The 57,671-nt window shown below is 28.2% G+C and carries 62 protein-coding genes, 1 pseudogene and 1 riboswitch (1 of these 64 running past the window's edge); of the genes and pseudogenes, 55 read left to right on the top strand and 8 right to left on the bottom strand.

Features of this window, described 5'->3' with window-relative positions; genetic code table 11:
* Positions 1-359 precede the first annotated feature (359 nt).
* On the bottom strand, positions 360-1,481 hold the full coding sequence (locus tag B3603_RS10695) for an IS4 family transposase (protein WP_291564443.1): 1,122 nt from the start codon (positions 1,479-1,481) through the stop codon (positions 360-362).
* A 356-nt stretch (positions 1,482-1,837) separates the two neighbouring features.
* Between B3603_RS10695 and B3603_RS10700 the strand changes: the two genes are divergently transcribed.
* The 26 genes from B3603_RS10700 (at position 1,838) to B3603_RS10830 (ending at position 24,282) form a co-directional block, all read left to right on the top strand.
* Positions 1,838-2,812, top strand: a complete 975-nt coding sequence (locus tag B3603_RS10700; protein WP_291564446.1) for an ABC transporter ATP-binding protein — start codon at positions 1,838-1,840, stop codon at positions 2,810-2,812.
* On the top strand, positions 2,809-3,612 hold the full coding sequence (locus tag B3603_RS10705) for an ABC transporter permease (RefSeq protein ID WP_291564449.1): 804 nt from the start codon (positions 2,809-2,811) through the stop codon (positions 3,610-3,612). The genes B3603_RS10700 and B3603_RS10705 overlap by 4 nt, the downstream gene beginning before the upstream one ends.
* Before the next feature lie 3 nt (positions 3,613-3,615).
* Complete coding sequence (locus B3603_RS10710; protein ID WP_291564452.1) at positions 3,616-4,398, top strand: ABC transporter permease; 783 nt, start codon at positions 3,616-3,618, stop codon at positions 4,396-4,398.
* 311 nt (positions 4,399-4,709) lie between these two features.
* Positions 4,710-5,207 carry a DUF3888 domain-containing protein gene (locus tag B3603_RS10715; protein ID WP_291564455.1) on the top strand — a complete coding sequence of 166 codons (498 nt, stop codon included), beginning with the start codon at positions 4,710-4,712 and terminating at the stop codon, positions 5,205-5,207.
* Positions 5,208-5,447: 240 nt separating this feature from the next.
* A complete protein-coding gene (locus tag B3603_RS10720) occupies positions 5,448-6,071 on the top strand; it encodes an HD domain-containing protein (RefSeq protein WP_291564458.1) in 624 nt (207 codons plus the stop codon).
* A 385-nt stretch (positions 6,072-6,456) separates the two neighbouring features.
* Positions 6,457-6,951: a Csac_0668 family 2Fe-2S cluster-binding (seleno)protein gene (locus tag B3603_RS23115; RefSeq protein ID WP_349676808.1), complete on the top strand. Its 495-nt coding sequence runs from the start codon at positions 6,457-6,459 to the stop codon at positions 6,949-6,951.
* Between the two features lie 608 nt (positions 6,952-7,559).
* Positions 7,560-8,177 carry an NUDIX hydrolase N-terminal domain-containing protein gene (locus tag B3603_RS10735; protein WP_291564461.1) on the top strand — a complete coding sequence of 206 codons (618 nt, stop codon included), beginning with the start codon at positions 7,560-7,562 and terminating at the stop codon, positions 8,175-8,177.
* A 138-nt stretch (positions 8,178-8,315) separates the two neighbouring features.
* Complete coding sequence (locus B3603_RS10740; RefSeq protein WP_291564465.1) at positions 8,316-9,032, top strand: class I SAM-dependent methyltransferase; 717 nt, start codon at positions 8,316-8,318, stop codon at positions 9,030-9,032.
* A 63-nt stretch (positions 9,033-9,095) separates the two neighbouring features.
* Positions 9,096-9,461, top strand: coding sequence for a hypothetical protein (locus B3603_RS10745; RefSeq protein WP_291564468.1), 366 nt, complete (start codon positions 9,096-9,098; stop codon positions 9,459-9,461).
* 126 nt (positions 9,462-9,587) lie between these two features.
* Positions 9,588-9,905 carry a hypothetical protein gene (locus B3603_RS10750; protein WP_291564471.1) on the top strand — a complete coding sequence of 106 codons (318 nt, stop codon included), beginning with the start codon at positions 9,588-9,590 and terminating at the stop codon, positions 9,903-9,905.
* 170 nt (positions 9,906-10,075) lie between these two features.
* On the top strand, positions 10,076-10,843 hold the full coding sequence (locus B3603_RS10755; RefSeq protein ID WP_291564474.1) for a DUF5694 domain-containing protein: 768 nt from the start codon (positions 10,076-10,078) through the stop codon (positions 10,841-10,843).
* Between the two features lie 178 nt (positions 10,844-11,021).
* Positions 11,022-11,603: a GNAT family N-acetyltransferase gene (locus B3603_RS10760; RefSeq protein WP_291564478.1), complete on the top strand. Its 582-nt coding sequence runs from the start codon at positions 11,022-11,024 to the stop codon at positions 11,601-11,603.
* Positions 11,604-11,749: 146 nt separating this feature from the next.
* The gene (locus B3603_RS10765; RefSeq protein WP_291564481.1) at positions 11,750-12,295 is read left to right on the top strand and encodes a GNAT family N-acetyltransferase; all 546 of its coding nucleotides are present in this window, start codon (positions 11,750-11,752) and stop codon (positions 12,293-12,295) included.
* 57 nt (positions 12,296-12,352) lie between these two features.
* Entirely contained in the window at positions 12,353-13,051 is a 699-nt protein-coding gene (locus B3603_RS10770) for a radical SAM protein (protein ID WP_291564484.1), read from the top strand.
* A 119-nt stretch (positions 13,052-13,170) separates the two neighbouring features.
* The gene (locus B3603_RS10775; protein WP_291564486.1) at positions 13,171-13,689 is read left to right on the top strand and encodes a GrpB family protein; all 519 of its coding nucleotides are present in this window, start codon (positions 13,171-13,173) and stop codon (positions 13,687-13,689) included.
* 82 nt (positions 13,690-13,771) lie between these two features.
* Complete coding sequence (locus B3603_RS10780; RefSeq protein WP_291564489.1) at positions 13,772-14,245, top strand: GNAT family N-acetyltransferase; 474 nt, start codon at positions 13,772-13,774, stop codon at positions 14,243-14,245.
* Between the two features lie 171 nt (positions 14,246-14,416).
* Complete coding sequence (locus B3603_RS10785; RefSeq protein ID WP_291564493.1) at positions 14,417-15,376, top strand: phosphotransferase family protein; 960 nt, start codon at positions 14,417-14,419, stop codon at positions 15,374-15,376.
* Between the two features lie 43 nt (positions 15,377-15,419).
* On the top strand, positions 15,420-16,250 hold the full coding sequence (locus B3603_RS10790) for a class I SAM-dependent methyltransferase (protein ID WP_291564495.1): 831 nt from the start codon (positions 15,420-15,422) through the stop codon (positions 16,248-16,250).
* A gap of 311 nt (positions 16,251-16,561) precedes the next feature.
* Complete coding sequence (locus B3603_RS10795) at positions 16,562-16,975, top strand: hypothetical protein (protein WP_291564500.1); 414 nt, start codon at positions 16,562-16,564, stop codon at positions 16,973-16,975.
* 457 nt (positions 16,976-17,432) lie between these two features.
* On the top strand, positions 17,433-19,415 hold the full coding sequence (locus tag B3603_RS10800) for a YgiQ family radical SAM protein (RefSeq protein WP_291564503.1): 1,983 nt from the start codon (positions 17,433-17,435) through the stop codon (positions 19,413-19,415).
* A gap of 169 nt (positions 19,416-19,584) precedes the next feature.
* Positions 19,585-20,343, top strand: a complete 759-nt coding sequence (locus B3603_RS10805) for an alpha/beta hydrolase (RefSeq protein WP_291564506.1) — start codon at positions 19,585-19,587, stop codon at positions 20,341-20,343.
* 13 nt (positions 20,344-20,356) lie between these two features.
* Positions 20,357-20,833 (top strand): hypothetical protein, encoded by a 477-nt coding sequence (locus B3603_RS10810; protein WP_291564509.1) that lies wholly within the window; start codon positions 20,357-20,359, stop codon positions 20,831-20,833.
* A 95-nt stretch (positions 20,834-20,928) separates the two neighbouring features.
* Positions 20,929-22,089 carry a MerR family transcriptional regulator gene (locus tag B3603_RS10815; protein ID WP_291564512.1) on the top strand — a complete coding sequence of 387 codons (1,161 nt, stop codon included), beginning with the start codon at positions 20,929-20,931 and terminating at the stop codon, positions 22,087-22,089.
* An 84-nt stretch (positions 22,090-22,173) separates the two neighbouring features.
* On the top strand, positions 22,174-22,905 hold the full coding sequence (locus tag B3603_RS10820) for a sugar phosphate isomerase/epimerase family protein (RefSeq protein ID WP_291564515.1): 732 nt from the start codon (positions 22,174-22,176) through the stop codon (positions 22,903-22,905).
* A gap of 92 nt (positions 22,906-22,997) precedes the next feature.
* Positions 22,998-23,531, top strand: a complete 534-nt coding sequence (locus B3603_RS10825; RefSeq protein WP_291564518.1) for a GNAT family N-acetyltransferase — start codon at positions 22,998-23,000, stop codon at positions 23,529-23,531.
* A 109-nt stretch (positions 23,532-23,640) separates the two neighbouring features.
* Positions 23,641-24,282 carry a hypothetical protein gene (locus tag B3603_RS10830; RefSeq protein ID WP_291564521.1) on the top strand — a complete coding sequence of 214 codons (642 nt, stop codon included), beginning with the start codon at positions 23,641-23,643 and terminating at the stop codon, positions 24,280-24,282.
* A 214-nt stretch (positions 24,283-24,496) separates the two neighbouring features.
* Here the strand turns inward: B3603_RS10830 and B3603_RS10835 are convergent, their stop codons facing one another.
* Positions 24,497-24,931 carry a carbohydrate-binding protein gene (locus B3603_RS10835; protein WP_291564524.1) on the bottom strand — a complete coding sequence of 145 codons (435 nt, stop codon included), beginning with the start codon at positions 24,929-24,931 and terminating at the stop codon, positions 24,497-24,499.
* Positions 24,932-24,956: 25 nt separating this feature from the next.
* A riboswitch (cyclic di-GMP riboswitch) is annotated at positions 24,957-25,039 on the bottom strand.
* Between the two features lie 350 nt (positions 25,040-25,389).
* Here B3603_RS10835 and B3603_RS10840 point away from each other — a divergent pair.
* The 4 genes from B3603_RS10840 to B3603_RS10855 all read left to right on the top strand — a co-directional run bounded on the left by B3603_RS10840 (position 25,390) and on the right by B3603_RS10855 (position 28,701).
* Positions 25,390-25,620, top strand: a complete 231-nt coding sequence (locus B3603_RS10840; RefSeq protein ID WP_039635442.1) for a DUF2164 domain-containing protein — start codon at positions 25,390-25,392, stop codon at positions 25,618-25,620.
* A 380-nt stretch (positions 25,621-26,000) separates the two neighbouring features.
* Complete coding sequence (locus B3603_RS10845) at positions 26,001-27,257, top strand: hypothetical protein (RefSeq protein ID WP_291564526.1); 1,257 nt, start codon at positions 26,001-26,003, stop codon at positions 27,255-27,257.
* 140 nt (positions 27,258-27,397) lie between these two features.
* The gene (locus B3603_RS10850; RefSeq protein ID WP_291564529.1) at positions 27,398-27,859 is read left to right on the top strand and encodes a cupin domain-containing protein; all 462 of its coding nucleotides are present in this window, start codon (positions 27,398-27,400) and stop codon (positions 27,857-27,859) included.
* Positions 27,860-27,900: 41 nt separating this feature from the next.
* Positions 27,901-28,701 carry a DUF692 family multinuclear iron-containing protein gene (locus B3603_RS10855; RefSeq protein WP_291564532.1) on the top strand — a complete coding sequence of 267 codons (801 nt, stop codon included), beginning with the start codon at positions 27,901-27,903 and terminating at the stop codon, positions 28,699-28,701.
* Between the two features lie 107 nt (positions 28,702-28,808).
* Here B3603_RS10855 and B3603_RS10860 read toward each other — a convergent pair whose 3' ends face one another.
* The 3 genes from B3603_RS10860 to B3603_RS10870 all read right to left on the bottom strand — a co-directional run bounded on the left by B3603_RS10860 (position 28,809) and on the right by B3603_RS10870 (position 30,611).
* The gene (locus B3603_RS10860; RefSeq protein WP_291564534.1) at positions 28,809-29,057 is read right to left on the bottom strand and encodes a spore coat protein; all 249 of its coding nucleotides are present in this window, start codon (positions 29,055-29,057) and stop codon (positions 28,809-28,811) included.
* Between the two features lie 12 nt (positions 29,058-29,069).
* On the bottom strand, positions 29,070-29,255 hold the full coding sequence (locus B3603_RS10865) for a hypothetical protein (protein ID WP_291564537.1): 186 nt from the start codon (positions 29,253-29,255) through the stop codon (positions 29,070-29,072).
* Between the two features lie 279 nt (positions 29,256-29,534).
* Complete coding sequence (locus B3603_RS10870) at positions 29,535-30,611, bottom strand: NAD(P)H-dependent flavin oxidoreductase (protein WP_291564540.1); 1,077 nt, start codon at positions 30,609-30,611, stop codon at positions 29,535-29,537.
* A 282-nt stretch (positions 30,612-30,893) separates the two neighbouring features.
* Here B3603_RS10870 and B3603_RS10875 point away from each other — a divergent pair, with 282 nt between their 5' ends.
* From B3603_RS10875 to B3603_RS10950, 16 genes are all read left to right on the top strand, one after another.
* Positions 30,894-31,454, top strand: coding sequence for a hypothetical protein (locus B3603_RS10875; RefSeq protein WP_291564543.1), 561 nt, complete (start codon positions 30,894-30,896; stop codon positions 31,452-31,454).
* Positions 31,455-31,776: 322 nt separating this feature from the next.
* Positions 31,777-32,331, top strand: a complete 555-nt coding sequence (locus B3603_RS10880) for a hypothetical protein (protein WP_291564545.1) — start codon at positions 31,777-31,779, stop codon at positions 32,329-32,331.
* Between the two features lie 43 nt (positions 32,332-32,374).
* Complete coding sequence (locus B3603_RS10885; protein ID WP_291564548.1) at positions 32,375-32,509, top strand: hypothetical protein; 135 nt, start codon at positions 32,375-32,377, stop codon at positions 32,507-32,509.
* 302 nt (positions 32,510-32,811) lie between these two features.
* Positions 32,812-33,381 (top strand): GNAT family N-acetyltransferase, encoded by a 570-nt coding sequence (locus tag B3603_RS10890; protein ID WP_291564551.1) that lies wholly within the window; start codon positions 32,812-32,814, stop codon positions 33,379-33,381.
* Between the two features lie 443 nt (positions 33,382-33,824).
* Positions 33,825-34,793, top strand: a complete 969-nt coding sequence (locus tag B3603_RS10895; protein WP_291564553.1) for an NAD(P)/FAD-dependent oxidoreductase — start codon at positions 33,825-33,827, stop codon at positions 34,791-34,793.
* A gap of 252 nt (positions 34,794-35,045) precedes the next feature.
* Positions 35,046-36,029, top strand: coding sequence for a tRNA epoxyqueuosine(34) reductase QueG (gene queG / locus B3603_RS10900; protein ID WP_291564556.1), 984 nt, complete (start codon positions 35,046-35,048; stop codon positions 36,027-36,029).
* Between the two features lie 74 nt (positions 36,030-36,103).
* On the top strand, positions 36,104-36,847 hold the full coding sequence (locus B3603_RS10905) for a lysophospholipid acyltransferase family protein (RefSeq protein ID WP_291564559.1): 744 nt from the start codon (positions 36,104-36,106) through the stop codon (positions 36,845-36,847).
* 599 nt (positions 36,848-37,446) lie between these two features.
* Positions 37,447-38,889: an aminoacyl-histidine dipeptidase gene (locus B3603_RS10910; RefSeq protein WP_291564562.1), complete on the top strand. Its 1,443-nt coding sequence runs from the start codon at positions 37,447-37,449 to the stop codon at positions 38,887-38,889.
* Positions 38,890-39,047: 158 nt separating this feature from the next.
* Positions 39,048-40,979, top strand: a complete 1,932-nt coding sequence (locus B3603_RS10915; protein ID WP_291564564.1) for an OPT family oligopeptide transporter — start codon at positions 39,048-39,050, stop codon at positions 40,977-40,979.
* Between the two features lie 189 nt (positions 40,980-41,168).
* Positions 41,169-41,555: a PqqD family protein gene (locus B3603_RS10920; RefSeq protein WP_291564567.1), complete on the top strand. Its 387-nt coding sequence runs from the start codon at positions 41,169-41,171 to the stop codon at positions 41,553-41,555.
* A 167-nt stretch (positions 41,556-41,722) separates the two neighbouring features.
* Entirely contained in the window at positions 41,723-42,913 is a 1,191-nt protein-coding gene (locus B3603_RS10925) for a glycine C-acetyltransferase (protein ID WP_291564569.1), read from the top strand.
* Positions 42,914-42,940: 27 nt separating this feature from the next.
* A complete protein-coding gene (locus B3603_RS10930; RefSeq protein ID WP_291564572.1) occupies positions 42,941-43,900 on the top strand; it encodes an L-threonine 3-dehydrogenase in 960 nt (319 codons plus the stop codon).
* A 532-nt stretch (positions 43,901-44,432) separates the two neighbouring features.
* Positions 44,433-44,600, top strand: coding sequence for a hypothetical protein (locus tag B3603_RS10935; RefSeq protein ID WP_291564575.1), 168 nt, complete (start codon positions 44,433-44,435; stop codon positions 44,598-44,600).
* Positions 44,593-45,051 carry a GNAT family N-acetyltransferase gene (locus B3603_RS10940; RefSeq protein WP_291564577.1) on the top strand — a complete coding sequence of 153 codons (459 nt, stop codon included), beginning with the start codon at positions 44,593-44,595 and terminating at the stop codon, positions 45,049-45,051. Before B3603_RS10935 ends, B3603_RS10940 begins: the two co-directional genes overlap by 8 nt.
* Before the next feature lie 519 nt (positions 45,052-45,570).
* A complete protein-coding gene (gene nth / locus B3603_RS10945; RefSeq protein ID WP_291564579.1) occupies positions 45,571-46,203 on the top strand; it encodes an endonuclease III in 633 nt (210 codons plus the stop codon).
* Between the two features lie 423 nt (positions 46,204-46,626).
* Positions 46,627-47,304: a hypothetical protein gene (locus tag B3603_RS10950; RefSeq protein ID WP_291564580.1), complete on the top strand. Its 678-nt coding sequence runs from the start codon at positions 46,627-46,629 to the stop codon at positions 47,302-47,304.
* 50 nt (positions 47,305-47,354) lie between these two features.
* Here B3603_RS10950 and B3603_RS10955 read toward each other — a convergent pair whose 3' ends face one another.
* Positions 47,355-47,843: a thioredoxin family protein gene (locus B3603_RS10955; protein ID WP_291564581.1), complete on the bottom strand. Its 489-nt coding sequence runs from the start codon at positions 47,841-47,843 to the stop codon at positions 47,355-47,357.
* Positions 47,844-48,462: 619 nt separating this feature from the next.
* Between B3603_RS10955 and pepT the strand changes: the two genes are divergently transcribed.
* The 6 genes and pseudogenes from pepT (at position 48,463) to B3603_RS10985 (ending at position 51,399) form a co-directional block, all read left to right on the top strand.
* Positions 48,463-49,683: a peptidase T gene (pepT, locus tag B3603_RS10960; RefSeq protein ID WP_291564582.1), complete on the top strand. Its 1,221-nt coding sequence runs from the start codon at positions 48,463-48,465 to the stop codon at positions 49,681-49,683.
* Between the two features lie 536 nt (positions 49,684-50,219).
* On the top strand, positions 50,220-50,648 hold the full coding sequence (locus B3603_RS10965; RefSeq protein ID WP_291564584.1) for a hypothetical protein: 429 nt from the start codon (positions 50,220-50,222) through the stop codon (positions 50,646-50,648).
* Positions 50,633-50,761 (top strand): annotated as a pseudogene (locus B3603_RS10970) (trypsin-like peptidase domain-containing protein); the annotation flags it as partial. The gene B3603_RS10965 and the pseudogene B3603_RS10970, both read left to right, overlap by 16 nt.
* A 40-nt stretch (positions 50,762-50,801) precedes the next feature.
* Positions 50,802-50,930 (top strand): hypothetical protein, encoded by a 129-nt coding sequence (locus B3603_RS10975; RefSeq protein WP_291564617.1) that lies wholly within the window; start codon positions 50,802-50,804, stop codon positions 50,928-50,930.
* Positions 50,931-50,970: 40 nt separating this feature from the next.
* The gene (locus B3603_RS10980) at positions 50,971-51,063 is read left to right on the top strand and encodes a trypsin-like serine protease (RefSeq protein WP_291564614.1); all 93 of its coding nucleotides are present in this window, start codon (positions 50,971-50,973) and stop codon (positions 51,061-51,063) included.
* Between the two features lie 162 nt (positions 51,064-51,225).
* Complete coding sequence (locus B3603_RS10985) at positions 51,226-51,399, top strand: PDZ domain-containing protein (protein WP_291564588.1); 174 nt, start codon at positions 51,226-51,228, stop codon at positions 51,397-51,399.
* A 1,205-nt stretch (positions 51,400-52,604) separates the two neighbouring features.
* On the opposite strand, the gene B3603_RS10990 is transcribed toward B3603_RS10985, so the two are convergent.
* Positions 52,605-54,593 (bottom strand): fructose-1,6-bisphosphatase, encoded by a 1,989-nt coding sequence (locus tag B3603_RS10990; RefSeq protein ID WP_291564591.1) that lies wholly within the window; start codon positions 54,591-54,593, stop codon positions 52,605-52,607.
* Positions 54,594-55,367: 774 nt separating this feature from the next.
* On the opposite strand from B3603_RS10990, the gene B3603_RS10995 reads away from it, so the two are divergent.
* The 3 genes from B3603_RS10995 to B3603_RS11005 all read left to right on the top strand — a co-directional run bounded on the left by B3603_RS10995 (position 55,368) and on the right by B3603_RS11005 (position 57,489).
* Positions 55,368-55,745, top strand: a complete 378-nt coding sequence (locus B3603_RS10995) for a CoA-binding protein (RefSeq protein WP_039635475.1) — start codon at positions 55,368-55,370, stop codon at positions 55,743-55,745.
* Between the two features lie 375 nt (positions 55,746-56,120).
* Positions 56,121-56,687 carry a LemA family protein gene (locus B3603_RS11000; RefSeq protein WP_039635477.1) on the top strand — a complete coding sequence of 189 codons (567 nt, stop codon included), beginning with the start codon at positions 56,121-56,123 and terminating at the stop codon, positions 56,685-56,687.
* 10 nt (positions 56,688-56,697) lie between these two features.
* Positions 56,698-57,489 (top strand): TPM domain-containing protein, encoded by a 792-nt coding sequence (locus B3603_RS11005; RefSeq protein ID WP_291564596.1) that lies wholly within the window; start codon positions 56,698-56,700, stop codon positions 57,487-57,489.
* Positions 57,490-57,574: 85 nt separating this feature from the next.
* On the opposite strand, the gene B3603_RS11010 is transcribed toward B3603_RS11005, so the two are convergent.
* Positions 57,575-57,671, bottom strand: partial view of a DUF4230 domain-containing protein gene (locus tag B3603_RS11010; RefSeq protein WP_291564599.1) — the end only. It continues 368 nt past the right edge of the window; the window shows 97 of its 465 coding nt (coding positions 369-465); its start codon lies off the right edge, out of view; the stop codon is at positions 57,575-57,577.

Consider the following 57,671-nt stretch of genomic DNA (forward strand, 5'->3'; position numbering starts at 1 on the left):
GTCAGTCTCACCACCTCTGGGGAACAGTAGTGAAGCCCTTCAGGAGCTCCCCTGAGGTGCAGTATAGGGCGGAACAAGATCAGTGAGCTTATACTACTATTATGGAGATAAGCAATATAATTTAAATATTGTTTAATGCCGCAGATATAGTTCCTTAGCATACTACACCCCAGGGGTTTTAGTGTTGCATCGTTCCAAGAAAAATAAAATATAGAAACACATGTTAATATTTATTTGATAAATTTATAGGTAATTATTGTATTTAATAGCAATTTACATATTTTTATCAATATATTTACAGTAATAATGCAAATATTATTGCGAGTATTTTTTAAAAAAATTTTAAATTTTTGCTAAAATCATGTTCCAAATAGTGGAACATCTTGAACGTTCATTAATAAGTTAGTTCGTATTATTCGTATTACTTTTAACATGGTCATGTTCTTTTTAGATTCTATATTTAAAATTTGCAATAATATATAAGATATTAATGCAGAGTAAATCTGTATTTTGAGTGCATTTTCATTGTGACCTATCCAATGTTTAATTGTTAGGTGTTGCTTAATCCACTTGAAAAAGCACTCAATTTTCCATCTTATTTTATAAAGATAAATTACCTTTCTTGCACATATATTACGCATATTTGTTAATAATCTTATTTCTACCTCTTCATTTTTACTGTTAATATCAGTATAAGTAATTTCCCTATATACTCTTTTATTTTCATCTGTATCTTTATTTTTAATTGCATTGGCACCTAATAATATATCTCTATCTAATACATTGTCTTTTGAACAATATCTTTCCCCACAATAAAACACCTTAGCATCTGTATACAGTGGAGTAATAAATTGAATTTTATCATCATAAAGCGTACTATACCACTTATAGCTACGATATCCTCTATCAAATAAATATATGCTTCCATCATCCATAATAATGTTGTCTATACAATCCATATCCCTAATCTTTGAAGGAAATATATTAACTTTTTCAGGAATATCTTTTGTATAGTTATATAGTATATTAAATTTAATTGAAGATTTTTCACATTCATAATAAAGCTTCGGAGCTAATTTAGCAGCTATTTGAATTGTAGTAGAATCCATAATTTTTATATTTCCTAATTTCTTTGAAGCTTTATTAAACCCAACTCTTTTTACAAAATAGCTCACAATATCTTGAAAAGTTTTTTCGAAAACCTGATAATTTCTTTGTTCATTTTTACGAGATATTTGAGATATACTTGGTAAGTTAAAAAGTTCTTGTATACTTGGTGTTTCCTTATAAACATCAACTAAAGCATGAAGTGAGTTATAATTAGAAACCTGTAGAAATATCATTGATTTTACATGAGAAAAAGTATCAAAAGTTTTTGTTTTGAAATCACTATTGTACGTGTTTGCTAAATAATTTACTTTATTCCTAGAAATTGGTTTAATTAATTTTATAAAAACTTTTTCCATTTTTCTGCTGATCATGATAAATTACCTCCTTTAAAACAATTTTAATAATATTCTTATTAAAATATCAATAAGGTTTCTTTAGGTAATTTAGGATACTTATTCAAAGATACAACACTAAAACCCCAGGGGTTTAAATAGAAAATAGTTACAGATTTAAATTTTATGACTACTTAGTTTTGTTTTAAATATACAATTTTGTTATAAACCCCAGGGGTGGAAGGTTAATGCTTAGAAATATCCATAATTGTGAATTTTGCATTGTGAACTGTGAATTAGATAAAATTATTGCATTGATAGGTCATTATGGTAAAATATATTAGCGCGATGAATAATTAATTAAAAAATACAATTAAAGGATTGGAGGGATCAAAATGATTGAAATGAAAGGAATATCAAAAAGTTTCCGTGTCTCTAAACGAAAAGGAGGGTTAGGTAATGCTTTTAAGTCATTCTTTAAACGGGATTATCAAGTAGTAAATGCACTTGAGGACATATCATTTACTATAGATGAGGGGGAAATGGTAGGATATATAGGACCAAATGGTGCTGGAAAAAGTACTACCATTAAAATAATGAGTGGTATACTTCATCCTGATAGTGGAGAATGTTATGTAAATGGAAAAATTCCATGGAAGGATAGGATAAATTATGTAAGAGACATAGGGGTTGTATTCGGTCAGCGTTCTCAACTTTGGTGGGATGTTCCTGTTGAGGATTCTTTTCAGCTTTTAAAGGATATATATAAAATTCCTGATAAAAGCTTTAAAAATAATATGAATATGATTAGTGATTTACTGGATATTGAAGATATTATTAAAGTGCCAACAAGGCAATTAAGTCTTGGACAGCGTATGAGATGTGAAATAGCAGCATCACTACTACATAATCCTAAGATATTATTTTTAGATGAACCTACTATAGGTCTTGATGCAGTATCCAAAATTGCAGTAAGAGATTTTATAAAAACTATTAATAGAGAAAATAAAACTACTATTATACTTACAACCCACGACACACAAGATATAGATGCTCTTACTAAAAGAATAATTTTAATTGGTCAAGGAAAAGTTTTACTCGATGGTGACTTAGAAGATTTAAAGCAAAAGTTTAATCAAAATAGAAAGATAACTTTAGACTATAATGGTGATATAAATGAATTAACAAAAGGATTAGCTTTTGTAGAAAAATACTCTGGACATGCAGTTGTATCAGTTGATACGGAGATTATATCAATTTCATCTGCCATGTCTTATTTAGCTGAAAAGGTTGAATTAAATGACTTTAGTGTTAACTCAGCTACAGTAGATGATGTAGTAGTTGGTTTATACAAGGAGTATAAGATATGAAGGCATATTTATCATTTTTTAGAATTAGATTTATAAACGGACTTCAATATAGAGTAGCTTCATATGCAGGGATAGTTACTCAATTTGCCTGGGGATTTATGTATATAATGTTATATCAAACCTTTTATAATAGTAATCCCACAATGTCACCTATGGAATTTTCACAGCTTTCAAACTACATATGGCTTCAGCAAGCATTTTTAGCGCTTTTTATGACATGGTTTTTAGATAATGATATTTTTGATTTGATATCAACAGGAAATGTTTCTTATGAATTGTGTAGACCACTAGATATTTATAATATATGGTTTGCTAAAAATTGCTCATTGAGACTTTCAAAAGCGGTTTTAAGATGTGGTCCAATATTGATTATTGCATTTCTCTTACCAGAACCATATAGATTTACTTTACCTAGCTCATATATGTCAGGTATTCTTTTTATTCTTTCTATGTTTTTAGCATTCATTGTAGTTGTATCATATTGTATGTTAGTATATATATTCACTTTTTACACCATTTCTCCTATGGGAGTGAGAATGGCGCTGGTTATGACTGCCGATTTTTTCTCTGGAGCACTTGTACCTTTACCACTTTTACCAGATTGGTTGACTAAATATATATATCTTACACCTTTTGGAGCTATGCAAAACGTTCCATTTAGAATTTACAGCGGAAATATTCCTTTAGATGATATCTTTAGGACAATTACATTACAAATAATTTGGGCTATAGTGCTTATTGTAGTTGGTAAGGCCTTATTATCAAAAACATTAAACCGTGTAGTTGTACAAGGAGGTTAAGGTATGAAACTATATATTAAATATCTTTCTATTCATTTACATTCAGCTATGCAATATAAAACTTCATTTATACTTACTGCAATAGGACAAGCATTAACAACTCTTTTTTCATTTATAAGTATGTATTTTCTTTTTGATAGATTTGGAAGTATTAAGAATTATACCTTTAATGAAGTATTATTGTGCTTTAGTACAATATATATGTCCTTTGCACTAGCAGAGTGTTTTGGTAGAGGATTTGATAGATTTTCTGGGATGATATCTAATGGCGAATTTGATCGAATTATGGTAAGACCTCAAAATGAAATATTGCAGATAATAGGATCTAAGATAGAGCTCACAAAAATTGGGAGATTTGGACAAGCATTTATTGTATTTATTTACGCTATAATTACCTGTGGAGTTCATTGGAATTTGGAAAAAATATTAGCACTTACTTTAATGATAGCAGGTGGAGTATGTTTATTTTTCTGCTTGTTTATAATATATGCATCAATATGTTTTTTCACTTTAGAAGGATTAGAATTTATGAATATTTTTACTGACGGTGGTAGAGAGCTTGCACAATACCCATTAGACATATATAAAGAATGGGTATTAAAATTTTTTACTTTTGTTATTCCGCTTGCATTTATTAATTATTATCCTTTTCTATTTCTTATAGATAAATATCAAGAAGACAAAATTTTTCATATGTTATCGCCAATAATTTCTTTCTTATTTTTAATTCCAACCTATATACTTTGGCGTTTTGGAGTTAGGCACTATAAATCTACAGGGTCATAATTGGGCAATTGAGAATTGAAAATGGACAATTGACAATTGTGGTTGAAATTAGTTTTAATCAAACTAATTTCTTAAATAGATTTTGTAGCGGCGAACAGTGTTCGCCATATCTCCCGCTATAGGAAAACAGTTTAATCAATGGATAATCAAAATAATTAATATTTGATGTGTAAAACATAAAAAAGTATATAAGTTAACGAAAAAATAGCATTGATATTAGCATCATCAATGTTATTTTTATTGACATTTATGCTCAATATTATTCTAATTTCCAGTAAGAATTTAATATTAATGCAGATAATAATACTAATATGAGTGAAAAGAGTGAGATAATGAGAAAGACTAATAAACCTATTATAATGCTAATTATCCTAATGTTAGGATTTCAGGTTATATTTGTTTCTGCTAATACATTATATCCGCCAAATATACCGTATCAGCCACCAGAGCAATCAAGAGAAGAATTATATCAAGATATTTTTATATCATTGTTGTTACCATATATTCAGAATGAAGTTGATAAATACTACTCAAAGTACCTAACGCAGACTCCAATGGTTGCTCCGTACACAGTATATGTACTGAAGGCTGAAAGACCGAATGGTTATAGAACATTCTCTTTTAGATTAAAACTTCAAGTTGATTCCTATATAGGACCACATAACAGTGTGGGACTCGACTACATAACTGTTAAAGTAGAAGGCTTGGGAGATGTTAAAATTGAAAAATTTGAACATATAAAAAGTTATGTGCTACCTCCTAACTACGAGGATATAATTAAGAAAGGTTATAAAAATCCGATTCCTTAAATTAGTGTTATTTTCAATTGTAAAATTTAATAATGTAGATGTAGAACTCTGCACCTAAGGGTTGGAAGATAATTATGTAACGGCGAACAGTGTTCGCCATTTTTTTATTAACAGCTAATTTTCAATTAAACAAGTTATCTTTTATATATTTGTAAAAAAGGAATTTTTTAGTTTGCATTGAATATAGACACAAATAGACAGGATGTGCTTATAAAATAATTTTAAATAAGGGGTAAAAATATGAAAAATTATTTAGAAGAAGGGGTTCCAAGCATAGAGGAAGCAAGATTATTATTGGAGGATGGAAAAAGATTGTTTCCAGGTCCTTGGATAGAACATTCAATTAATGCTGGAAAAGCAGCAGAATTAATAGCAAAGAATTGCAAGGATTTAAATCCAGAGGTTGCATTAGTTCTGGGTATGCTCCATGACATTGGAGTAAGATTCGGGCCAACATATATGAAACATATTTTACTTGGCTATAATTTTGCCATGGAAAAAGGATATCATAAAGTAGCAAGAATTTGTTTAACTCATTCATTTAACTGTAATGACATAAGAAGCAGCTTTGGTAAATGGGATTACTGTAGCGATGAAGAATATAATTTTGTTAAAGATTATATTGAAACTACAAAATATGATGATTATGATAAGTTGATACAATTATGCGATGCATTAGCACTTCCAAGTGGATATTGTTTAATGGAGAAAAGAATGGTTGATGTAGCATTAAGACATGGAATGCATGAACATATCATTGATAAATGGAAGGCAACCTTTGAAACTAAATTATATTTTGAAGAAAAAATGGGGAAATCATTATACAGCGTATTGCCAGGAGTTGTAGAGAATACTTTTAAATAATGCACAATGTACATTTCACAATTCACAATTAAGGAAGAAATTATTTCTTTAGCAAAATAATTTCTTTAANNTTCTCAGTGATAACTGAGAAATTTCCACAATTGTGAATTGTGCATCGTGAATTGTAAATTAAATAAAATTGTCCATTGTCCATCGTCAATTCTCAATTGTTAAAGTATGTGGTTCCAAAGAGTTTTTCTTTCCATTCATGGATTTCAAAGAGAAAAGAGGTATAAATTATAGTTTCAAATGCTTATGAATGATAGAAAGATTTTTGATGCTAAAGAAGAAAAAAATTCAAAGAACAATTATAAATTTTAAATAAAGCTATAGGAAAGACTTAATAATATTACGTCCTAATAGCTTAATTTTGGAGGTATAAAAGATGAAAAGTAAAGACATAAAGATATCTTGTTGAGCAAGTAAAGAAAATTCTGTTGGTTTAACAGAACAATTTTATGCATGTCCTACATGCAATGGAAATACTAAAGAAGTAAGTGGAATAACTGTTAGGCATTTTATAATTGATGATCTTGTAGATAAAGTGAATGAGAGTAATTATCGTATTTGCCTAAATGAAGATTGTGAAGTTGTTTATTATGATTTAGATGAGAATATAATATTTAAAAAGCAAGATATGAAAATTCCCATTTGGTATAAAAAAGACGTCAATCCTAAATATATATGTTACTGTAACCATGTAACGGAAGAACAAATTGTTAATGCAGTCCTTAATGATGGAGCAAAGGATATAAAGGATATTATTAGGCTTACAGGGGCAATGAAGAATGGGAAATGTAAAATTAATAATCCTTTAGGTAAGTGTTGTGGTCCTATTATTCAAGAAACAATCAACAAAATATTGAACATAGAATCCTAGGATATAATTAAAGGGACGGCTTAGACAATGGAGAATTGAAAATTGACGATTGACAATTATGGTGGAAATTAATTTCTTTAAATAGATTTTTAAATAAAAGTGACTTTGTCACTTTGAAAATAAATTTAAAATTTCTCGTATAAATAAGAAGTATCAATAATTCTCCATTGTCAATCGTCAATTTTCAATTGTAAAAGTGGGATATAAAAAATGTTATCTTTAGTAGTTAATGTATAGTAAGTTAAATGATGAATATATCCTAATAAAACCAGTAAATATAAGGGTTTATTAGGATATGTGATTGTAAAGTAAGTATACCTTAAAACTGAATATGAAATAATTATTAAACAGTAGAATAACTATTGTACATATGTTCTAATGATGTTGAAATGTAAGTAATTAGAAGCTATTTAACATTTTAGACATATTAAAAAACTGGAACAAGATAAAAAGAATCTTATCGTTCAGTTGGTGGATTATGAGGAATTGAAATCTGAAAACGAGCGATTAAAACAGAGATTAGCAAAACAATAACTATTTAGACAAATCACAGTTTGTTGAGATGATGATATAAAGTGAAAATACAGAATCTGGAGGAAATACATATCATGAATGATTTTGATACAATAACGAATCTGGCAATGGAATTACAATCAATAGCTCAAATTGGTCTGACTTATACGAAAGATGTTTATGATAAAGAGCGTTTTGAGAGAATAAGAGAAATATCTGCAGAATTAATGGCAATAAAGACAGGATTTCCGATAGAAAAGGTGAAAGAATTATTTTGTAATGAAACAGGATATCAAACTCCTAAAATAGAAACAAGAGCAGTAATCTTTAAAGAAAATAGAATATTGCTTGTAAAAGAAAAGGGGAAATGGTCTCTTCCTGGTGGATGGGTTGACTATAATGAGTCAATTACTTCAAACACAATTAAAGAAGCTAAAGAGGAATCAGGATTAGATGTGAAACCGATAAGGATTATTGCGATACAAGATAGAAATAAACACAATGTTCCCCAATATGCTTATGGGATAGTTAAGGTCTTTGTTCTGTGTGAGGTATTGGGTGGAAGTTTCCAGCAAAACAATGAAACAACAGAAAGCAATTATTTTTCTCTTGAGAATTTACCTATTTTAGATGAGGATAAAAATGTTTACGAACAAATAAAAATGTGTTTTGACGCAATAAAAGATAATAAATGGCAAGTTGTTTTTGATTAAGGATTTTGCTAAATTCCAATTTGTTAAATTGAAAAGAAAGGAGAACGTATTGGACAGTATTTTGTGTATAATAAGTAAAGATTACTGTAAAATCAATGCTTTGAAACATATTATACAGTCATTTACTAAATATAAAAAATGGCAAACGAGTATTCAAAATTATGGTTTGAAGTATTTATGAAAGGTAAAAATGTCTCTGATACTGAGATAGAAGTGAATTTTTTAAAGAAACATCTTCCAATATCAAATTATAAAAAAATATTGGATCTTTGTTGCGGTTATGGTAGACATTCTAATATGTTGGGGGAATATGGATATAATGTGTTAGGAATTGATAGAGATGAGGATGCTTTGATAAAAGCTGAAAAATCAGCTAATAAAAATGTTGAATATTTTTCATATGACATGAGAAATATAGAGAAACTTCCTTATTCTTTTGATGGAATAATTAGCATGTGGCATAGCTTTGGATACTTTAATGATGATGTTAATAATAGCATCATTAGACAAACAAGTAGTTTGTTAAATAAGAGCGGCAGATTTATATTAGATATTTACAATAAAGATTTTTTTGAAAAAAATGTTGGAAAGAGAGAGTTTACTAAAGAAAATCTACTAATAAAAGAAGAAGTAAAAAAAGAAGGAAATAGATTTAATGTAACTCTTAGTTATGATAATACCAATATAATAGACGAGTTTAATTGGTATTTATATTCAAAGGATGAAATTATAAACTTATGCAAAGAGTATAGTTTAATATGTAAGACTGTATGCACTTGGTGTGATGATGGACAAGCTATAGATGAAAATACACCAAGAATGCAACTTGTTTTTGAAAAAAAATTAATTAACTAGAAGTACAATATTTCATATTAAGATAATTTAAAAAGTTAAATAAATTTATATAAGGGAGTAAATATGAAAGTTTTAATAGGGCAACCAATCCATGAGAAAAATATAGAGCAACTTGAAAATGAAATAAAGATGAATAGAGAAATAGATATAGTATTATTTCCAGAAGGATATTTATCCAATGAAAAGATTTTAGAAGAGTCTTGTGAAATAGCTAAAAAATATAATGTGGCTATTATTACATCATACAGATTTAATAATAAAGATAGAGCAATAGTAATAAATAATTGTGGGGAGAAAATTTTAGAAAGAGCTAAAACTTCACCAAACGAAGATGTAGAGCTATATGCCCCACTGGTAGTGGACTATAATAAAACAACAATTGGATATTTACCTGGGCATCTTCAAAAAAATAAAAAGTCAGTATGCTAGACTATTTTGTGACATACTGCGTTGTCAGAACCCAGTGATAGCATAACTATCATTGGAACCTGACGCCTTGTCTGACACAAAATATTCTTGCATCTTTGACTAATTATTTTATTTCAGATACCCTGCATGGAAATCTTAAAAGGTGTAAGAGATTTAAAAAATGTAAATAAAACGATTGATTTTATTGCACATCCAATTGGAGTTGGAATGTTTAGCGATGAGCAATTTGACCAGTGGATAAATGAGGCGAAAAATATTGCAAAAACATATAAAACAATGATAATTGGAACAAGTCATGCAGATGGATCATATAGAAATTGTGGAATATCAATTCCTATTTCATATTGCATTGATAATAATGGAGAAGCTATATACATTTCAAAATCAGATACACGAACACGAATCGTAAATCTATCTACAAAAGAAGTTAGAGTCAATTCTTAATGCTAATAATAATTTTAATGAAGAGATTTTAAAATTGAGAAATAGAAAATAAAAATAGCATCATCATTGGCGCTATTTTTATTTATATAAATAATAATATAAAAGAAGGAAATATGTAGTTTACGTGTAATATATTGTTACAAAACTTTTATTTATGGGGGAAAGAATTTATGAAAGTAGAAAATAGTTTAAACAAAGCACAGGTTATGATATTGGGGTCATATCATTTTGGTAAGTGCGGGGAACATCATGTAAATACTGAAGTAGCAGATGTAATGAGTGATAAAAAACAATTGGAGATTATTGAAGTTGTTGATAAATTATCAAAATTTAAGCCAAACAAAATTGCTGTTGAAGCAAAGGTGACTTCATCAAAAGAATTAAATAATGCTTATCTGGAATATCGTTCAAATAATGGTGAGATAAAAAGCAGTATAATCGAACATCGAAGTGAAATAGTACAATTAGGATTTCGTTTAGCAAATAGACTTAATCATCCTAAAATTTATCCAATAGATATTCCAGCATTTCTACCTTTCGAACCACTTGATGACTACGCTAAAAAGAATTTACCTAAATTGCACGAAAAATTCTATCAAGAAATTTCTAAAACAGCAAAAGAACATGAAGATTTACAAAAGAATAATACTGTTGATGAAATATTAAGTTATCTTAATAATGAAAGTCGAATAGAAATGGAGCATAGTAATTTATATTTGGCTCTAAATCAAGTTGGAGCAGGAAATAAATATTATGGAGCAAATTATATTACTACATGGTATGAGCGTAATATAAAGATCTTTGCTAATCTACAAGCAATATCAGAGCCTGGAGATAGAATTCTAGTAATTTATGGAGCAGGACATTGCAAAATTTTAAGAGATTTTGTCTCTAGCTATAAAGAGATGGAATTAGTAGATGCATTAAAATATCTATAATATATATTTAAAATAAAAAATATTTGGTGTAGGGGCGAACAGTGTTCGCCCTAAAATTTAAATTTTTTTGTTATTAGATATTGTAAACAGTAGTTATATTCGAGAAATAGCATTTTCAGATATAAAAGATAAAATATTTAGTTAGTATTACAAATCTAATTATCTTAGGGGGATATGAATGATAATAAGAGAATATAATGATGCTGATAATTTTCAATGGGTAAGGTGTAGAGTCTTATCCTTTTTAGATAGTGCATACTTTGATAATGTATTAAGGGAAAAAGAACATTATGAAAATCCTTCAATTGAACTAGTAGCAGAAGTAGATAATACGATAGTAGCTTTAATTGATATAGAGTATGAAACAGAAAAAGGAAAAGTTTGCTATAGTGCTAATGGATTAGGAGGGGTCATATGGCATATAGCAGTATTACCGGAATATAGAGGGCTTGGAATTGCAACTTTATTATTAAATGAAGCAATAAATAAATTAAATAATAAAGGTATAAAAAAACTTGAAGCATGGACAAGAGATGATAAGTGGGTAAATGATTGGTATAAAAATAGAGGATTTAACTGGAAAGAATCATATCTACATGTCTACACTGAAGGAAATGAATGTAGAGAGATTACTGAATCTAAAATTAAAAAGTTATTTATATGTAATTGTTTTACACATTATGTAGGGGGAGAAAAAGAAGAAATTAAAAATAGATTTAAAAGAGTTCATGAATGTAATTTGTATGAATTAGTACTTTAAAACTAATTGAAAATCTTCTTATTTTAAAATTAATGTAAAGCTTATATAACTTTTATTACATATTAAAAAGCAAATTTATAGTATCTTCTATTATAATAACGATATAACAGATATACAAAATTTTATAACTGTTGGAGGAATATGGAATGAGGGATTTTTTTCTTACTACGGCAAGATTAGGATTTGCAGTATGGAGTGAAGAAGACTTAAATGATGCTTTAGAGCTTTGGGGTAATGCTAAGGTAACAAAACTAATTGTTGCAGATGGTAAAATGTCAGACAAACAAGTTTATGAGAGGCTAAAAAAAGAGATAGAAATGTATAAAAATTATAATATTCAATATTGGCCAATATACCTTAAAGAAACTAATGAAAATGTAGGCTGTTGTGGATTGAGACCATATGATTATGAAAATAAGATTTTTGAAATGGGTATACATTTAAAAAATAATTATTGGGGAGCTGGCATTGCTGCAGAAGCATGTGTTGCTGCCATTAAATATGCATTTACTAATCTTAATGCTAAGGCAATTTTTGCTGGTCACAATCCTAAAAATACTGCATCTGCTCAATTACTTAAAAAACCTGGATTTACTTATACACATGATGAATTTTATCCACCAACAGGGCTAAATCATCCTTCATATTTAATGACTGAGCAGGAATACAAAATTAAATATATAAATTCATAGTACTTAAATAAATTAATTTAACAAATGTATTAGATTATAGAGATACGTGAATAAGGAGTGATTGAAATAGAAGCATTTTCAATAGGTAAAGTATATAAAGATAAAAATGGATGCAAGACAGTAAATATTAATCCACTTCCAAAAGGATTTTGTAGCTTTGATTGTGTATTTTGTCCATTAGGAAGAACTGATGTAAAAACAGAAGAAAAATTTTTCTTCGATGAAGCAAAAGATTTTATTAATAAGTTATCAAATTTTTTAGATTTAAATGATGTTGATATTGTGTTTATAAATCCTGATGGTGAATCTATGGCAAATGAAGAATTAATAGATATTGTAAAACTCATAAAAGATAAAGGCAGAAAAGTGAAACTTCTGAGTAATGGTTATCTTTTAAACAAAGAGGAAAATAAAGAAGTTCTCGAATTGTGCGATGAGGTTATAGGAGAATTGGCAGTTACAAATGAAAAGTATTTTCAGAAATTGCAAAGGCCTCTTGAAGGTTATACATTAGAAAAATACATCGATAACATGGCTAATTTTAAAAAATGGTTTAAAGGCAAATTTATTTTAGATATTACCATTATAAAAAATTATTCAGATACAGAAGAAGCTATTAACCTATTTAAAGAAATAATTGAAAAAATAAGTCCCGATGAAGTATTTCTAGAGACACCAGATGAAGATAGATTTAAAGGAGCATTTGAAGTAGATAATGAAAGGCTTAATGAAATAAGAAAAAAGTTATGTATTTAAATAAAGATTTATATTGTGGAATATAATATCTAAAGTGAACAATTAAAAATAGACAAGTTGTTGAATTTATTAATTATAAATTAAAGTAAAAATAAGTTATATTAGAGGAGAAATAAATTATGAAAGTAGTTGTTGTTAATTATGACCAAGAATGGACTTCAATGTATAATCAAGAGGCAAAAAAGATAAAAGAAATACTTGGAAAGGAACTAATAGAAATTCATCATATTGGAAGTGCTTCAGTGGAAAATTTAAAGGCTAAACCAATCATTGATATTATGCCAGTAGTGCATGACATTGAAAAAGTAGACCAATATAACGATAAATTTAAAGAATTAGGATATGAACCTATGGGGGAATATGGAATTGAAGGTAGACGATATTTTAGAAAAAGTTTAGAGAATAGAACACATCATGTTCATGTATTTGATGTCAATAATGTTTGTGATATTGAAAGACATCTTGCAGTTAGGGATTATCTAAGAGCTCATCCAAAAGACTCATATGAGTATGGAGAACTTAAGCAAGAACTTGCAAATAAATATCCATCAGATATTGAAGCATACTGTTTAGGTAAGGATTCATTTGTAAAGAATTTGGAGAGAAGAGCAGTTGATTGGTATCATAAATCAAAATAAGCATAATTTGTAGTTAAACATAAGACACATATTAAATCTATATATGTGTTATTTTTAGTATAAGAAAGATGGTGACAATAAAATGAAACTACAACTGAAAAAAGCCACTCAAAAAGATGCTGAAGAATTATTTAATCTACAAATTAAAACATTTATGCCTTTACTTGAAAAATATCAAGACTATGAAATAAGTCCTGCAAATGAAACCCTTGAAAAAACTATAAGCAGGATTAACTACAAATTAGGTGATTATTATAAGATAATCTTTAATAACATGCTTGCAGGTGGAATTCGAATTGTGTGGTGGGAAGACACAACAAGATATAGATTAGGTTCAATATTTGTTGCACCAGAATTTCAGGGAAAAGGCATTGCACAGCAAACAATAAGCATGGTTGAAAAATTATATCCACAAGCTACAACTTGGGAGCTTGATACAATTTTGCAGGAGAAGAAAAATTGCTATTTATATGAGAAAATGGGTTATTGCCAAGATGAAGAAAGAAAAATAATAAATGATAACATGACAATTGTATTTTATAAAAAGTATGTATAGGGACGGTTCATTAGAAATAATAAAAATATAAGAGGCATAAATATTGTATTATCGAAGGATATTAAAACAAACATAAAAGATGATATTTAAATAGGAAAGATTATGTTACTTTCAAATGAGATATTTTGAGGTTTATTTTAAATCATTTATATAGTTGGAGTGTGATGCACTATGGGTTGTAAGCTGGAGAGAATTATTCCTTTTTATGAAATAGATAAAAAAATTGTTAATCATCTTTTTTATCTTTTTGATAGAAATTTAGTAGTGGAAAGTATTACTCCACTGTTAGAAGGCTGTAGGAATACAAATTATGTTGTTCATATAAAGAATAGTGATTCAGTGTTTTTACTTAGAATATTTCCTATTAATGATGAATCATGGAAAAAAGAAAAGAAATTATTAACTGTATTAAAGAATGAAGTACCAGTACAGAAACTATATTTTTTATCTCAAGATGAATCCATTGAATTAAGAACCTTTGCTATTTATGAATTTGCTCAGGGAATAACCCTGCAAAGTGCTATTAATTCTGGATATGTTCTAGAGGATAACTTAATTAGGGATATTGGAAAGACATTAGCATCAATTCATAATCATACCTATACAAATACAAAAGTTGGGTTCTTAGATGATAATCTAGAAGTGAAAAGTTTTTTACCTCCTTTAGAAACATGGTATGAAATGTTTTTAGGTGAAAATGCAAGAGACCGTTTAGGAGCTGAAACGGTAAAAAATATAGAAAAATTGATATTAGCAAACAAAGAAAATTTAGAGCAGATGGATAAACAAGTTTCCTTGGTCCATGGAGATTTTAGACCAACTAATATTTTAGTTCATAATGGAAAATTGAGTTGCATTTTGGACTGGGAGTTTGCTATGGCTGGCCATCCAATATCTGATATAGGTCAATTTTTTAGAGAAGAACAATATCTAAATAAAAATTTAATAGCGATATTTGAAAAAAGTTATTCAGAGGTATCTAAAATAAAGCTTTCAAAGAATTGGTATAAGCTAGGAAAATTAAGAGACCTAGTAAATTTGATTCAAATGATTAATGGAGAAAATAACTTGCTAGAAAAATATAAGAATTTTGAAAAGCTTATAGTATCTACTTTGCAAAATTGCTATTAAGATTAATGATATTTGCCAAATAAAGTGAGAGGGTAAATAAAATATGAATAAAGAAAAACAAAAATTTATAGAAGTGTGGGATAAAGTTGCACCTACATTTGGCAAAATTGGACCTGATTATTGGAATCAATTCGGAGATAGATTAGTTGAACTTTCAAGCATTAATAAAGGTGTAAAAGTGTTAGATATTGGTATGGGCAGGGGAGCTTCACTGTTTTCCGCTATAAATAAAATAAGGGAAAGTGGACATGCTGTAGGCATAGATATTTCAGAAGTTATGGTAAATGAAACATATAAGGATATCTTAAAGCAACATATAGAAAATGCAGAAGTAATACAGATGAATGCAGAAAATTTAAATTTTGATAATAATTCTTTTGATAATGTTATTTGCGGATTTGGTATAGGATATCTCTTATTTAGCGATAATAAATTAAATGATGTATTAAGAGTACTAAAAAGAGATGGTCAAGTTGGATTTAGTATATGGGGAGTACACAAGGATCAAAAATGGCTGACAGAAATAGTTAATAAATATTTAAATACAGATTCAACTAGTGAAAATAGCGATAAAAAACCAGACATTCCACAGTTTAATACATTAGATGGTGCGAAAAAAACATTAGAAGATTCAGGTTTTAGAAATGTCAAAGTTTATCAAGAAGATGCAGATGTTGTTTATAAAAGCAAAGAAGAATGGTGGCAAGAAATGTGGTCTAATGCAGTAAGAACAATTTTTGAAAGAATAGAAGAACTTGGTGATAATAAGCTTAAAGAATTTAAAGTAGATGTACTTAATGGACTTGAAAAATACAGAAAGATAGATGGATTTCATTTTAATATGCCAGTAATATATGCTTTTGGAGAAAAATAATTGAAATAAAGTAAGAGAAAATATATGTCAGGATATAAAGAATATTTAATAATTATATATAATATAAGGTATCTTCAAAAGATGCATAGGACTAGTTAGTATGCTAGTCTATTTTTGGTAATATTTCGTCATAAGAGTCTGCTCATAGCCATGCCATGAGTGGAAATTGTTTCATTACTTGACATAAAATATTCCTTTCATATTTGAGTAGTTATTTTATTTTGATATTTAAATAATAAAGCTGTCAGCCATAAGGTATTAATGATATAATTAATAAATGACTAAATAAAAACGTAAAGTGAGAAGACTAAATGAGAAATGCAAAATTAGAGAAAACAATAATTAAAATAGATAATGACATTGCAGCGATGAATATAGCTAAAAGGTACTTATCAAATTTAGAGGAAATTAATACTGTAAAAGATGACCTAAATAAGAAAAGACAGTTATTAGCTAATGAGTTGTATTATGAAGATCATAAAGCTTATGGAGAGTGCTGTGAAGTTATATCAGAAATGTTAGATGAAGAGTTAGGTAAAAATGAGCAAATAGAATTACTTGAAATCATAAAAGATAAGTTTGGAAGACAATCACCAAATGTAAGCAAAAGAAGCAATGGTCTTAATGCATGGCTTAAAGAACTTGATATTGAATATCATTGGATTGACAATGGTGAAGTTGATTGGGCTACATTAGTTATAACAGGATTTGGATTACATCAGTAAGTATAGTTATATATGAGAAAATAAAGTTCTTAGAGATAATATAAAACTATATCTTTAAGGTTAGCATTCGTCTTTACGGATGAAACTCATCATACTAAGATGTAATAGGTTTACTTTAGGATAGCAAAATTTAAAATTGCAAAGGCTTTTGCAGTAACTTTTACAACAACAAAGGTATGCTAATTTGATAGTTTAGCATACCTTTTTACACTTTATCTTTCAGAAACTTAATTAGGCATCTGAAAAAATAACTAATTAAAGATGTTGAGGATATTTTATATCAGACAAGGCGTCAGGTTCTGTTCATAGTAGCGCTATGGGTGGGTTCTGACAACGCAGTATGATGGAAAATAGGCTAACATACTGGTCTATTATTTTTTGAAGATGCCCAAGTAAAAATTAAAGATATAATGATATAATTTACTATAGATTAACAAGAGATGAGCAGGTGAGGAGAATGAAAAATACATATTTACCAATTAGTAAAGAAGATATGAAAAGCAGAGGATGGGAAGAATTAGATTTTGTTTTAGTTACAGGAGATGCATATATAGATCACCATAGCTTTGGGACTGCAATCATTTCTAGAGTTTTAGAAAATGCAGGTTATAAAGTAGGGATAATAGCTCAACCAGATTGGAAAAATATTGACGACTTCAAAAAATTGGGAAAACCTAGATTGGGATTTTTAGTAAACGCAGGTAATATGGATTCTATGGTTAATCACTATACTGTAAGTAAAAAGCTAAGAGATAAAGATTTTTATTCTCCTGGCGGAAAGATGGGATTAAGGCCAGATAGAGCAACAATTGTTTATTGTAATAAAATTAGAGAAGCATATAAAAATGTCACTATCATAATTGGTGGTATAGAAGCAAGCCTTAGAAGATTTGCTCATTATGATTATTGGGGTGACAAAGTCAGGAAGTCTATGCTTATTGATAGTGGTGCAGACCTTTTAGTATACGGAATGAGTGAAAAGCAAATTGTGGAAATTGCAAACAATTTAAATGATGGCTTGGAATCTAAGTATATTACCCATGTGCCAGGAACCTGTTATGTAGTAGAAGATTTAGAAAATGTAAGTGATTATATTGAAATACCATCATATAAAGAAGTATGTGCAGATAAGAGAAAGCATGCTGAAGCTTTTAAAGTACAATATGAGGAGCAAGATCCAATTAGAGGAAAGACTATAGTACAAAAGCATGCAAACAAATATTTGGTGCAAAACAAACCAGAGATGATATTAAGTAGAGAAGAGCTAGATAAAGTTTACTCTCTTCCATACCAAAAAAATTATCACCCTATTTATGAAGAGCAAGGTGGAATAGCTGCTATAGATGAAGTTAAATTTAGCATAGTTAGCTCAAGAGGATGTTATGGAAACTGTTCTTTTTGTGCCATAACTTTTCATCAAGGAAGAATTGTACAAAGTAGAAGTGAAGATTCAATATTAGAAGAAGCAAAAGAAATTACAGATTTTGAAGACTTTAAAGGATATATTCATGATGTTGGAGGTCCAACTGCAAACTTTAGAGGTCCTGCTTGTAAAAAACAATTAAAGTTTGGAGCTTGTAAAGATAAACAGTGCTTATATCCAAACCCATGTAAGAACATGGACGTAGATCATAGCGAATATCTACAATTACTTAGAAAGGTAAGAAGTTTACCTAAGATTAAAAAGGTATTTGTACGCTCAGGGTTAAGATATGACTACATAATGGCAGATAAAGATGATAAATTTTTTAAAGAACTTATAGAGCATCATGTAAGTGGTCAACTAAAAGTTGCTCCAGAACATGTATCAGCCAATGTTTTAAAATATATGGGAAAACCAGCTGGAAAAACCTATGATAGATTTAGAGAAAAATTCTTTAAAATAAATGAAAAATTAGGGAAAAAACAATACATAATACCGTATTTAATGTCAAGCCATCCAGGAAGTACATTAGATTCAGCAATAGAATTAGCTGAGTATTTGAGAGATATTAATTATCAACCAGAACAGGTTCAAGATTTCTACCCAACCCCTGGAACATTATCAACAGCTATGTTTTATACAGGACTTGACCCATTAACTATGGAAGAAGTTTATATTCCAAAGACTAAGCATGAAAAAGCTATGCAAAGAGCGTTGCTTCAATTTAAAAATCCCAAACATTATAATTTAGTGCATGAAGCATTGACTGAAGCAGGAAGAACGGATTTAATTGGATATGGACCAAAATGCTTAATAAAGCCTAAGGGAAATAAAAATAATGTAGAATATAATAAAAATAAAAAGACAGGTACATATAAATCTAAGGCTAAAGATAAGCCTAACATAAAAGAAAATAATCGAAAAGAAAGTAAGGGAAGATTGAAACAAAATAAACCAAAAGACAGGGTTAAAGGCAATAATAAAAATAATGGAAAAAATAGAGCTAGAGTTCGTTAGAATTATATAACTTTGTAACTTTGATTTATATTTTTAAATTATTATAATCTTAATCAGCGTGACAGTAGTCGCGCTTTTTTTATGTAATAAAGGGAGGATAATATGGTCTAATATGGAATATATTGAAAAATATATTTATATGATGTGGTTATTAAAAAGGGGGATAAATATGGAAAGAATAACTTTTATTAACTCAAGAAATTTAAAATTAGTAGGAAATCTTTTTCCTACTAATTCTAAATCAATAATTATATTTGCTCATGGTTTTATTTCTGATAAGCGTTCAAAGGGGAGGTTTCCTAGACTGACAGAAGCTCTTAATCAATGTGGTTATAATGTTTTGACATTTGATTTTTGTGGATGTGGAGAAAGTGATGACGATAGCATAACTGTTTCTAAAGAAATAGATGATTTAAATTCTGCAATCAAATTTGTAAAATCACTAGGATATAAAAAAATAGGACTTTATGGGCACAGTCTTGGAAGTCTTATTTGCTTAAATTGCTGTAGTTTAGATATAAATACAATGGTTTTATCAGGAGCTTTAACTGGTCCAATGAAATATAATTGGAGTGAACATTTTACAGAAGAACAAATTAAAGAATTAAATCAAAAAGGATATATCACTGAAAATATAGCTGAAGGAATAAGAAAACAAGTAATAATTGATAAACAAATGCTTATGGACTTTGAGTTAACAAATCAAAGTGAACTTATGGAGAATATTCATTGTCCTATTTTGATAATACATGGTAATAATGATGAGGAGGAAAAGCTTCTTTATGAAAATTCTAAAAGAGCAATGACCTTACTTCCTAAGGAGAGTAGACTAGAAATTATTGATGGTGCTGATCATAGTTTTCTCGAATATTATAATACCTTAATTAACTTTACTAAGGAGTGGTTCTTAAATCATTTAGTAAGGTAGAGAAGAGACTTTTATGAAATGTGAAAATAAATTTAAGTATATACTAATAATACTAATGCCTTTAATATTTGTAATTGTCATAGCTAGAGTCCATTTTATCTCAGAAATGTATGTTGCAGTTCCGTGGATTTTTACTATTGCTTTTATTATATTTTGGTTTTGGGCTGGAAAAGTATTTGCAAAGGCAAATCACAATAGAGTAAAGAGTTTTTTTATAGGTAATAGTCTATGGGCTATATCATTCCTTTTTTATCTTTGGCAATTTATATTGGTAAGTGATGCAAATAAAAATTTTATAATAGCAGGAATATCTCAAAATTATATGATACTTATAGTGCCTATAGCAACAAAAATAATGATGATGTTTACTGATACAATTGACGGAACTATTATTTCAATAGTATCTTATATTCTTATGGTTATAATTTTTTCTATAGGATTTATTTATGAATCTGTAAAGAAAAATCATAGTTTACAGGCAAAATTATAATAAAGTTAATAATATTATATTTTAAAGCATTATAACTAGAGATTGACTCCCACCTAAGGTGGGAGCTTAGAATAACTATGAAGGGAGGGAATATCTTGAAAATCGGTGAGTTTGCTAAAAGAGCAGGGGTAACTGTAAAAACATTACTTCATTATGAGAAAATCGGATTATTAAAACCATCATATAAAACTAGCTCTGGATATAGAGTTTATTGTGAAGAAGATTTTTTGAAACTTCAGCAAATTATTACTTTGAAATTTATTGGGTTATCTCTAAATGAGATAAATGAAATTTTATATAAAAGAGAAGAAAATTTGGAAAGTATAATTAGCACCCAAAAAAGTGCTTTAGAAGAAAAGAAAAAACATATAGAATCAGTTATAACTGTCTTTGATAAAGCAGAAAATCAAATAAAAGAAAATGGATTTTTAGAGGTTGAAAAACTTATTGATATTATCAAGATAACTAATATGGAAGGTAAGGTAAAAGAGCAGTATAAAAATGCTGAAAATTTTAATTTAAGAACTAAGCTTCATAGTTATAATATTAATAAAACAGATTGGAATAATTGGTGTTTTAACCAAATGAAATTTCCAAGTAAAGCAAGAATATTAGAATTAGGTTGTGGTACTGGAGATTTATGGCTTAAAAACAGAGAGAGATTAAATAGTAATTGGAAAGTTACTTTGTCTGATTTTTCTACTTCTATGCTCAAGAGTACAAAAGAAAAGTTAGAAAAAATAAATCAAAATTTTATATATAAGGAAATTGATGCACAAAATATTCCTTATGAAGATGAAAGTTTTGATGTAGTAATTGCAAGACATATGCTCTATCTTGTTCCAGATATAGAAAAAGCCTTATCAGAAATAAAAAGAGTTCTTGTTAAAGATGGGATGTTTTATGTCACCGCCAATTCCTGTGAAACCATGAACGAGTTAAATAATATCATAGAAAAATTTGATGCTACCTTAGGGCTCCATAGCAATGGAATGTGTGATAGATTCCAACTTGAAGATGGACAAGCATTATTAGAAAAATATTTTAGTGAAGTTAAGGTGGAAGTCTTAGAAGGAAAGATTGTTACATCTGATATTGATGCTATTGTTTCTTATAAAGCTTCTAGTATAAAAGGAACCTCTGTACTTGTAGGAAAAAAGAAAGATGATTTTAGAAAATATATAGATGATTACATTAAAGAAAAAGTAGATATATCCATAACCACAAAAGCCTGTATATTTGAAGTAAAGAAATAGATAAGGGACGGTTCATTATTTTTTTAGTAATTAAAAAATATTTATATATTTTGATGAACGGTCCCCATTAGATAGGAGAATATGATGATTTACTATGGAAGAAGCATAAGATGGTTTAATGATTATGATAAAGAAGTAAAGTTTTCAATCGATAATGGTTTTGATTTTATGCAGATTTGGTATATGAAAGGCGATATTTCAATAGATAAAATTGAAGGTGATAAAGCAAAGGTTATAAAAGAGCAGGGATTTCCTGTTATAATTCATGCTGTGTTAGATATTAATGAATTTGATGAACATGTATCAAAAATTTTAGATATTTTAAATTATTTTTCACATAAAGAAGTAATAATACATCCTATATGTGAGAGTGAGGAAATAAATAGTAGTACAATTTTCAAACTTACAGAAAAGATTTCATATGCAAATAAAGTATTTTCAAAAGCAGGTATAACTCTATATGTGGAAAACAATAGTAAGTTAGATCCTATTTTTTATAAAACTGAAGAAATAAATATTATGTTTTCAAAAAATCCAAATGTAGAACTACTATTAGATATAGCCCATATAGATAGTTATGACCATCTTAAAAGTATAATTCAAATTAAAAACCCCAAAATACTTCATATTGCAGATAAAAGTTTTAATGCCATTCATGAACATTTACCAGTTGGTAATGGAGAAATAGATTTTAAGTATATCTTTGAGAAAATGCTTAAAGATTTTGATGGTAAGATAATATTCGAAGTTGTAGATGAAGATGAAGTAATAATAAATTCTAAGAATATAATTAAAAAAATTATTGAAGAAAATTAAATATAAATAAGGGACGGTTCATTATTTTTTAGCATTAAAGTATATTACATATTTTAATGAACCGTCCCTTGAATATTAAAAAGGAGATTTTTATGGAGGTAAAAGTAATTTTATCAGATAAAGAAAATTCAAATATAATTAAAAACCTTTATCCACTATATTTATATGATTTGTCTGAGATTTATGGAAATGTACCTAATAAATATGGAATTTATGAAGAAGAGTCTATTAAGACTTTAATGGAACAATATGATCTTCAAAATATATGGTTTGAAAAGCCCGATGAACTTTTTCCTTTTATCATATTTGTTGATGGTAAACCGGCAGGATTTGACTTGGTGGCAGCTAAGCCTTACTCGCCTAATGGAACAGATTATTATATTTATGAGGTCTTTTTACTAAGACCTTATCGTGGTAAAAACATAGCAGAAATAGCTGCAAAACAAGTCTTCGATAAGTTTTCAGGTAAATGGGAGGTTTACACAAATCCTGCTGAAAGAAATATAAAAGGTCAGAAGTTTTGGCATAAAACTATTTCTAATTATACCAATGGGAAATTTGAAGAAGTTTATGGTTCAACCTTCGATGGTGATAAATTAATATTTAGGTTTAATAATATAAAATAAATTATAGAGTTTTAAGTGAACTATAGTAAAATATATTACTAAAATCCTTAAGAATTTCATATCCTAAGTGTGATATAATGAAAACAAAAAAAGGATGGTACAATTTAATATGGATATTAATGATAAAGGTGAATTAGAGATAAATAAAAACTTAGAGGGGTTAGGGGCAAAGGAAATTTGGGAAGTACTATATAATAAAGAATTAAATTGCAAGAAGAATATATTAGAATATATTAGTATTACAAAAGTACTTAAGGCAGGCAATATAACAAGTGAGCAAATACAAGATACATATACATTAATTTATAATAGTATAGATGAAATGAAAGATATTATTAAACCTAATACAATTATGTATTTAAAGAATCAACTAAAAGCACAATTAGGAAAGTATGTTAAGGAAAAAGATCCAAAGCCTATTAATCACTTTATAGAGTTTTTTAAGAAGGCATATCCAGCAAATTACAGAAGAAAAGATTTTACATGGGTACTTATGGATATTAATAAAATTGCAGAGGAGCAAATTTGGACTACATTAATTTATATTAATGGATTGTGTTTAAAAGATAATTACAAACTTAATAAAGAGCAAAAAGAAGACATTATAAAAATGGTAGAATTGTTAGTTAAAAAAAACAACATCAAATATATTAATCAAGTTAAGAGTTTATCTGAGTTACTTAATATTTTAAACATAAAAATAATAACTACAGATGAAGGCTTTAAAGTTAAGTCATCTTCAAAAAAATAACTAGGCAGCATAATAAATTTAAAGGGAAGAGTTAAGTATCATACACTTAAGGTTTAAGGATTAAGCAATATAAGCTTAGTCTTTTTTATCTTTTGATATATAAAAAAAATTCCTCTATTTGAGGAATTTTTAATAATATTTGATATAATTTAAGTATTTTATTCTTGAGTTTAATAATTAAAGACTTTTATAATAATCTAGCCTATGCATAGGACTAAATTTCTCCTACAAGTTTCCATACATACTTTGTTGATGGAGATAATCTAGAGTGATCTACTATACACTCATAAATATTACCTTCATATATAACTCTATCACCTACGTAGTACTTAGTATTTCTTTTCCATTCTTCTCCTATGAGTTTCCACACATACTTTGTTGATGGAGATAATCTAAAGTGATCTACTATACATTCATAAATATTACCTTCATGTATAACTTTATCACTTACATAATATCTAGTATTTTTTGTCCATTTAGGTATAGTAGTTTTATTTCCTTCTACTGAATTGATAACTATGTTAGTTGGTAATTTATCAGTAAGTGTTTTGTGGTTCTCTTGCACAGATGCATTTACATTTACATTAATAGTTCCAGCTAGAACCAATGCCATAATTGTTACTAATGAACAAGTTCTTTTTGATTTCATAAAGAATTCCCCCTAATAATACAATTTTTTAGAAGCCGGTTGCATCAGTAACTTCATATGTTCTAGATGCCCATATACAGAACACACTTCACAGTTTTCTTCTAAATTTAACCAAATTAATAATATCATTTCCAAATTACTCTGTCAATAAAAACCATAAAAGTAATATTAATGAACGGATTTATAAAAGTAAAGTATTTTTAACTATGATTTCTTCTTTTTACAATAATAATTGAAAAGGTAATTAGTTAGTTATGATTATTTATCTTTATATGGAAAAAAAGAAAGGTTATTAATATTTTTGGTAGAATATATTTACAATATAATAACAATTTAACTATGGCCACATAATACAATATTGCATTAATGGAGGATTTCAAAAAAAGTATAGTATGGAAGAAAGGAGGCTTTAGTGAGAGTTGTATACTTGCTAGACAACTTATCACTAAAATAAAACTATGAACAGTAAAATTAAATTAAGTAAAGAAAAAAGAGAAGAAATGATATCTAAAATTAAAAATTATTTTTTAGAAGAAAGAGAAGAAGAATTGGGAGATTTAGCTTGTGGAATGATTTTAGATTTTATCATAGAAGAACTATCAAGTGAATTTTATAACCAAGGGGTTTATGATTCATATAAATTTATGAATGACAGAATAGAAGATCTACTAGAGATACAAACATATTAAAGCAATTCACAATGTACAATTCAAAATTCACAATTAATGTAGAAATTAATTCTTTAAGAATTAATTTCTTTAACTGAGTTTTACTAGCAATGCAATTGATAGTTTTCCACCTCTGGGGAACAGTAGTGAAGCCCTTTAGGGTTCCCCTAAGGTGAAGTATAGGTTGGAGCAGCACTAGTAATTTTAAGTAATACTATGGAGTGACTATAGCTGCTAGCTTTTATAAGAAGTTACATAGTAGCTTCAAAAACAAATCAATTCTAAATTTCTCAGCTATTGCTGAGAAATTTCCACAATTGTGAATTTTACATTGTGAACTGTGGATTGAAAAAGTTGTCCATCGTTAATTTTCAATTATATTTATATGGGAGGTTATAGATATGAAAAAAAGAATATCATTATTAATTATTGCAATTATTATGATATTTAATTTTACATCTTGCACTAATTCCGATAAAAGCGAGAAGGATGAAGTATCTTTAAAACAATATTATAAGTATTTAGATAAAAATAACGTTCAAATTGATTTAGAAGATAATGAAGATTATTCATCTTTTAAATTATTAAAAGATGATCTTAAAAATAATGAATTATTTTTAATAGGAGAAGTTCATGATATTAAAGATAATGCAAAGATATTTCTAAAATTCTTAAAATATTTAAAACAGGAGACTAATTTTAAATATTTGGTAGAGGAAGATGAATATTTATATTCAATTTACAAAAATAAGTATCTACAAACAGGTGATGAAAATTATTTAAATAAATTTATAAATAAAAAAAGACGACCTGAAAAATACGAGATGTGGAAAGAAATATATAGATATAATAAAGCATTGGAAGATGAGGATAAAATACAAGTTGTAGGTATAGGTATTGATGGATTTGGAACTGAACCATATTTAATAGATATGTTAAAAGATAAAAAGTATGAAGACGTTGAAAAAGACTTAAGTATTCTTAAAGAGCTAGATGAACTTATGAATTTAGATGAAAATACTTCTGTTGAAGAATTGAAAAAACAATTTGATAAATACAAAAATAAACTGCCAGTGTTAGTAGATAAAATATATAAAAATAAAAAACTATATGAGGATATATTAAAAGAGGAAGCTTTTGATTTCTTTATGTTAATAGATAATTTAAAAAATACTATAGAAGTATGGGAAGGCGACTTACTTGATGACGAGTTAGCTCATATGAAAAGAGAAGAAAAATTGTATGAAAATTTTGAAAAAATTTATAACCATTATCCAAAAGGAAAATATTTTGGACAATTTGGCCTAAGTCATATTTACAAAGAGGAAACTACAAATAGAGTATGGCTAGCAGAGGATATTAATGAAAAAATTCCAGAGCTAAAAGATAAAATTTTATCTATAGCATTATTTTATAAAAATTCTTATTCTGGAAGAGCAGAAGACATTCTATCTACCTATAATGACAATGAAGTTTTAGATAAATATTTAAAGTCGAATCATACTTTAATTAAGTTAAATGGCAAAAACTCACCATTTTCTAAAGCATTATATACAGATTTTATTTCTGAAATTGTGTTTGTTCAAAATGGCTATCATAAAAAAGGAACAACAGCAGATTATTTTGATTATGTGATGATAATTCAAAATTCAAAATGATTTATTTGTACATTTTTAACCAAGTGAATTAAATAAGAATAAAATTTTAAAATAATTATGAATTACTGAAATGGTAGAATTAGAAAGGCTAATAGATTTAATTTATATAGAAATACTTTCAATAAGAAGGGGAGTGCTTTATGAAAAATATATACAATATAAATAATATACCAAATCAATATATTAGCAAGTTTCAAGGTGCTAAAACAATGTATGTAGGAAATGCTGTAGGTAGTGAAAAAATCTATGTAAATATAGATTATATAGAACCAGGTGCTAAAAGTACAAAATATCATCATCACTCAATGCAAGAAGCGTTTTTTCTTATAATGAGTGGGAAGGGAATCATAAGAATAAACGATGAAGAATTTGAAGTTAAATCTGGAGATGTAATTTCAAAGCCTGCTGGCAAAAATATTTCACATCAATTTATTAATAATAGTGAAGAGATATTGCAAATACTGGATGTTGGAACTAAAGAAGAGGAGGATGTTGCTATATATCCTGACGAAAATATCCTATACGTAAGAAATAAGGGATTAGCTTTTAAAGTGGATGATGATATTATTTCAAAAGGGTGGACAACAGATCAAAATGAATAATTTATTATGTGAAAATCATAATTAATAAGAGGAGTTTAGAAATGTTACTAGGATGTAATTATTCAAAAGAACTTATAGAACTCTTACAAGAAAACATAGTTGATGTAGATTATATAAAACTTGGTCTTTATGATATATACAATGAAGCACTTGAAGTATCTCTCTCTTTGCGGCCAGTTCTTTTACATGGATTAGGTTTTAATGAAAGAGCAACAATGAAAAATATAAAAGATGTAGATTGGAAATACGTAAATGATAGTATAAAAAAATTTAAATCACCTCATTATGGATTTCATTTAGCATCATGTATACAAGATTGGGATAAAGATGTAACGGAAGAAAAAATAATTGAATATATGAGTGAAACAACAAAAGCTTGGATTGATAATATAAAAGTTCCTTTTTTAGTAGAGAATATGCCATATTCATCAATTGATATAAAAGAATTTGGAATTATGGAGATATGCGTAAAACCACATATAATAAAAAAGGTATGTGATGAAACTAATGCTCATTTATTATTAGATATTGCACATGCGAAAGTAACAGCAAGAAATAGTGGAGAAGATATTTATAGCTATTTAGAGAAATTACCATTAGATAGAGTGAAGGAAATACATATAGTAGGTACTCATGAAATCGAAGGTATAGAGCTTAGAGATTATCATTTGGAAATGGAGGAAGAAGATTTTGAAGTTTTACAATGGGCTCTTTCAAAATGTTCACCAGATATTGTAACTTTAGAATACGGAGGGCCGGGAGAGCTTTATTCATGGAGGAGTGATAAGAAAGCATTAAAAAATCAACTGATTAAGCTTATGGACATATGTACTAATTATTAATGTGAAAGTTTATATGTTTGATTAATGAGATAAAGGCAGGTATTCCTGCCTTTATGAAAGTTTTGAAGTAAAAATAATCTTTTGTTAATTTTTAAGAATAATAGGTATTATCCCATAGTTAATTCAGATTTTACTGTGCTTATTTCATCTTGTTTTGCTGGTTGAGCAGGTTTATAATATCCTTTTTCTTTAGCTGCTTGATAAATTTTATATTGACGAGTTTCATCACTGTCTCTCATTTGTTGAAGTGTCTGTCTTAATTGTTGATTATCTGTTTGAGCTATCATATTAGCATAGCCAGTTAAACTACTATTAATCATGCTTAAATAGTCATTCATTATATCTTTTTCTTGCATTTTTACACCCTCCTATCCTAAGAATCCCATTAATTTTTGTTTAGCAGCTCTTGCTTCTTGAGCATCAGTTTTTAGCATTTGGCTTAATTGTTGATCAGTACATTGATTAGCAAAATCATCAAGCTTATTTGCTATTGTTCCATGAGCGCCAATAAGATGACGAAGATTTTGTAATTCCATTTGGTTTAAGTTTTGCATAAAATCACTCCTAACTTTTTATTTCAATCTTAGTATTACACATAGAATATATTTTATTCTTATAATTTAATTATTAATTACAATGTTGGAAGAACAAGCATTCAAAGGAAGTATAGCTATAATACTTAAACCAAGTTTAGGGCTATAACATAAAAGAATGGGAAAAAAATATAAGAATGAAGAACTAAGGAGAAAATTAATTTTTATTAAAGTTATAAAGTGTCTTTAATAAAAATTTCCATAAGTTCTTCATTCTTAATCTTTAACTAATTATAATTATTAATCATCAATTGAAATCATTATTTCACCCTCAAGAGCATACATAAGTTCTCTAACAGAAACTATTTTATTCACTTTATATGCATTTTCACCAGAGAAAATTAATGCATTTTCCATATTACCTTTTGCTGCATTTATTAAAGCTGTGGTTATACAATATGGAGTTTCTTTAGGATTACAAGGAATCAAGCAATTATAACACCTATCAACCTTTTGCTTTTCACATTCCACTGTTTTAGTGAAATTATTTAATATGGCACGTCCAGGCATTCCTACAGGACTTTTAACCAGTGAAATATCTTCTTTACTGCTATTTATATAAGCTTTTTTAAAGTTTATATGTGCATCACACTCTTCTGTAGCTACAAATCTAGTACCCATTTGTACTCCTTGAGCACCTAGTTTTAAAAATTTTGCAATATCAAATCCATCATAAATTCCACCAGCAGCAATTATAGGAATATTTTTATTATATTTTTCCTCATAAGGTTTAACTGCTTCAATTATTTGTGGAACTACACTCTCTAAGCTACATTCTTCTTTTTCCATGTCTTCTTTGTGAAACCCTAAATGTCCTCCTGCCTTAGGACCTTCTACTACAATCATATCAGGAGCTACATTATGTTTTTTATCCCAAATTTTTAATATTACAGAAGCTGCTTTTAATGAAGATACAATAGGTGCAATCTTTGTTTTATACCCCTTAACTATTTTAGGTAGAGTAGTAGGAAGCCCAGCACCTGAAATTATTAAATCTACTCCACTTTTTATAGCTTCTAGAGCATATTCTTCATAATTTTTCATCGCTACCATTAAATTAACTCCTATTATTCCTTTTGGAGCTTTTGCTTTAGCAAGCTTTATATGTTTTCTTAATGCTTTTAAATTTGCCTCAAAAGCATTAGTTTCAAAATCTTCTTCATCATATCCTATTTGTGCAGCAGAGATAATTCCAATACCTCCACAGTTTGCAACAGCAGAAGCTAAATTAGATAGGGAGATACCTATCCCCATTCCCCCTTGAATTATAGGTAATCTTGCTTCTAAATCTCCTATTTTTAATGGTTTTATATCCATTTAATAAAACATCTCCTTTATTTTGATTGTAAAATATTTTGATAATCAAACTAATTTGTAATAATTATAATCTATTATTTAAATATCATCAACTATATAAATATTACAATTTTTATGGACCTATTATAATAAAATGAATATGACTGTAATTAGGAAAAAATATTTTCATTAAGTCATATCTTATATAACTTATAAAATTTAAGAAATATTAATAGTATAAATATTGAAAATAATTTAAAAAAAATGTTATTATAATAAATATTAATATTTTAGGAGAGATATATGATAATAAAGTATGTTAATATTTTATCAGCAATAATAATTTTATTATTTGGTTTATATATATCTAAAAGAAAAATAGTTATAAAAGAAAGTTCTTTTCTTACATTCCTATTCATTTACTTAATTTTTCAAGGTATTTTTCAAATAGAATTAGATAATATAGCTATATTTATAGCCTCAATGATATTAATTTCTATATTTTGTATTTTAGTAATTATATATTATAGGAAAACTTATTCTTTTTTTGGTATGTCAAAAGATGAGGCAACTACAGTTCTAACTAATTTTTTCACAAGAAAAAACTTTAATTATAGTGTAGCTAAGAATAAAAATAAGCTATCAGTGGATATAGGGAAAAAAACCACTGAAATTGAGCTAAAATCTACATCTCATACTACATCTATTAATGTAGTTAATATTGAAGATAAAGAGAAATGTGATGAAATAATAGAGGAGCTAAAAAAAGAATTTTATAAAGATAAAAGAAATAAGTTTTCAACAGCGTCGGCAATATTAATATTACTTGGAGTTATAATAATTTCTCTTGGGTTTTTTATATAATAATGTTAGTAATTTTGATAAATATAAACTTAGGCAATTGAGAATTGACGATGGACAATTAACAATGCGGAGGAAATTAGTTTTAATCGAACTAATTTCTTCAATTGATTTTTAAACTAGCAATACAGTTGCTAGTTTTTTTATGAGAAATTACTGTGTAACTTCTTATAATCAGGAGAATTTTGAGAGTTATAACCTCTAATAAATTTAGCTAGTACAATGTAGAGTTAAATAATTATATTTAAAAATAAAATGGTATTAAATGGTATAAAACTTTTTTGAATCATATAATTTAGGGATAGAGATATTTAGGAGGAAGATTATGATTTTTAAAGTTTTAAGTATATTATTTGGAGTTATAATTATACTGTTTGGAGTTCTTATAAGCAGAAGAAAATTTATTATTAAAGAAAGAATAACTAGAAGTTCAATATTTTTTTATATACTTTTTATTGAATTAATATTAAGAAATTTTAGAGAAAAGGACGGATTTACACTGATAACAACTATATGTATAGCCGCTATTTTAGTGATATTTGTATTTTATGCGAAAGTTTATACTGTTTATGGATTATGTAAGGAAGAATTAATTGAACTATTAGCAGATTTTTTTTCACAAAAAAGTATTCCATGGGAATTTGAAGATGACACTTTAATGATAGCTTATGGAGAAAAGCGAGTGGATATAAAATTAAAAGAAATATTTAAAAGAACTACACTTTACTTATCTCAGCTTGAAAATAGTAGTTTATGTAATCAAACAATAGATAAAATAAAAAATTATATAAAAGAAAATAAGAAAAATAAATTTTCTTATGAAACAATTATTTATATCATATTAGGAATTCTTCTCATATTTTTAGGAGTAAAATTGTAACCATTTAATTTCTTATGAATTGTTAGGAAAAGTATAAAATTTCATGGACATCTTCGTTATAGCCTCTATTGTAGTTTCACTTCCACTTATGTGTCAAAATATAAAATTAGGATTTATAAGTATTGATGATGAATATTGTGCAAGAACTTTAAGAGTAGTAAATTTAAGGCATTCTTAAAAATAACTTTCCCTTTAGTCATAAATTCTATAATTAGTAGTATAGTTTTAAGTGGTGCTGTTTTAAAAAAGGTGGGAAATTTAATTAATCTCTATAAATATAGCTATATTTATAGAGTTTTTTTCTGCATATAGGACTTTAGCAAAAGTTGTAGAAGATGATTTGATTCTATGCGTTAATCCTCTTTGCTAAAGGACTTTAAAACCAAAACAGCAATATATGCATAAATAGTAAACTTTTCTTGAGATTTACTTTTATTTGTATATAATAATATAATTAAGGCTAATAAAGGGGAGGATTTGATGAAACATAAAGGTACTATTTTAATAGAGACTGATAGACTTATCTTGAGAAAGTTTAAAGATACAGATTCAAATAATATGTTTAAGAATTGGGGAAGCGATGCTAATGTAACAAAGTATTTATCTTGGCAAACTCACAAAGATATTAAGGATTCAGAAGAGATTATTAATCTATGGATATCTAAATATGAAGATAATAGTGTTTATAATTGGGTAATGGAGCTAAAAGAGATTAACGAGGTAATTGGTAATATATCAATTGTTAAATTAGAAGATATGCATGATGCTTGTGAAATTGGCTATTGTATTTCAAGTAAATATTGGAATAAAAGTATTACAACAGAGGCTTTTAATGCAATAATAAAATACCTGTTTGAAGAAGTCGGAGTAAACAGAATTTGTGCAAAACATGACATTAATAATGTAGCTTCTGGAAAAGTAATGCAAAAATGTGGAATGGTTTATGAAGGAACATTAAGGGAAGTTCAAATTAGAAATAATAAATTTTGTAGTTTAGCAGTTTACTCAATCCTAAAAAAAGAGTGGATTAGTAATGCTTTAAATTTCTAAATAAATTTATATTATAAGATTTTAATAGGATGCCTATAGAAATTCTATTTAATTAGATATATTTATATATCTAATTAAATAGTTTTACTAAAGATCAGGTAAATTTGGTGTAACATTAATGATGGTAGTTAACATTCATAGTAAAACTCAAACTATTTCTATTAGATATGTATTTTACAGTAGAAGGGCGAGAAATAACTCTAGCTAACATATTAATGTTTATAGTTGTTATTTTTAGCCCTACTGTTACTTATACATCAAGTAAGAAAATAATTCTAAATAAATTATAGTATGGCCTTATAGGGTTATACTATTTTTAGGTTTAAACTTAGTTAATCCACAACTATAAATTGAATAAGTTACAACTTATGAATTTTATATTATAATTGGTAGTGTATAGAAACTTAGAAATTAGTGACCTATTATTATGGAGGGGTTTATTTATGATAAAATATGACCTTGTAATTATTGGTGGAGGACCAAGTGGTATGATGGCAGCAATTGCTGCAAAGGAAAATGGTGTTAAAGATATTTTAATTATAGATAGAGAAATAGAACTTGGAGGAATGTTAATAAATTGTATTCACAGTGGATTTACCAGTAAATATATAGAGGGAGATTTGACAGCACCAGAGTATATTCAAAGTTTAGTTGATAAACTAATAGAATATGAAATAGAATATAAAACTTCAACAGATGTGATAAGTTTACATACAAATAAAACCATAGTAGCAGTAAATGAAGAAGGAATTTTAGAAATTTCTTCAAGGGCAATAATCTTAGCTATGGGATGTAGAGAAAGACCATTAGGATATAAAAACATATTAAGCCATAGATGTTCAGGGATAATTACTTCTTTATCCACATTGAAATTAATTAATAGAACTGGAATAATGCCTGGTAAAGAAGTGTTAGTTTTAGGTTCAGGAGATCCTGCATTATTTGCAACGAGAAGTTTAGTACTAGAAGGGGCAAAGATTAAAGGAATCATTGAAACTACAGAAGGGCTAAGTGCAATTAATGAAGAAGTAAAAACCTTTATTAAGGATTTTAATATACCTGTTATGTTAAAGTCTAGAGTTACTAATGTTTTTGGTAAGGGAAGAGTTGAAGGAGTGAATATAGGACTTTTAGATGAGAATAATAAAGTTATTCCTAATAGTAAAAGTTATATAAGTTGTGATACTTTAGTTCTATCTATTTACCTTCATCCAGAAAATACTCTAGCTTTAAAAGCTGGTATAGATATAGATTCAGAAAGTTCAAAAATGATTTTAAAAGATAATATGGAAACTTCAATAGATGGAATATTTGCTTGTGGCACTGTAGTTAAAGGATATGAACAAATAAATAAGATAGAAATGGAAAGTGAATTAATAGGAAAATATATAGCAGAATACTTAAATAATTGAGAATTGACTATTGACAATGGACAATTATGGATATTTCTCAGTTATCACTGAGAAATCTATAAATTGATCCTGTAGCGGCGAACACTGTTCGCCAAAAAAACTAGCAATTTCATTGCTAGTCAAAAAAACGTTCAAAGAAATTATTTTGCTAAAAAATAATTTCCACATTAATTGTCAATTGTCCATCGTCAATTTTCCATTGTATAAGTTGTGATATAATATATTAAATAAAATTTATAAAGGATTATAAGCATGAACGACAAAACTAGTATTATAAACTTTTGTAACTCTTTAGGGCTTACAACTGTAGGGTTTACAACATGTAGAGTTTTTTCCGAATTAGAAAATTATTATTCTTATAGGAAAGAAAAAGGATTTCAGATAGAATTTGAAGAAGATGATATAGAAAAAAGAATAAATCCATTTTTATTAATGGAAGATGGGAAAACTATAATATCAATAGCATTTCCGTATTTGCATGATGAAAATCGAAAGGTTAAATATTTTTCAAAATATACTTTAGGTGAAGATTATCATGTGGTAGTAAAAAGATATCTGCAGAAAATATGTGGATATATTGAAAGTTTAGGTGGAAAAGCTATAGGATTTGTTGATAATAATCCACTTCCAGAAAGATATATTGCGTATCTTTGTGGTATTGGATTCGTAGGAAAAAATAATACATTTATCACTAAGGAATATGGGTCTTACATTTTTCTAGGGGAAATAATAACAGATTTATCCTTGGAAATTGATATCCCTGTAAAGGAAAGTTGTAGGAAATGTGAATTATGTTTAAATGCTTGTCCTACCAACGCTCTTAAAGAGCAAGTAAAGGATAACGATTTTAATAGATGTCTATCCTATTTGACTCAAAAAAAGCATATAGATGAATATTGGTTTGATAAGTTTAAAGGTAAAATTTTTGGATGTGATATTTGTCAAGATATATGCCCTTATAATAAAGAGGCTAAGCTTTCTCATATAGAAGAATTTAAAGCCTTTGATTTTATGAAAGAAGATGAGCTTATAGATATAATTACTATGAATAATAGTAGCTTTAAAGAGAAGTATCAAAAATGTAGCTGTGGATGGAGAGGTAAAAATATCCTAATAAGAAATAGTCTTATTAATTATAATAATATAAAGCATGAAGATAAGGATAATATAATCAAGAATATAAATTCCCCATATATAAGGGAGTATTATGATAAACTTTTTAAGAATAAACCTTAGACAATTATAAATTGATATAGGTTTTATAAATTGAGAATTATGATAGAATTTTAAAGTGTAGAGGTGGATAAAGAATGGATTTAGCTGCTAAATTTCGTTTGATAGAAAAGCTTCCCAAAAGCTTAGGAGATAAATTAATACAATCAGCTATTTATAAATACTATAAAAAATATGCAAATGTTAAAATTACTGGATATGAAAATATAGAAAAGCTAGAAGGACCAATTATATTTATAGCCAATCATTTAAGCAATGCAGATGGTCTAGTTTTAAATAAAGTTCTTGAGAAGAAAAAACCTATATTTGTAGCTGGAGAAAAATTAAGTGAAAATTCTTTTACTAAAATGGGAGTAAGAATTATTGAAACTATAACTATAAAACCAAATTCTGCTGATAAAGAGGCTATTGCAAAGATAATTAAAAACTTAAAAGAGGGAAGAAACATAGTTATTTTTCCAGAAGGGACAAGAAGTAGAACTGGTAGTATGATAGAAGCTAAAAAAGGACTTCTTTTAATAGCAAAAATGTCTAAAGCTACTATAGTACCAATAGGATTATGTGGAACAGAAGATTTTATGCCAATAAATGATAATGATATGGGACAAGAAAGTTTTAGGAGAGCAGATATATTTATTAACATAGGATTACCGGTAGAAATAGTAGAAAAGCAAAAAGACGAGGATAAAAATAATTATAGTAATAGAGCGTTAAGGGAACTTATGCTTTCAATTGCAAAATTAGTACCAGAAAAATATAGAGGAGTTTATTCTCTAGAAGAAAATAACGATGAAATTTCTAGTAGTCAAACAAGTGAATAATTATATAAGAAAAAGTCTATATCTAAGAAGGTATAGACTTTTTCCATTTGAAGCAATGTAGTTACTTCTTATAAAGGGTTAGCAATGCATTACTAGTAAAAAATTAGTTTAAGAAATTAATTTATAAAGAATTAATTTCAATATAATTGCAAATTTTATATTGTGAATTGAAATATTTAAAAGTGTAGCTATATTCAGCTATACATTAATTTCTAAGGTAGTTTATCTATATATGCACTAATATTTACATCAATATAATGAGAGGGCTATAAAGAAGACAATGAGAAAAATATCAATGTTTTTAGTTATGAATTTTAGCACTGTAAATTGTTAAATTTTATTAAATTATTTACGAATAATTCTTAATAAATAAAATATTCCAAATAAATGAAAAATTAAAAAAGATAAAGAAAACTGGATGTTTTTAAAGGATTTTGCCACTTTATTTAATAATGCTAAGTTTGATTTTAATTATGATTATTATTAGTATTAAGAATATATTAAGATAGTATATTAATATACTATTAATAAAATGTTAATAAATAAAATTTCATTAATACATTATGATTTTATAAAATTAGAAAGGTGAGTGAAGGAAAATGCCAGTATTAGAGAATTTAAAACCAACTAAGGTTTTTAGCTTTTTTGAAGATATGACTAAGATACCTCATGGGTCAGGTAATGAAAAAGCTATTAGTGACTTTTTAGTTAACTTTGCTAAAGAAAGAAGTTTAGAGGTAATACAAGATAGCGAGCTAAATGTAATTATAAAGAAACCAGCTACACCTGGATATGAAAACGTATCACCAGTCATAATTCAAGGTCACATGGATATGGTTTGTGAAAAAAATAAAGATACAAAGCATGACTTTGAGAAGGATTCATTAGAACTTAGAATTGTAGAAGATTATATATATGCAAATGGAACAACTCTAGGTGCAGATAATGGAATTGCTGTAGCTTATGGATTAGCATTATTAGATTCTAAAGATATACCACATCCAGCATTAGAATTGCTTGTTACTACTGGTGAAGAGACTGGTATGTATGGTGCTATTGCTGTAGACCCTAAACATTTAGATGGAAAAGTACTATTAAATATTGATTCCGAGGAAGAAGGCATATTCTTAGTAAGTTGTGCAGGTGGAGTTACTAACTATGTTCACATCAATAACCAATGGGAAAATACTAACAGTTCTGCGTTAAAATTAGAAATAAAAGGCTTAAAAGGCGGACACTCCGGAATGGAGATAATTAAGCAAAGAGGAAACGCTAATAAGCTTATGGGAAGATTATTAAATTCAATAGGTAAAGAGGTTCACTTTAATATTGCTCATATTAGTGGTGGAGCTAAAAATAATGCTATTCCACGTGAATCTGAGGTTATTTTAACAGCAGATACTGCAAACTTAGAAAAAATGAAAACAATAGCGAATAATACTATACACACATTTAAAGAAGAATTAAGAGTTCAAGATCCAGATGTAAAATTAGAAATTTCAGAATCTAAAGCTGAAAAACAATTGACTCGTGAAGTGACAACTAGTATAGTGAATTTCTTAAATTTAATGCCTAATGGAGTTCAAACTATGAGCAAAGATATAGAAGGACTAGTAGAAAGTAGTTTAAACTTAGGAGTTATAGTATTTAGTGAAGAAAAAGTTACTTTTGTATCAGCAATAAGAAGTTCTGTTAAAACATTAAAGAATGAAATAGTTGATAGAGTGGGAACATTATCAAAATTAGTTGGGGCTGAAATGGTAAATGATTCAGATTATCCAGAATGGCAATATGAACCAGATTCAAAGATAAGAGATCTTTGTGTAGAGACATATAAGGAAATTACAGGACAAGAGCCAAAAATAGATGCTATCCATGCAGGTCTTGAATGTGGACTTTTAAAAGAAAAAATGGCTGATGTTGATATGATAAGCTTTGGGCCAAACTTATATGATGTTCATACTCCACAAGAACATATGAGTATAACTTCAGTACAAAATGTGTGGGAGTTCATACAGAAATTATTAAAGAATATGAAATAGGATAAATGTTCAAATGAATTTATTAATTTGAATTTTAATTAATAAATTCATTTGACCTTTATTAATAAATCCCTATAGAGTTAAATCTGTAGTTTTTTAGAGCAAACTATATGACTTAATTACTAAAAGTAAAGTTGAAAAAGAGGAGGAATTATTTTATGAGCCAAGAGAGAAAAAAGTTATCCCACACAGCCTATGGCGAATGTAAAGGAGAAGATTATGTTCCGTTTGTGCCAACCTCAGTGGCAATGCCGGAAACAACAGGGTACTCAATTATTTTAGGCATTATATTAGCTTGTATTTTTGCAGCAGCTAATACATACCTTGGCTTAAAAGTTGGTATGACAATATCAGCAGGTATACCAGGTGCGATAATAGCTACTGGAATATTAAAGGGAATGTTCGGAAGAAATAACATTCTAGAAGCTAACATAGTAGCATCACTAGCTGCTATGGGAGAATCTATTGCTGGTGGTGTTATATTTATTTTACCAGCATTAATTTTATGGGGATTAAAATTAAGTATTTTTACAGTTGTTATTGTTACTATTATTGGAGGGGTTATGGGTGTATTCTTTATTACACCACTTAGAAGATACTTAATTGTTGAAGAGCATGGAAATTTAGTTTATCCAGAAAGTATGGCGGCAGCTGAGGTTCTTGTAACTGGTAGCGAAGGTGGGCAAGGCTTTAAAACAGTTATGACTGGACTTGGTGTAGGAGCCGGATATAAGCTTTTCTCAGGTGGATTTGCACTTTGGGGAGAACAGGCTACTTATGTAATTAAAAGCTATCAAGGAACAATGATGGGATTTGATACATTAGCATCACTTCTTGGTGTTGGATTTATTGTTGGTACTAAAGCATCATTGCTTATGTTTGGTGGCTCTGTTATAGCTTGGTTTGCACTTATACCATTAATTAAATTTTTAGGAGTAGGATTAGTAGAGCCACTATTCCCAGCAACTAAGATTATAGCTGAGATGAGCGCTAACGAAATATGGGCTGACTATATTAAATATATAGGTGCTGGAGCTGTTGCAATGGGAGGATTTATCTCTCTTGCCAAATCTATTCCAACTATAATAACAAGCTTTAAACAAGCTATGAGTGGAATAGGTGCTGGTGGAAATGAAAAAGTTAGTAGAATTGACATAGAAGCACCTCTAACTTGGGTTATTTTAGCAGCAGCCTTTGGATTTGCATTAACATGGTTATTACCAATGATAAATGGTGGATTCTTAGGCGGAATCATGGCAGTTGTATTCAGTTTCTTCTTTGCTGTTGTTTCAGCTAGAATGGTTGGTATAATTGGAGCATCTAATAACCCAGTTTCAGGTATGACTATAGCTACAATGCTATTTGTAACCACTATAATTAAATTAACTGGTGGAGTTTCTCAAGAATATATGACTAAATGTGTGTTAATAGGTGGAGTTGTTTGTGTTGCTATAGCAGTAGCTGGTGGAGCTGCACAAAGTTTAAAAACTACATTTATTATTGGTGGTACTCCTAAAAAAGTTCAATTAGGAATGTTTATTGCTCTTGCGGTAGCTGGTGTGTTCGCTGCATTAGTAATCAACATGTTGGAGAGGGCCTATGGAATAGGTTCTGTAGATGTAGCTGCACCACAAGCTACGCTTATGAAGATGATCGTTGAAGGTATAATGACAGCTCAACTTCCTTGGACATTAATAATAGTAGGAGCTGCTATTGCACTATTCTGTGAATTAGCTGGTATATCAATACTACCAGTTGCACTTGGAATATACCTCCCAATAACTTTAAATGCTGCTATCTTAGTTGGTGGTATTATAAGAGAAATTGTTGAAAGAAAATTCGCTAAAGATAAAGATAAAAAAGGAGAAGCTGTGGAAAAAGGAACTCTTCTTGCTTCAGGTCTAGTTGCAGGGGATGCATTAATGGGCATAGTAGTAGCTGGCCTAGTTGCTGCCCAAGTAGATATAGCATTTGGTAAAAACTTCTTAACAGGAATAACACAAAGCAATCTATTTGCTTGTATAATGTTCTTATTGTTAGGATTATGGATTTATATCTTCTCTTGCAAAAAAGATAAAAATATTAACTAGATAAAGTATTAGATTTTATTAGAGGCTATAAGGATTCGCTTTGCTCATAAGTAAATTTTATTTATGGGCAAGCGAATTGCTATATTATTAGCATATTTTTTCTAAAATGTATACAATTTAATTATATAAATTTATATTAAAATATCTTATAGTTAGTAGTCAGTTATGAGTTATTAGGAGGAATTTTACATGAGAAATAAGAAACTCAAACAAGAAGAAATAGAAAATCAAGAGCCTGATACAAAACATAATTTTGCTCTGTTTGTACCAGAAATTAAACATAATGACTGGAAAGAAGAAAATGGAAAAGTTATTTTATGCTTAAAGATCAATGATCCAGTAAAGAAATTCTTAGCTTGGATGGTTAGAAGAACTCCTATGACTAATTTAGAGCTAGATGATAGATGCTCTATGGTATGGAAACATATGGATGGAAGCAGGACAGTGTATGATATTGCAAAGCTTATGGCAGAAAAGTATAAAGAAGATGTTAATGGTGAACTATACAGGTTAGTAACATATTTAAAGTATTTGTCTAAAAGAGGATGGATTAAATTTAAAGAGTATGAAGTATAATATTTACATATCATAGAATAAACTCAGTGAATAATATGATTATTACGGGCTTATTCTATGTAATATGTCATAATATTGCAAATAACTTAAACTTTCTATAAAAAAGGATTTTAAATAATAAATGAAGAATATAATAAAGGTAAAAAGTTTTATATGGAGGTATAGACATGGGAAGTAAATCATTGGAAAAATTCTTAAAAGATAATTTACAAGACCTTAGAAGTAAAGGCTTATATAATGAAATTAATATTATAAATGGAGCAAATGGTCCAATTATAAATATTGATGGAAAAGAACTTATAAATCTTTCATCAAATAATTACCTAGGACTTGCTACTCATTCAAGAATGATTGAAGCTACAATTGAAGCTACTAAAAAATACGGAGCAGGAGCAGGAGCAGTTAGAACAATTAACGGAACATTAGATATACACTCAGAACTTGAAAAAAGATTAGCAGAGTTTAAACATACTGAAGCTGCAATAGCTTTCCAATCTGGATTTAATTGTAATATGGCTGCAATTTCAGCAGTTATGGGTAAAAAAGATGCTATACTTTCAGATGCATTAAACCATGCATCAATTATAGATGGATGTAGATTATCAGGAGCAAAAATTATAAGAGTTGAACATTCTGATATGGCCGATTTAAGAGCAAAAGCGAAGGAAGCCAAAGAGTCAGGATTATATGAAAAAATAATGGTTATAACTGATGGTGTGTTCTCTATGGATGGCGATATAGCTAAACTTCCTGAAATAGTGGAAATAGCTGAAGAATTTGATCTGATTACATATGTTGACGATGCACACGGTTCAGGGGTCTTAGGAAAAGGAGCAGGAACTGTTAAACATTTCGGATTATCAGATAAAATAGATTTCCAAATAGGTACATTATCTAAAGCTATTGGTGTAGTTGGAGGATATGTTGCTGGCTCTAAAGATTTAATTGATTGGTTAAAAGTTAGAGGGAGACCGTTCCTATTTTCAACTGCATTAACACCAGGAGCCGCAGGTGCTTGTATAGAAGCTATAAAAATATTGACTGAAAGCACAGAACTTCATGATAAACTATGGGAAAATGGAAATTATTTAAAGAAAGGCTTAAAAGAATTAGGCTTTAATATAGGAAATAGTGAAACTCCAATCACTCCATGTATAATAGGAGAAGCTGATAAAGCACAAGAATTTAGTAAGAAATTATATGAAGAAGGAGTATATGCAAAATCTATTGTATTCCCAACAGTTCCAATGGGTACAGCGAGAGTTAGAAATATGCCTTCAGCAGCTCATACTAAGGAAATGTTAGATGAAGCTATTAAAGTATATGAAAAAGTAGGAAAAGAGATGGGAATAATCTAAAAGATAAAGCTTGGGGGTGTAACAATTATGAAAAAGATATTAGTTACAGGTTGTTTAGGACAAATTGGTACGGAATTAGTAGCAAAGTTAAGAGAAGTTTATGGACGTGATAATGTTATTGCTACAGATATAAGAAAACCAGAAGGAAACCCTATAGTTGAGGGTGGAGTATTTGAAATATTAGATGTTACTGATAGAAGTGCAATGCTTGAAATAGCTAAAAAATATGAGGTTGACTCAATAATTCACTTAGCTGCATTACTCTCAGCAGTAGCTGAAGCTAAACCTCAATTAGCTTGGGATATAAATATGGGTGGGCTTGTTAATGCCTTAGAAGTTGCAAGGGAACTAAATTGCAAATTTTTCACACCAAGTTCAATAGGAGCTTTTGGTCCAGATACTCCAAAAGTAAATACTCCACAGGATACAATTCAAAGACCAAAAACTATGTATGGTGTGACAAAGGTTTCTGGAGAGTTATTATGTGATTATTATCATACTAAATTTGGTGTAGATACAAGAGGAGTCAGATTCCCAGGTCTTATATCTTATGTAGCACCTCCAGGTGGTGGAACAACAGATTATGCTGTTGATATTTATTATGAAGCATTAAAAAGTGGAAAATATACTTCATACATTGATAAGGGAACTTATATGGATATGATGTATATGCCAGATGCTATAAATGCAATAATAACATTAATGGAAGCTGATCCATCAAAGTTAAAACATAGAAATGCTTTTAATATAACAGCAATGAGCTTTGAACCAGAACAGATCGCAGCTGCAATTAAAAAACATATACCAGAATTTCAGATCAGCTATGAGCCAGATCCAGTAAGACAAGGAATAGCTAATACTTGGCCAGATTCAATTGACCCAACAGCTGCTAAAGAAGAATGGGGATTTAAAGCTGAATATGATTTAGATAAAATGACAGCTGATATGCTTCAAAAATTAAGAGAAAAAGGCATAGGAAATAAATAATAAATAATAATACAAAAAAACTAGCAATTGCATTGCTAGTTTTTTATTATTCCACCTCTGGGGAACTTAATCAATGGACAATTGACAATTGCGGCGGAAATTAATTTTGTAAATTAATTTCTTTAAAAATAAATCAATTCAAAGCTTCTCATGTAAAGGAGAAGTATCAATAATTCTCCATTGTCAATCGTCAATTTTCAATTGCTGAAGGGTGGAGTATAGTTCGGAAGAAAATTAGTGATCTTACACTAGTATTATGGAGATAAGCAATATAATTAAAATATAGTCTAATACTGTAGATACAGTGACATGTCATACTGCTTTAATTAGAAAGTAGTTACAGATTTAAATTTTGTAACTACTTTAATCTTGCTAAAAATATATAATTTTGTTATAAACCCCAGGGGTGAAAGGTTAATGTTGAAAGATTTCCATAATTATCCATAGCCCGTTGTCAATTTTTAATTGTTCAAGTGATATTTTGTAAATTATGTTAAAATGTATATGATTATAAATTTAAGGGGGAATTATTATGGAAACGTCATGGTGGGTTAATTTTTTAATGGGATTTAATATTTTTAATGAGGCTTTAAAAGGAATTGGACTTATTATCCTTATAATTTTAATGTTTAAAATTATTAAAGTTCTAAATATTTATATTAATAAAAACAAAGAAGGTAAAGGTGAAAAAAATGAATAATATTGCTTATATTAATGGAGGTATAGAGCTTTTAGACTTAATAGAGCCATTATGGGATAAACTAAATAATCACCATATGGGAAATTCTAATAATTTTTCTCATAATTATGAAAAATTTACTTTTGAGCTTAGAAAAGAGAAATTTTATAATAAAGATTTAAAGGTAAATATAGATTTAATTAAAGATTTAGATAAAAAAACATATATAGGCTATTGTATAAGTACAATAAATTTAGACTTAGTTGGTGAAGTTGATTCTCTTTACCTAGAAAAAGAATACAGAGGACAGGGAATAGGTGAAGAATTAATGGAAAGAGCATTAATTTATCTTAATGAGAATGATTCAAAGAGAAAAATAATAGGAGTAGCTGAGGGGAATGAAGAAGTATTAAACTTCTATAAAAAATTTAAATTTTATAAAAGAACTGTAATTCTTGAAGAGATTATATAGAAAAAACAAAAAGACTTACTAGAAATTCTTCTAGTAAGTCTTTTTGTTAATTGCAATTAAGGAATATTCTTAAGTTTTTTATTAATAAGAATATGTTATGTCTTTGTTATATTTGGAGTTTTCTTATCGTATTCATTAATTAGTTTGCCTAATTACTAGTTTTTTATTCATATTATTGAAAAATTTTTAAAATAAATTTGTAAAATAAGATAACTAACAAAAGATAGATGAGTTTTTTAATGAAATATAATATAAAGTTTTCTTTATTATGTATTGTTAATTGAAAAGTTGTGTATTATAAGTTAAAGTTGATATAATATATTAAGAAATATTAGATATCTTCAAAAAATAATTAGTCAGTATATTAGTCTATTTTTAGCCATATTGCATCAGAATAATTCACTCATAGCTAAACTATGGGCGAAAATGTTAATTTGTCTACCATAAAATAGACGTCGCATCTTTGACTTATTATTTTATTTTAGATGTCTTATTAAACTTAAGAAATAGGGTGATATAATGAATAAAGAAAATAGAGGTAAAGTTTTAGATATATTAAGTAAAGTTTATGGAGGGACAAAATGCGGACTTGATTTTACTACGCCTTTTGAACTTTTAATATCAACTATTCTATCAGCACAATGTACTGACGAGAGAGTTAATATAGTTACTAAAGAATTATATAAAGAATATAATACTCCGAAAGCTATAGTTACTTTAACGGAAGAAGAACTAGGAGAAAAGATAAGAAGTTGTGGCTTTTATAAAAATAAGAGTAAGAACATTTTAGGATGCTGTAGAATGCTTTTAGAAAAGCATGGAGGGGAAGTGCCTAAAACCATGGAAGAGCTTATAGAACTTCCAGGTGTGGGAAGAAAAACTGCTAATGTTGTATTATCCAATGCTTTTGGTGTTCCTGCAATAGCTGTTGATACCCATGTGTTTAGACTTTCAAATAGAATTGGAATTGCAAAGGGAAAAAATGTAGATGAGGTAGAGCAAAAACTCATGAAAAATATCCCTAAGGAAATGTGGAGTGATGCTCATCATTACTTAATATGGCATGGAAGAAAAATCTGCAATGCTCGTAAGCCAAAATGTGAAGAATGTCCAATAGTTCAACATTGCGAATACTTTAATGGAAAAGGTTAGACAATTCATAATTCAAAATTCACAATGCACAATTAAGGATGAAATTATTTTTAAATAAAATAATTTCTTTAAATAGATTTTTAACTAGCAATTTTATATTGCTAGTTTTTTTTATATAAATTTACTTTGTAACTTTAAAAAAACAATCAGTTTTAAATTTCTCAGTTTCAACTGAGAAATATCCATAATTGTGAATTTTGCATTTTGCATTGTGCATTAAGCTAAGTTCGCCACTTTTTTTTATACATATCAAAATCTAATATTAATATAAAAAATATTATGGCAAATACTCTTCGCCACTTTTTTTGCATATATCATAATTTAATATCAATATAAAAGTATTAAAGGAATTAAGTACATAAAATGGAATATTATATATAGAGGCTTTATAAAATTTTGTAAAAAATTAAAAGGGGGAGAGGTATGTTACCTTTAAATGCAGTATTTTGGGGATTTATCTTATTATTTAATATTCCAATTAAAAGTCTGGACAAAGTAAACTTTATTACTAGTCTTATTGGATATGTATTAATAATTTATGGCTGCTCTAAGTTAAAGGATAAAAATAAGCATTTTAAAAATGCAGCAATCTCTTATAGTGCTATATTGGGTTTAAGTATTATAACATTATTTATTTCATCTAAGGTATCAATTCCAGAAATTGTAGAATCTAAAGAGGAAATTGCTTATATGTTTAAGACTGATGGACCATATATGTTAATCGGGATTATATCAAGCATTATAATTTTATTTGGTGTGTATTCTATATGTGTTGGAATTTCTAAAATGTATGAGGAGAAAGATAAGAACTTCTGGGCTTTAAAGATTAAAAAAGTATGGAAAGGATTTAGAGATTCTATTATCGTATCTTTAATATTATCTAGTATAATATTAATATGGTCTCTAGTTGTGGCACTTTCTTCAGCATCTGGATTTAACTTTACTTTGTATAGATTATATATTTTTATTACTATACTTATATTAATAGCATTAATAGTTGTACTCATAAATTATATAAGAATAATAATAGAAATCAGATATGCTCATGGAATATTGGAGAAGGATATGGAAGTTGTAGATCAATTTGGAGAAAAGTATTAACTTGCAAAATTATTTATTATAAAAAATCGTGACTTTTAGTCACGATTTTTTTATAATATTATATCTAATAAATTTTTTTCAATTAAGTTATTATATTTTCCATTTCTATATTCACTATAGACTGCTTTTCTTTCTTCCTGAGATAATCCCACCATCTTTTCCTGAAGCTCTTTTGGCGTTTCTACATATGCACCTTTAGGATTCATGTCTTCATCAAAAGTTATAATAGTTGGGATGGACTTACTTCCCACTGCTTCTTCCAAGAAATCTTCAAAGCCTGTTCTTGGCATGTAATGAATTTTCAAATTAGAGTTTTCTTCACTTAATTTTTGTATAAATGGAATTGTAACTATACAGTCTGGACAAAAGCCTTCAGTAAATACAGTAGCATGAATAATTTTATCTAATTTTTTAATCTCTTCCTTAGCATTTCCTGATAAGTTAGTATTATTATAAGCTTTATCTTGAATATCTCCATAATTTTCTTGTGATTTCTTTAAATAAGAATTAAAGCTTAAACCTTTTGATAAATCAATCATTTTTAAAACCTCCCTTTTATGTGATAACAATATTATTATATCAAGAAAATTTGAAAAATTATACTATAAACAAGTTAATCAATTGAGAATTGACGATGGACAATTGACAATTAATGTGGAAATTATTTTTAAGCAAAATAATTTCTTTAACTGATCTTTTGTAGCGGCGAACAGTGTTCGCCATTCTTTTCCACCTCTGGGGAACAGTAGTGAAGCCCTTTAGGGTTCCCCTGAGGTGCAGTATAGTTCACAACATTACCTAAAAACTTAAGCCAATATTAATGGAGATAAGCAATATAATTGGAATATGAGTCAATGTATTAAATACTCTTTTCTACCATACTGTACCCCAGGGGTATAATTGAAAAGTGGTTATATATTAAATTTATGTATCTACCTTAATTTCACTTAAATTTGATAATTTTCTTATAGACCCCAGGGGTGGAGGTGAATACATAATTAAGGTAGAAATCAATTCTAAATTTCTCAGCTTTTGCTGAGAAATGTCCACAATTATGAATTTTGCATTGTGAATTGTGAATTAAATTGAGGTGAATTTAAGAAGGTGATATAATAAAATAAATATTGCAAATATTTATAAAAAAAGGTAGGGATGATAATGTCAAAACTTGTAGAGAGATTTTTAAACTATGTAAAATATGATACTAAAAGTGACGAAAATTCAAATACATTGCCTAGTACAGAGGGACAATTAGTTTTTGGAAAAAGCCTTGTAGAAGAATTACAAGCAATAGGTATGACTGATGTAGCTATGGATGATAAGGGCTTCGTTACTGCAACACTACCATCAAATATAGATAAAAAAGTACCAACAATAGGATTCTTAGCTCATATGGATACGGCACCAGATTATTCTGGTACAAATGTTAATCCACAAATAGTTAAAAATTATGATGGTAAAGATATAAAGCTAAATGAGAATACAATTTTAACAACAAAAGATTTTCCAGAAGTTAAAAATTACGTAGGAAAAACACTGATTACAACAGATGGTACTACTTTGTTAGGTGGAGATGACAAGGCAGGTATAGCTGAAATAATGACAGCTATGGAATACTTAATAAATCATCCAGAAATAAAACATGGAACTATAAAAGTTGCTTTCACTCCAGATGAAGAAGTAGGAACAGGATGCAATAATTTTGATGTTGAAAAATTTAATGCTGATTTTGCCTATACATTAGATGGCGGTGAAATTGGGGAAGTTCAATATGAAACTTTTAATGCTGCTAGTGTTGAAGTTAAATTCCATGGTAGAAATGTTCATCCAGGTTCAGCAAAAGGCAAAATGATACATGCGAGCTTAATAGCTATGGAATATATAAATAAACTTCCTGAAAATGAAAGGCCTGAAACTACAGAAGGATATGAAGGTTTTTATATGCTTGACGAAGTGCATGGGGAAGTAGAAGAAGCAAAGGCATCTTTCTTAATAAGAGACTTTTATATGGATAAATTTGAAGCTAGAAAAACTTATATGAAGGAAATAGCTTCAGAATTAAATAAAAAATATGGTGAAGGAACTGTTGAAATAGATATAAGTGATACTTACTATAATATGAGAGAAAAAATTGAAGTTGAAATGCACATAGTTGAAACTGCAATAGAAGCTATGAAGCAATTAAATGTAGAGCCACTTGTAATACCTGTAAGAGGAGGTACAGATGGATCAAAGCTTTCTTATATGGGATTACCAACTCCAAATATATTTACTGGTGGACATAACTTCCACGGCAAATTTGAATACATTGTAATTGAATCAATGGAAAAAGCTGTTGAAGTAATATTAAAAGTTATAGATATTTATGCAAACAAATAAAACAGTTTAGTCAATTGAGAATTGACGATGGACAATTGAAAATTAAGGAGGAAATTAGTTTTGAGCAAATTAATTTCTTTAATAGATTTTTTGTAGCGGCGAACATTGTTCGCCACTTTTCTTTTGTACATATCATAATTTAATATCAATATAAAAAATATTATGGATGAACACTGTTCACCGCTACAGTTAGACAATGGAGAAATTAAAATAATGTGATAATTATTGAAGAAATTAATTTTTAATAAAAGTGATCATAAAACAAATCAATTCTAAATTTCTCAACTTTTGTTGAGAAATATCCATAAATTCTTCATTCTTCATCATTAATTTTTAATTAATAGGTTGTGAATTAAATTAAGCTCATAATGATAAGAAATCTATCTTTAAAATTATTAAAAAAGATTAGCTATAATTAATTCTGTTAAAATACAAAATTTTTATAATGACACAGAATTGACATTATACAGACACAGAAAAAACATATAACTATACTAACATTTAGTTATAGCATTAATGAAAGGAGATTATATATCATGAATGAGTTTAACGATTCTAACAATACAACTAGTAAAGAAGTAGAAAAAACATACATATATGATACAAAGTTCACAGTAGAAAGTCCTAAAAAACAAAAAAAGAATAAAAAAGCTGGCAGCCTTATAGCAATAGCACTTATTTGTTCATTACTTGGAGGGACTGTAGGAGGTACAGCTACTTATACTATAATAAATAACATTAATAATAAGAGTGCAGTTTCTAATAAAGAGACAGTTACTAATACTTCTACCACAGTAGACAATACATCATCTATGAGCATACCAGAAATTGCTAAAAAGGCTTCGCCAGCAGTTGTGGGAGTTGCTACAAAATCCATAAACCAAAATTCCCTTAGATGGCAATCTGAATTACAAGAAGGAATTGGTTCAGGATTTATATTTAATGAGAAATGGATACTGTTTTAACTAACTATCATGTTATTAAAGGAGCTTCTGAAGTTAAAGTAATATTCCATAATGGTAAAGAAGTTTCTGCTAAAGTTGTAAATTATCAAGAAGATGCAGACTTGGCAGTTCTTAAAATAGCAGAAAAAGTAGAGATGCCAGGAGTGTTAGAGTTTGGTGATTCAGATGCATCTAGAAGTTGGAGAACAGGTTGTAGCTATAGGAAATCCATTAGGAAAAGAATTCTCTGGTTCAGTAACAACAGGTATTATAAGTGCCTTAAACAGAGAAATGCAAGTTTGAAGATGGTAAAACATTAAAGTTAATACAAACTGATACCGCTATCAACCCAGGTAATAGTGGTGGACCATTAATTAACTCTAAAGGACAAGTAATTGGAATAAATACAGCTAAGATAGGTCAAGCAGGGAGTTGAAGGTTTAGGATTCTCAATTCCAATAAATGAAGTACTCTAATAAACTTGATAACCTAACAAAGCCAGTATTAAAATTAGGAATCGCCTGCTATAAATCTTAATGAAGAATTAGCAAAGGCTAATAAGCTACCTGTTGGAATTTATATAGAAAAGGTAGAAAGCTTGAGTGTAGCTCAAAAAGGTGGGCTTCAACCAGGAGATGTAATAGTTAAATTTGCTAATAAAAAGGTTGGTACAGTTCAAGAAATAAATAAAATTAAAGACTCTTATAAAGAAGGGGACGTAGTATCTGTGGAATTTATAAGAGAGTGGAAAAACGATGACAGCTCAACTTAAAATTAGAATAGATAGGCATCTAAAATAACTAGTCAAAGATGCCGAAAACCAATTAATTTATGCGATTAGTTAACCTCAGATAATTAATTGACGTTGGTTAATAAATTATCTTTAGGTAATTAATATCTATCCCCCTTTTTTAATATTAAAATATTAAAAACCGAAACACAAGCAATACCCACAACAAGATAGCCTCCTTGTTGTGGGTATTGTTTTTTTTGTGTTAACAATAGATTGGATAATTGATAATGGACAAGTATTGTCTGGAGCAATATATAATAATTTTAACTAACTTTATGAAGAACTTATGATAATTAAGAATTAAGTATGAAGAATGAAGAATTATGGTTAAAATTATTTTTAAACAAAATAATTTCTCCAAATAGATTTTGTAGCGGCGAACATTGTTCGCCATCTTTTTTTTGTACATATCATAATTTGATATTAATATAAAAAATGCTATGGCGAATGCTATTCACCATTTTCCACCTCCGGGAAACTTAACCAATGGGGAATTGACTATGGAAAATTGACAATTGAGGTTAAAATTAGTTTATCTAAACTAATTTCTTTAACTAATTTTTAGTTAGCAATACAATTGATATTTTATTATAGAAAGTTACAAAGTTATTGTGTAACTTCGGGATAAATCAATTAAAGACTTCTCTTATAAGAGAGAAGTATCCATAAATTCTTCATTCTTCATTATTAATTTTTAATTAATAAGATGTGAGTTGTGAATTAAATAAAGTAAAGTTTTGTACGAAAAAAATAGGGGAGGTTTTCACCTTCCCCCTTCGGATTGTTAAGAATTTATAATATATATATATATTTATAAGCTGTTTTAAAAAAATAAAGTATATTTAACTTAAACTAATGCACAACTTAATCAATGGAAAATTGACTATGGACAATTGACAATTAAGGTAGAAATTATTTTTAGGTAAAATAATTTCTTTAAACAGATTTTTGACTAGCAATTTTACGTTGCTAGTTTTTTTTATAAGAAGTTGCCTTGCAACTTCAAAAAACAATCAATTCTAAATTTCTCAGCCTCTGCTGAGAAATATCCACAATTGTGAATTTTGCATTGTGAATTGTGAATTAAGTAAAATTTTGTATAAAAAATAGGGGTCAGCTTTCACCTCCCCCTTTTGGATTGTTAAGAATTTTTAAATATATATCTATATATAATTTATATATATTTATTTAAGCTCCTTAATAAGGCCTTTTCTATAAGCCATAAGGAGTTTTTCTAAATCATTAATTTGAGTTATTAGTTCTTTTCCTATGTCTGTATCTCCTATTCTTTGCCTTGATTTTGTAGTTTCAAGTATTATAGAGGAAGATAATATATCATTTCCTTCTTCTATTGCTTTTTGAGTAGATTCAAATGGCTCATGTGATACAAGCTGTAATCCATAGGAGTTATAAATTAGTGTATATCCTGCAAGCCCTGTTTCAGGCTGATATGCCTTTGAGAAGCCTCCATCTATAACTAGCAATTTACCATTAGCTTTTATAGGACTCTCTCCCTTAACAGCTTTAACAGGAACGTGTCCATTTATAATATGAGAACTAGTTGAATCTAATCCAAACTCTTCTAATATCTTATTACAAATATCCTCTTTATCTCTAAATCCAAAATAAGGGTCCTTACATTCTTTATGAGTTGCTTTATCATTGATAAAATATCTTTCAAAGGTTGCCATTTTATTTTTACCAAATAGAGGAGAATCTTCTCCACACCATAGATACCATAAATAATCTAAGGCATATAAGTCTGTTTCTGCATTGCCTTTATTAAAATAACCTTCTCTCGCAATTCTATCAGCTATATCTAAATAAGCTTTACCACTATACTCTCTTCCAGCAACTTTACTTTTTCTAAAGTCACCATTTTTATCTAGTGGAATACAAGCATGATATAAAAGATTTGAGTTATAAGTTAAATATAAACTACCTTTGGAAAATAGATATCTAGTGTGTCTTTGAAGCTTTTCACTACTTAAAAATGAAGATTTTAGTCTAGAAACCAATTCTTTTTCTTCATCATTAAGTTTATATGGGTTTTTAGGATCGATAGTAGGGAAGTTTATATCGTTAAGCTCATATTCTTTACCATCTACTATTATTGTACCCTTTTCAAAATTAATTTTATCTAAAAGTAATCTATTTTCCATATTAAAGCTTGGTCTTCTTTGTATTATTTCTCCTTCAAGCTTAAATTGAATTATAGAAATTGCTTTATGCATTTGAGACATAAGCTTTAAATCTTTTTCTTTATAATTCCCTGCGGTATCCTTTGGTTTAAAAGATTTGCAAGGATCATCTCTATAAGTGTTCATAGCAAAGGTAGCTAGTGGCAATAGATTAATTCCATAACCTTCTTCTAGCGTTTCTAAATTAGCATATCTTGTAGAAATACGAATAACATTGGCAATGCAACTTTCACAGCCAGCAGCGGCTCCCATCCATAATATATCATGATTGCCCCATTGAATGTCTATATTATCATATTTCATTAAACTTTCCATTATGATATGAGCCCCAGGTCCTCTATCATAAATATCTCCTACTATGTGAAGTCTATCAACTATAAGCTTTTGAATAACGTGAGAAATAGCAATAATGAATTCCTTTGCTCTTCCAATTCTTATAATTGTATCTAATATACCATTAAAATAATCTTGTTTATTTGGCCTGACTTGCTGTTCATGTAATAGTTCTTCAATAATATATGCAAAATCAGGCGGTAAAGCTTTTCTAACTTTAGATCTAGTATATTTAGAAGAAACTAATTTACATATCTCTATAAGATGATATAAAGTTATTCTATACCAATCATCAAGCTCCTTTTCTTCTTGCATTACAAGCTCAAGCTTTTGCTCAGGGTAATATATTAATGTACATAACTCCTTTTTTTCGCTCTCTCTTAGAGTATTTCCAAAAATATCATTAACTTTTCTTTTAATTACTCCTGAAGCATTTTTTAAAACATGATTAAAGGCTTCATATTCACCATGAATATCTGTAAGGAAGTGCTCTGTTCCTTTTGGTAAGTTCAATATAGCTTGAAGATTTATAATTTCCGTACAAGCATCTGAAATTGTAGGGAACTTGTGAGATAAAAGTTTAAGATACCTTAAATCATCCTCAATTATATCAACACTTATTTCATTTAATGGCAACATTTTAAATCTCCTTTTCTATTGCTTAACTTAATTAATTAACCAACGAACAACTTAATCAATGCACAATTCACAGTTCACAATTAAGGAGGAAATTATTTTTTGGCAAAATAATTTCTTCAAATTTATATTTGACTAGCAATACTATTGCTAGTCTTTCATAAAAAGTTACTTTGTAACTTCAAAAAAACAATCAATTATAAATTTCTCAGTGATAACTGGGAAATATCCACAATTGTGAATTGTGCATTGTGAACTGTGAATTATATAAGACTGTTCTCCAACGGTTCTATCTCCATTAAATAATGTGTTACACTATATACACAATAATATAGCACTTATTTTATATATTATATTATATAACAAAGATTGGATTAGTGCTAACACAAAAATATTAGATTTTTATACATTATTTACAAAAATCTTTAATAGGTATAATATAATATAAATATATTGTGATATTTTAGAATAATGGTTAAACTGTATATTACTAGAGCTAATAATTTTATAAGTTATTAGATGTTTTTGTAATAAGATGATGATTATTTTAAAATATAACATTATATGTGAGTTTGCTGGAGATAATAATTTAATAAATATTAATTAAGGTATCAATAAATAGCTAATCAATATGATATGTATTTTCTTTTAGTTTGATTTGGGGTAATTTGTTCATATATCATTATTAGTATAAATTATTCTGTATACCATAGAAAATATCCTGATTATATTTGACCAGTTATTTTATTATAAATGCCTAAGAAGGAGAGATGTATTATGAATAAAATGCTTGAGATAAAAAAGTGGGCTGTTTTAGGTGCAACAGATGATCAAAGTAAATTCGGATACAAAATATTAAAAAGATTAGGGGAAAAAGGTTATACAGTATACGGTATAAATCCTAAATATGATGAAATCGAAGGAATAAAAATAGCTTCTTCTGTAGAACAATTGCCAGAAAAGGTGGAAGGCATAAGCGTAATTGTAAATCCTAAAATTGCATTAAATTCGCTAGAAACTATAAAAGAACATGGAATAAAAAACCTTTGGTTCCAACCAGGTTCTTATAATGATGAAGTAATAAATAAAGCAAAAGAATTAGGGTTCAATATAGAAAATAATCAATGTTTATATGTTGAACTTGGAAAACTTTAAATTAATTCACAATGCACAATTCACAATGCATAATTAAGGAAAAAATTAATTCTTTACGAATTAATTTCTTTAANNCCCCTGAGGTGCAGTATAGTTTGGAGCAATATTAATAAATTTAACTAGTATTATGGAGAAGCTATAGAAATTAAGAATTAAGTGTGAAGGATGAAGAATTAAGGTGGAAATTAGTTTTATCAAACTAATTTCTTTAATAGATTTTTAATAAAAGTGACTCTGTCACTTTTAAAACAAACCGATTCTAAATTTCTCAGCCTCTGCTGAGAAATGTCCACAATTCTTCATTCTTCATTATTAATTCTTAATTGTTAAGGATGTACATTGTGAATTGTGAATTGAATAAGGGAGGTTTTTAAAATGGGAAAGACTTTAAGAACAGTATTAATAGTAGTTGTTGTATTTGTTATTATGTTATTTCCAGTAGTGGGAACATATAATAAGCTTGTTTCATTAGATCAACAGGTAAAAACTGCTGAAGCAAATATCGATGCTCAGCTTCAAAGAAGATCAGATTTAATACCAAATTTAGTATCTACCGTTCAGGGCTATGCATCACAAGAAAAAGAAATTTTTACATCAATTGCAGAATCTAGAGCAAAATTATCTGGTGCTCAAACAGTAGAGGAAAGAGCTAATGCGGATGCAGAGCTTTCAAATGCATTATCAAGACTCTTAGTAGTTGTAGAAAGATATCCAGAATTAAAATCAAATCAAAACTTTAAGGATTTAACTATTGCTTTAGAAGGAACAGAAAATAGAATAGCAATTGGAAGAGAAGATTATAATAAAATTGTGTCTGAGTATAATAGCAAAAGAAGAAAATTTCCAACTAATATTGTAGCTTCTATGTTTGGATTTGATGAAAAACCATTCTATAAAGCAGCTGAAGGTGCTAAAGAAGTCCCAAAAGTTGAGTTTAAGTAAGTGATAATCTATGAGAAGGCTAATTAAGAATAATAAGTTAAAAACTTTAATTTTAAGCTTTTTTTTATTATTTACTTTTATAGTCCCTAAAGCTACATGGGCAATAGATTTTCCTAAAGTTACAGAATATAAATATGTAAATGACTATGTAGGAATACTGGATAAGAAAAGCAAACAGCAATTTATGGCGATAGGAGGAGAAGTTGAAAAGAAAACTTCTGCAGAAATGACTACCGTAATAATAAAATCTTTAGATGATTATCCTATTGAAGATTATGCTAATAAGCTTTTTAGAACTTGGGGAGTAGGTAAGAAAGATAAAGACAATGGACTTTTAATACTTGTAGCAGTAGAAGATAAAAAATGGAGAGTTGAAGTAGGAAGAGGCCTTGAAGGAGCTATACCAGACATATACTCCAATCAAGTGATGGAAGAGGTTGCAAAACCTAGATTTAGAAATGGAGAATATAGTTTAGGACTCTTAGAAGCATATAGTACATTTGCTGATGCTATAGCCAAAGAATATGGTGTAACCTTAGAAAAAAATTTGAAAGTTTCTCGTACCCAAGAAAGTGGAAACTCTATTTTGGGAAATATAGGTATAGGTTTTATAATATTCTTAATACTAATAGATGTTATATTTAATAGAGGAAGAATATGCAGAATGTTATTCTTTAGTGGTATTGGACGAAGAGGCGGAAGAGGTGGCTCCGGTGGTGGCTTTGGCGGTGGATCCTCAGGAGGCGGTGGCGGCTTCGGTGGAGGCTCATCCGGTGGAGGAGGCTCATCTGGAAGCTGGTAGTTAGGCAATGGAGAATTGAAAATGGACAATTGACAATTAAAGATGAAATTAGTTTTAATTAAACTNNTCAATCGTCAATTCTCAATTATCTAAACTCTACTGTTACTTCATAATTAAGTTCTTCAAAGAAATTTTTTAAGAATTCTTCAGTGGTGGTATTTACTTCATTTAAAAATCCACTT

This window comes from Clostridium sp. UBA2485 (assembly GCF_002341865.1).
Classification (GTDB): Bacteria; Bacillota; Clostridia; order Clostridiales; family Clostridiaceae; genus Clostridium_J.

Bases quoted from the DNA above. Each gene is read 5' to 3' on its own strand.
- B3603_RS10695 (WP_291564443.1), bottom strand. From the start codon at position 1,481: ATGATCAGCAGAAAAATGGAAAAAGTTTTTATAAAATTAATTAAACCA.
- B3603_RS10700 (WP_291564446.1), top strand. From the start codon at position 1,838: ATGATTGAAATGAAAGGAATATCAAAAAGTTTCCGTGTCTCTAAACGA.
- B3603_RS10705 (WP_291564449.1), top strand. From the start codon at position 2,809: ATGAAGGCATATTTATCATTTTTTAGAATTAGATTTATAAACGGACTT.
- B3603_RS10710 (WP_291564452.1), top strand. From the start codon at position 3,616: ATGAAACTATATATTAAATATCTTTCTATTCATTTACATTCAGCTATG.
- B3603_RS10715 (WP_291564455.1), top strand. From the start codon at position 4,710: ATGAGTGAAAAGAGTGAGATAATGAGAAAGACTAATAAACCTATTATA.
- B3603_RS10720 (WP_291564458.1), top strand. From the start codon at position 5,448: ATGAAAAATTATTTAGAAGAAGGGGTTCCAAGCATAGAGGAAGCAAGA.
- B3603_RS10735 (WP_291564461.1), top strand. From the start codon at position 7,560: ATGAATGATTTTGATACAATAACGAATCTGGCAATGGAATTACAATCA.
- B3603_RS10740 (WP_291564465.1), top strand. From the start codon at position 8,316: ATGGCAAACGAGTATTCAAAATTATGGTTTGAAGTATTTATGAAAGGT.
- B3603_RS10745 (WP_291564468.1), top strand. From the start codon at position 9,096: ATGAAAGTTTTAATAGGGCAACCAATCCATGAGAAAAATATAGAGCAA.
- B3603_RS10750 (WP_291564471.1), top strand. From the start codon at position 9,588: ATGGAAATCTTAAAAGGTGTAAGAGATTTAAAAAATGTAAATAAAACG.
- B3603_RS10755 (WP_291564474.1), top strand. From the start codon at position 10,076: ATGAAAGTAGAAAATAGTTTAAACAAAGCACAGGTTATGATATTGGGG.
- B3603_RS10760 (WP_291564478.1), top strand. From the start codon at position 11,022: ATGATAATAAGAGAATATAATGATGCTGATAATTTTCAATGGGTAAGG.
- B3603_RS10765 (WP_291564481.1), top strand. From the start codon at position 11,750: ATGAGGGATTTTTTTCTTACTACGGCAAGATTAGGATTTGCAGTATGG.
- B3603_RS10775 (WP_291564486.1), top strand. From the start codon at position 13,171: ATGAAAGTAGTTGTTGTTAATTATGACCAAGAATGGACTTCAATGTAT.
- B3603_RS10780 (WP_291564489.1), top strand. From the start codon at position 13,772: ATGAAACTACAACTGAAAAAAGCCACTCAAAAAGATGCTGAAGAATTA.
- B3603_RS10785 (WP_291564493.1), top strand. From the start codon at position 14,417: ATGGGTTGTAAGCTGGAGAGAATTATTCCTTTTTATGAAATAGATAAA.
- B3603_RS10790 (WP_291564495.1), top strand. From the start codon at position 15,420: ATGAATAAAGAAAAACAAAAATTTATAGAAGTGTGGGATAAAGTTGCA.
- B3603_RS10795 (WP_291564500.1), top strand. From the start codon at position 16,562: ATGAGAAATGCAAAATTAGAGAAAACAATAATTAAAATAGATAATGAC.
- B3603_RS10800 (WP_291564503.1), top strand. From the start codon at position 17,433: ATGAAAAATACATATTTACCAATTAGTAAAGAAGATATGAAAAGCAGA.
- B3603_RS10805 (WP_291564506.1), top strand. From the start codon at position 19,585: ATGGAAAGAATAACTTTTATTAACTCAAGAAATTTAAAATTAGTAGGA.
- B3603_RS10810 (WP_291564509.1), top strand. From the start codon at position 20,357: ATGAAATGTGAAAATAAATTTAAGTATATACTAATAATACTAATGCCT.
- B3603_RS10820 (WP_291564515.1), top strand. From the start codon at position 22,174: ATGATTTACTATGGAAGAAGCATAAGATGGTTTAATGATTATGATAAA.
- B3603_RS10825 (WP_291564518.1), top strand. From the start codon at position 22,998: ATGGAGGTAAAAGTAATTTTATCAGATAAAGAAAATTCAAATATAATT.
- B3603_RS10830 (WP_291564521.1), top strand. From the start codon at position 23,641: ATGGATATTAATGATAAAGGTGAATTAGAGATAAATAAAAACTTAGAG.
- B3603_RS10835 (WP_291564524.1), bottom strand. From the start codon at position 24,931: ATGAAATCAAAAAGAACTTGTTCATTAGTAACAATTATGGCATTGGTT.
- B3603_RS10840 (WP_039635442.1), top strand. From the start codon at position 25,390: ATGAACAGTAAAATTAAATTAAGTAAAGAAAAAAGAGAAGAAATGATA.
- B3603_RS10845 (WP_291564526.1), top strand. From the start codon at position 26,001: ATGAAAAAAAGAATATCATTATTAATTATTGCAATTATTATGATATTT.
- B3603_RS10850 (WP_291564529.1), top strand. From the start codon at position 27,398: ATGAAAAATATATACAATATAAATAATATACCAAATCAATATATTAGC.
- B3603_RS10855 (WP_291564532.1), top strand. From the start codon at position 27,901: ATGTTACTAGGATGTAATTATTCAAAAGAACTTATAGAACTCTTACAA.
- B3603_RS10860 (WP_291564534.1), bottom strand. From the start codon at position 29,057: ATGCAAGAAAAAGATATAATGAATGACTATTTAAGCATGATTAATAGT.
- B3603_RS10865 (WP_291564537.1), bottom strand. From the start codon at position 29,255: ATGCAAAACTTAAACCAAATGGAATTACAAAATCTTCGTCATCTTATT.
- B3603_RS10870 (WP_291564540.1), bottom strand. From the start codon at position 30,611: ATGGATATAAAACCATTAAAAATAGGAGATTTAGAAGCAAGATTACCT.
- B3603_RS10875 (WP_291564543.1), top strand. From the start codon at position 30,894: ATGATAATAAAGTATGTTAATATTTTATCAGCAATAATAATTTTATTA.
- B3603_RS10880 (WP_291564545.1), top strand. From the start codon at position 31,777: ATGATTTTTAAAGTTTTAAGTATATTATTTGGAGTTATAATTATACTG.
- B3603_RS10885 (WP_291564548.1), top strand. From the start codon at position 32,375: ATGGACATCTTCGTTATAGCCTCTATTGTAGTTTCACTTCCACTTATG.
- B3603_RS10890 (WP_291564551.1), top strand. From the start codon at position 32,812: ATGAAACATAAAGGTACTATTTTAATAGAGACTGATAGACTTATCTTG.
- B3603_RS10895 (WP_291564553.1), top strand. From the start codon at position 33,825: ATGATAAAATATGACCTTGTAATTATTGGTGGAGGACCAAGTGGTATG.
- queG (WP_291564556.1), top strand. From the start codon at position 35,046: ATGAACGACAAAACTAGTATTATAAACTTTTGTAACTCTTTAGGGCTT.
- B3603_RS10905 (WP_291564559.1), top strand. From the start codon at position 36,104: ATGGATTTAGCTGCTAAATTTCGTTTGATAGAAAAGCTTCCCAAAAGC.
- B3603_RS10910 (WP_291564562.1), top strand. From the start codon at position 37,447: ATGCCAGTATTAGAGAATTTAAAACCAACTAAGGTTTTTAGCTTTTTT.
- B3603_RS10915 (WP_291564564.1), top strand. From the start codon at position 39,048: ATGAGCCAAGAGAGAAAAAAGTTATCCCACACAGCCTATGGCGAATGT.
- B3603_RS10920 (WP_291564567.1), top strand. From the start codon at position 41,169: ATGAGAAATAAGAAACTCAAACAAGAAGAAATAGAAAATCAAGAGCCT.
- B3603_RS10925 (WP_291564569.1), top strand. From the start codon at position 41,723: ATGGGAAGTAAATCATTGGAAAAATTCTTAAAAGATAATTTACAAGAC.
- B3603_RS10930 (WP_291564572.1), top strand. From the start codon at position 42,941: ATGAAAAAGATATTAGTTACAGGTTGTTTAGGACAAATTGGTACGGAA.
- B3603_RS10935 (WP_291564575.1), top strand. From the start codon at position 44,433: ATGGAAACGTCATGGTGGGTTAATTTTTTAATGGGATTTAATATTTTT.
- B3603_RS10940 (WP_291564577.1), top strand. From the start codon at position 44,593: ATGAATAATATTGCTTATATTAATGGAGGTATAGAGCTTTTAGACTTA.
- nth (WP_291564579.1), top strand. From the start codon at position 45,571: ATGAATAAAGAAAATAGAGGTAAAGTTTTAGATATATTAAGTAAAGTT.
- B3603_RS10950 (WP_291564580.1), top strand. From the start codon at position 46,627: ATGTTACCTTTAAATGCAGTATTTTGGGGATTTATCTTATTATTTAAT.
- B3603_RS10955 (WP_291564581.1), bottom strand. From the start codon at position 47,843: ATGATTGATTTATCAAAAGGTTTAAGCTTTAATTCTTATTTAAAGAAA.
- pepT (WP_291564582.1), top strand. From the start codon at position 48,463: ATGTCAAAACTTGTAGAGAGATTTTTAAACTATGTAAAATATGATACT.
- B3603_RS10965 (WP_291564584.1), top strand. From the start codon at position 50,220: ATGAATGAGTTTAACGATTCTAACAATACAACTAGTAAAGAAGTAGAA.
- B3603_RS10990 (WP_291564591.1), bottom strand. From the start codon at position 54,593: ATGTTGCCATTAAATGAAATAAGTGTTGATATAATTGAGGATGATTTA.
- B3603_RS10995 (WP_039635475.1), top strand. From the start codon at position 55,368: ATGAATAAAATGCTTGAGATAAAAAAGTGGGCTGTTTTAGGTGCAACA.
- B3603_RS11000 (WP_039635477.1), top strand. From the start codon at position 56,121: ATGGGAAAGACTTTAAGAACAGTATTAATAGTAGTTGTTGTATTTGTT.
- B3603_RS11005 (WP_291564596.1), top strand. From the start codon at position 56,698: ATGAGAAGGCTAATTAAGAATAATAAGTTAAAAACTTTAATTTTAAGC.